Below are 54,837 nucleotides of genomic sequence, written 5' to 3'. Positions count from 1 at the left end.
GACCAGCTGGGCGTTGAACTTGCGCTGCTCCCAGCGCTGAGCAATCGGGACGTCGTGCGGCGCCTTGGTGTCGGCGATCTTCTCGCCCTCGAGGTACAGGCCTTCGATGAGTTCAGTCATCATTCACTCGCTCTCGATCAGTGGGCGGCGCAGTGGGCGAACTGCTCGGAGGCCGAGCCGATCGCGTCGCAGAACTGGGGGTAGTAGTCGGCCGCCGCCATCGGGGCGTCGACCCAGCCGAACAGGATCGCCGTCGGCACGGACATGAACACGGCGAACAGGCCGAAGGCGACGACGAAGGCGATCAGGCGGATGAGGGGGACGGTGTTGCCGCGGGTGGCGCCGAGGGTCTGCAGCGCCGACCAGACGCCGTGCCACACGTGCAGGCACAGGGCCGCGAGCGCCACCAGGTAGATCAGGTAGACCCACCACAGCTGGAAGCCGTAGTACATGTTGGCGTAGGCGCGCCCGTGGACGTACTCACCGCCGGGGGTCAGCGTCAGGGTGGTGAACTGCAGGATGTGCCAGATGATGAACAGCAGCAGGATGACGCCGCCCCACCGCATGGTGCGCATGGCGTAGCGGGAGGCGAAGTAGTCGGCTCCCGGCTTCTTGACCTCGTACTTGTCATTCCCGCGGGCCTTGCGGTTGCGGTACCACAGGTGGAAGGCGCTGCCCGCGTGCGCGAGCAGGCACGCCAGGAGTACAGCGCGCAGGATCCACAGCACGCCGCCGTAGGGCATGAGGGGCTCAAGCAGGGTGCGCAGCCAGACCGCGTAGTGGTCATAGGCCATCTCACCGTCGAAGTAGTGGGTGTTGCCGTAGGCGTGCAGCACCAGATAGACGATGAAGACGATGCCCGACCAGGCCATCAGGCGCTTAATGAAGACCGTCGTCGTGTACGCGGCCTTCTTCTTGGGGGGAGCAGACGTTTTGACCACGGCAGCAGTTTACGAACCACCATCAGCCCTTGGTCCCAATCCTCCGCGCCACTCTTGAGCAGATATAAGACATCCTTGCTACGACGCGGAAAACCTGGAGTCTGCGTGCGGCAATCGGCCTCCGCCGAGCGGCCGCATCCGACCTGCCGCGGCCCGCGGACGCCCCCATTTCGTCACATCATTGTCAGACAAATATCAGGGCCCGCGGGAATCTCCCGCACTCCGCACAGGCCCCTTGCAGCTTCAGGCGCCCGTCGCGGCGTCCTGCAGGCCGCGACGCATGACGATGGCGTCCTCCACCGGCGCCAGGTAGTAGCGCCGCCGTCGCCCGATCGGGGCGAAGCCGTGGTTCGTGTACAGCCGCTGGGCACCCGCGTTGGAGGCGCGCACCTCCAACAGCACGGCGCGGCAGCCCGCTTCCGCCGCTACCCGCACCAGCGCCTCCAGCAGGGCCGAGGCCACTCCCCGACGCCGCGCGGCGGGGACGGTGGCGATGGTGAGCAGGTCGGCGTCCCCGCGGCCGTCCCCGTACCACAGGCCGGCATAGCCGACGATGCCGAGGTGACCGGCGGGCCCCTCAGTCGCCTCAGCGATCAGGTAGGCGCGGTCGGCACCCGGACCGGTGGTGCGGTCCAGCTCGGCGGCGAGCGCGGCCGGGCTCCAGGCCTCAGCGCCGAACAGCTCGGGCTCCAGGCGAGAGATCATCTCCAGGTCGGCGGGCGTCATGGGACGCAGCCGCACCCCCGGCGGGGCGGAGCCCACGGCGGATACGGGCGGGTTCACCGGGCGGGCCCCGCGGACATGTGCACGTCAGGCCGCCGCAGGTAGAGCGGTTGTACGCCCAGCCCGGCCTCCCGTAGCGCCTCCTCCTCAGAATTCGGAAGCGCACCCAGGCGGGCCAGGGCGACGCGCACCTGTGCCGCGGCGTCACCGGAGACGGGGGCCAGCGCCTCACGGCCGGCGACCAGCTCGGGATACAGGGCGGCCCCGGATCCGGCCACGGCGTCGGCGGGGGGCAGCACGCCGTTGTTCTCGCGATCGCGCAGGGCTGCGGGGGTGAGGACCTCGTACTCACCCAGGCGCTCGACGTCGTCGCGGCCCCGGGCCCGGTAGCGGGCGGTGTAGACCTCCTTGCGGCGCGCATCGGTGGCGACCAGGACGGTGGCCGTACTTGCCGCTTCCCGGTCGCGCCGCACGAGCTCGTCAAGAGCGGTGCGGGCCACGGCGTCGAGGCTGGGGACGCCGTAGACGGGTATGCCGCGGGCGCGTGCCACGGCGCGGGCGGTGACCAGCCCGGCGCGCAGACCGGTGAAGGGCGCCGGACCGGTGGCGGCGACGACGGCGTCGAGCGGGGCGGCGGCCACCTCCGGGTCGGCGAGCGCGTCGGCGAGCATGGGGCCGAGGGACTCGGCGTGACGGCGGGGGCTGTCCTGCTGCGCCGCGACCAGGATGTTCAGGCCCATGCCGGCGGCGGTTGCGTCGGGAGTGCCGCCGCCTGCGGCGTCGGCTACAAGCAGCTGCGTTCCCAACGATGAGTCGATGGAGAGGATGCGCACGGGCGCAAGCCTAGATGAGTGATCCCGGCTGTGCGATCGGCCGCCGGGGCGTCAGCCGGCCAGCGGGCCGAGGTCGACGCCGGCCCAGCGGGGGCCGACGGCGGTGACGGTGATGGTGCGGCGGCCGTCGTCGGCCTGCTCCAGGTCGGTGACCGATCCGGGGCCGACGGCGGGTGCGGCCAGTCCGCCGTGGGGGCGCGCGACGGTGATCTCCAGGCGATCGCGCGACAGCGCCTCCGCCTTGCCCTCCCCCCACTCCATGAGGGTGACCGAGTCGGCGACGGAGGAGTCCAGGTCGAGGGCGTCGAGCTCCTCCAGAGAGGAGATCCGGTAGGCGTCCACGTGAATGAGATCGGGCCCGTCGCCCGTGGCGGGGTGAACGCGGGCGATGACGAAGGTCGGTGAGGAAATGCGCCCGCGCACGCCCATGGCGGCACCGACCCCCTGGGCTAGGGTGGTCTTGCCGGCCCCCAGTCCCCCGGTGAGTACGACGACGTCGCCGGCTCGGAGCAGCGAGGCCAGGCGACCGCCCAGAGCCCGGGTGGCCTCGGCGGAGTCGGTGGGGATGCTGATTGAAGCGGCCGGGCCCGCGGGCCGGGCGGCGTCGACGCTCATGCGCGTGTCTCCTGGTAGTGCGGGGCTGGGAGCCGGGTGGCGTCGCGGCCGGTGAGCACGCGGGGGACGCGCTCACCCAGGCGGGTGACGATCTCGTAGTTAATGGTGGAGCAGACCTGGGCCCAGTCATCGGCTGTGGGGGTGGTGGCGTCGTCGCCCGCGCCCCACAGCACGACGGTGTCCCCGGCTGCGGCGGGCGGGGGCACCGGGGCGCCCTCGGGGGTGGTGGCCGGGCCGAGGTCGATGACCACCTGGTCCATGCACACGCGGCCGACGATGGCGGAGCGGATGCCGTTGACTGCGGCCGGACCGCCGTTGGAGGCGGCGCGGGGGATGCCGTCGCCGTAGCCGAGGGGGACCAGGCCGAGCCAGCGGTCGGTGGGAGCGCGCCAGGTGCCGCCGTAGGAGACCGCCTGTCCCGCCGGGATGCGCCTGACCTGGGTCAGCGGCGCCTCCAGGCGCATGGCGGGGCGCAGGTCGAGGGCCGCGGAGGTGGCAACGGCGGGGTCCGGGGACAGGCCATACAGTCCGATACCGATGCGCACCAGGTCCAGGCGGGTGTCGGGCTGCCAGAGCAGACCGGCGGTGGCCGCCAGGTGCCGCACACGCGGGTTCAGCCCCGCTTCGGCCACAACACGCTCGGCAGCCAGGAAGCGGGACAGGTGCTTCTCGGTGGAACCGGAGGCCGGCTCATCGGCACGAGACAAGTGGCTCCACAGTCCGACCATGGCGATGGTTCCCGACTGCTCAGCGAGTTTGATCGCTTCGGCCAGCGCAGGCAGATCAGTGGGAGTGGCGCCGCCCCGGGACATGCCGGTGTCCACCTTGAGGTGGATACGGGCCGGTCCTGGTGCGGGTTGGCCGTCGGCAGAGTCGTCCAGTTCGGCGCGGGCGGCCGCCACAATCGCGTCGAGTTGGGCGCGGGTGGACACCGACAGGTCCAGGCCGGACGCAAGCGCCGCCCGCAGCGGTGAGCCCGGCGCGGCGGCCTGCTCCGGGGTGAGCACGGGCAGCAGCCAGCACAACAGGCGGGGCCGCTCGGGCGTGGGCACGGAGTCGGGATTGCGCGAAGGACGGGCGACGCCGGCGGCGTCGAGCAGGGCGCGCAGGCGCAGGGCCTCGGCGAGCTGGGCAACGCCGAGCCAGGTTGCGCCGGCGCGCAGGCAGGTGCGCGCCACCGGGCCGATGCCGTGGCCGTAGGCGTCGGCCTTTACCACCGCCATCCAGGGCACGCCGCCGACAGCGGCAAGCACATGGGCGTTGTGGGCGATGGCGTCGAGGTCAATGACGGCGCGGGATGTCGTCGCTGGAAGCGGAGTGCCGGTGGACGCGTTCACGGTGGCGATTGTTCCACTCCAAGCGTTCCGGCGCCTGGATGCGGCGGTGGGAAGCCGATTGGAGTCGGCGAGGGGTGGTCCCCCACGGGGGACAGTTGCGGCGCTGGAGGAGAGCGCGCAGACCCCGGCGCGGTCCCATAGTGGCATGAGCACAGCACTGAATGGGGCGGCGCCGACTGCAGGGTCAGCGCACCTCACCGCGAACATGCACGACCTGGTCGTGTCCACCGATGGCCTGACAAAGATCTACGGCGGCACGCCCGCTGTGGACCACGTGGACCTGCGCGTGCCGCGCGGCGGCGTCTACGGCTTCCTGGGCCCGAACGGCGCCGGGAAGTCCACCACCATGAAGCTGCTGCTGGGGCTGACCCGTCCCAGTTCCGGCAGCATGCAGGTGCTCGGACACCCGGTGAGCGCCCGCTCCCCGCTTCCCGCCGGCACGATCGGATCCCTGATCGAGGGGCCCTCCTTCTATCCGCGGCTGACCGGACCGGAGAACCTCGCCATGGTGTCCGACTACCTCGGCCTGCCCCGTGACCGCGTCCAGCGCGCCCTGGCCACAGTATCGCTCACCGGCCAGGACAAGAAGCTGGTCAAGGACTACTCGCTGGGTATGAAACAGCGCCTCGGACTGGCCATGGCGCTGCTGGCCCACCCACCACTCATGCTCCTGGATGAGCCCACCAACGGCCTGGACCCGGCCGGCGTCGCCGAGATCCGCGAGCTGATCGTGGACCTGGCCCGGCAAGAGGGCACCACCGTCATCGTCTCCTCCCACATCCTGTCCGAAATCGAGCAGATGGCCGACGTGGTCGGCATCATCTGCGCCGGACAGCTGCGCTACCAGGGACCGCTTGCCGGTCTGCAGGATGCCGGGGTCATCGACTTCACCGTCTCCGACCCGTCGCGTGTCGCAGGCCTCTTCGCCGAGCAGCGCATCCGGTACCAGGTTCATGGCCGGACCGTGCGCACGCCGATGCTCCCCGAGGGCGTGGTGGGCGAGCTGGTGACTCGCATCGTGCACGGCGGCGGCACCGTGTTCCGGGTGCAGACCGTCCGCAAGACACTGGAGCAGGCATTCCTGGAGCTGACCGATCCGCTCGGTTCGCCGTCGCTCCCGGTGCCCACCGCTGCTGTTCCCTCCACCGCGGTAGGAGGCAACCGATGACCGCGATCGTCATGGAGTCGCGCAAGCTCCGACGGCGTCATTTCTGGTTGATGGCGGCGGCCCTGGGCGGGCTGGTGGTGCTGTGGTCGGCGGGCCTGCTTTCAGCACGTGCAACCGGTGTGGAGCAGATGCGCCTGCTGAGCCTCGGCCTGGCCGACTCGATCAACATGACCAGCATGCTGCTTCCCCTCATTGCGGCACTGTTGGCGTCCCGTTTGGCCACGGTCGATTCCGAGGAGCGCATGGACCAGTTGCTCACCGCCCTTGGCCAGACCGAGCGCTCCCGGTTCGGCGGGAAACTGATCCTGGGCTCCTGCGCCGCCGCCGTCGGCCAGTTGGCGATGCTTGGACTCATCGCCTTGGCCGGGCCGGGCATGGGCTTACGGACCACCCCCACGGACCGGGAGCTGGTTTGGTCCATCGCCGTCGTCATGGTCGCGGCCTGCGTCGCCGCGATGGCGGCGCAACTGATATTGGCGATCTATGTGTCCAAGCAGGCGGTGGGTCTGGGCGTCGGAGCGGTGGCATCACTGTTGTGCTCCGCGCTGCCATTCATGCACCTGGGAGCGGTGGATTGGCTGTTTCCGTGGGGCATCGCCGGTGCCGCGGCGCCGCTTTCACAGGCGTCGCAGCAGGCAGGAACGGTGATTCTGGTCGAACACCCCTGGCTCAACGCCCTGTGGGCGGTATTGTCCGCGGCCGTTTGGAGCGCGCTGGCCGGATTCGTCATCAACTACCGGGAGAACCACCGATGAGCACAGCGATCACCCCTTCATTCGCCATGCCCCTGCCCCACCCACCGGCGCCCGCGTCGCCGCCGCCGAGTTCCACCGCCGCGGCGCCTTCGGTATGGGCGGCCTGGCGGTGGGAGAACCGCAAGGCCAAGGCGCCGTGGTACTGGGTGGCCCTGGTAGCGCTGTGCGGCGTCGGCATGGCCAACGGGGCAAGTAACTACCTCGACTACCGTGCGGAGTTCGCTGACCAGGGAGTCACCTGGCTGGCGGTATGGGGACAGGCGACGCTGCTGACAACCATGCTGGTCTTTCCCCTGCTGGTAGGCTCCCTGATCGCTCAGATCTGCGCGGGTGAGCACGGTGGCCGCAACTGGCAGCGCATGCACGCCAACCGGTTCCAGGGTGCCATGCTGCTGGGCAAGCTCATGCACATGGCGCAAGTCGCCTTACTGACCACGCTGGTGCTCCTGGGGGAGTTCACCATCACCGGGCTGCTGCTCGGGTTCGATCTGGCGGGCATCGGTCCCTTCCTGCTGCGGGGGATTCCCATCGCGTTGGCCGTATTCGCCACCGAGGTATTCGTCGCCTGGCTCGGCGTGATCATGACTTCCTTCGCCTCCGTCATGACCCTGGTGCTGCTGGGAAGCGTGATCGGCAGCGTCCTCGTGCTGCTGGCTCCGCAGCTCGCCCCGTACTACCCGCTGTCGGTCATGACGGCGGCGTGCAGCCCTAGAGATCTTTATAGCGTTGCCTCCGTGGGCTCGATCCTCTTCACCGCCGTGGTGAGCGCCGTCTGGACCTGCGTGTGGACAATGGCGTTGCGCCGCGCCGTTGCTAGGGTCGTCTGATGGCCGCCGCATCACAGGGGGCGCCGCAGGTGCCCCGAACCCTGATCGATCGGTTCACCGCCTGGTGGCGCACCAGCGCGCTGGGCTTGTGGGCCGTCGTCGTCGGGATGGGGCTGTTCGAGCTGGTTCTGCTGGCTCATCTGCTGGCCGAGGGACCGGTGCCCGGAGTACGTGTGTGGGCTGCGGTTAGCCTGCTCGTCGTCCTTGCCCTGCTCGGGCGGCGGCGTTGGCCGCTGGCGGTGGTGATCCTGACTGCCATGGCCTCCGCCGCCGCGGAGCTGTGGGGTCCGGGTGCGATTCTCAGTCTGCCTCCGCTGGTCGCCCTGTATTCGCTGTTCGTAAGCGCCGGAACGATCCACCGCCTGATCGGTGCGTCGGCACTGCTCGTCGGCTGGGTACTGCCACCGGCATTCAGGGGTCTGGCATATCCGCTGAGCGCTCGACTCACGCCGTACATCTTCTTCTCCGTGGCCGTGATCGCGGCTGCGGCTATCTCACGGGCCCGGCGGGAGGCCCTGGAACACGGCGACGCTCAGCTCGCCGCCCAGGCCGCCGAGCATCGACTGACGGCGCAGCGTGACGCCGCCCGCCGCCAGGCACGGGTTGCCGGGGAGCTGCACGACTCGGTGGGGCATGATCTGACCGCCATCATCGCCCTGTCGGAGGGACTGGCGGGGGCAACCGGCAGGGACGAAGTCGACGAGGCCATTGAGGTCATCAACACCCTTGCCCGCGAGGGACTCGCCGACACGCGCCGCGCCGTCAACGCCCTCCAGCCCACGCATGTGGAAACCGGCCCTCTTGACCCGGTACCCCTTAACGGCGACTCCCACCGCGACACTTCCGGCGCCGTGGCGCCCGAGCACGGCTGGGAGGGACTGTCCGGATTGTTGGACACGGTTCGCCGGACTGGCATTGCCGTCGCCCTGACCGAGACCGGGCATCGCCCCGAGGACGCTGGAACAGGAGCGTTGGTCTTCACGGTCGTGCGTGAGGCCCTGACCAATGTCATGCGGCATGCGGATGGGGCCACGCGCGTCGTGATCTCCCTGGATCATGCCGCTGCGCTAACCCAAGTCACCGTGTCCGACGACGGCCCGACCACCCTGGGCGCCGGCACCGAGACAACAACGGTCAATCCCCGCAGCTCGGGACATGGGCTCGCACACTTGGCGGATGTGTTGGGCGAGGCCGGCGGAACCCTGAACGCCGGTCCCGGACCCGGAGGCTGGCGGCTGCGGGCCCTCATCCCCCATCGGGAGGCCGCATGAGGCCATCCACCGCCCCACGTATCAACCAGACCGGCAGGGTCATCACCGTCATGGTGGTCGATGATCAGCGCGCCGCCCGCATGGGCCTATCGCTGATCATCAATCGGGCAGAAGACCTACAGGTCATCGCCCAGGCCACCGACGGGCAAGACGCACTAAATCAGCTCACGCACCTGGAAACGGACCGTCGCTCCCTCCCGGACGTGGTGCTGATGGACATCCGCATGCCCGTCCTGAACGGTGTGGAGGCCATTGCACGCATCAGCCAGCTCCATCCCTCCGTGAAGACGCTCGCCTTGACCACCTACGACCAGGACGACTACGCCTTCGGCGCCCTGTCCGCTGGGGCCTCCGGTTTCCTGCTCAAGGACACGCGCACGGCGCAGCTGCATCAGGCGATCCGGGCGGTCGCCTCCGGAGACGCCACACTCACCCCGCGCATCACCAGGGAGCTGCTCAGGCGCCATGCCTTCCGCCCCGTCGCTTCGCCGCAGCAGCGCGCCGCCCAGGAGCGCCTCGAGCGGCTGAGTCCACGCGAACGTGAGGTCGCCGAGCTCGTGGCCCAGGGGCTGACCAACTCGGAGATCGCTCAGCGCCTGGTCATCGCCACCGACTCGGTGAAGAAGAACGTCACCCGTATCTTGGCCAAGCTGGACCTGCGCGACCGAGTGCAGCTAGTCATCCTCATGCGTGACATTGAGTCCCAGTGAAGGGGCCAATGCCGCAAAAAGTGTCCAACTAACGCCACTTTCAGCTACGGACCCACTTGACGCCCGAGTGGTAAACGGCCCCATAACAGCGAAAGGTCCGAGCCGTCCCGGCGGACGGATGGCGGCAGCAGGGCCAAAGTGGCGAAAAATGGACACTTTTCCGCTGATGCCCGCAGTCGGCCCCCGGTCGAGGCCCGAGAACTCATGCGGTGGCTTGTTCTGGTCTCTGGCCGGCGCTCCAGAGTTGTTCCCAGGCGGCCGGAAGCGCCTCGGTCAGGTCCAGCGCGGCAAGTGGATGGCCCGAGCGCGCAAACAGCCGGCCGGCCCCGGCGGAAACTGCACGCTCATGCGCTGCGCGGTCGGTGTCAACCAGGCCCGCCGCCCGCATCGCCGCGAGCGCATGCAGCCGCACCCCCAGGGCGGCGCAGCTGGCCGGGGCGGCACCCGCACCCCCGCCGCCCCGGGCCACGTCGTTATCGGCATCGGCCCGGCCGGCCGCCAGCAGAGCACCGACGATTCCGGCCAGTACGTCCCCGCTGCCGGCGGTCGCGAGCCAGCCCGGACCGGAGTGGACAGACAGCAGCGTCCCGCCCGGGGACGCGATCAGCGTCGGAGTCGTCTTCAGCAGCACGGTGGCTCCGGTCAGCTCCACCAGGCGCCGCGCCGCCGCGGCCGGGGCCGCCTCGACCGCATCCCGCGAGGCCCGCTCACCCAGCGCGCCGAGCAGGGCGGCGGCCTCCCCGGCGTGTGGGGTGAGCACGTGCCGCGGCGAGCAGCGGCCGCCGGAGGCGACTCGGGCGGCGAGCAGGGGCAGCGCCCCGGCATCAATCACCGCATCGACCGGCTCTCCGGCCTCACCGAGTACCCGTCCCAGCGCCGCGTCGAGTTCGGCGGCACGCGGGGCATCGGCGGGGTCGGTGCCGGGGCCGATCACCAGTGCCTGGCAGCGTCCGTCGGCGGGCACGACCTCGGGCCGGCGGGCGAGCACCAGGTCGACCACCCGCGCCGGCGCCGCCAGCCGCACCATGCCGGCGCCCGTGCGCACCGCAGCCGACGCGGCCAGCACCGCGGCCCCCGGGTAGGTCTGGCTGCCGGCCCACAGCCCGACCACGCCCCGGGTGTACTTGTGGTCCTGGTCCCCGGGCACGCGCAGCAGGCGGCCCAGTTCCGCATCCGCGGGCCGACGCGCCAACACCGCAGCATCCGGCACCGGCAGCCCCAGGTCGGCGACCTCAACGCGCCCGCACAGGGATGCGGCCGGCGGTAGCAGGTGGGCCGCCTTGAAGCAGGTGAAGGTGATGGTGCGGTCGGCGTCCAGCACGGGCCCGGGCAGGGTGCCGTCGTCCACGCCTACACCGGAGGGCAGGTCCACGGCCAGCACCCGGAAGGGCCGCTCCCCCGGCTCCCCGGCAGCGCGCAGCGGGGCAATGAGCCCGGCCGCGGCCGGGCGCAACGGCCCCGTGGCACCAATGCCGGTGAGGCCGTCGATCACCAGGTCGGCACCGGCCGCTCCCCCGGCAGCCGCTCGGGCCGCGGCCCGCGGGTCGGCGGCGAGACGCACACCTGCGGCGCGGGCGGCCGCCAGGGCCGTGACGTGCAGCCGGGATATCTCGGCGGCGGGGGCGGCGGTGACGGCGCAACCGCGACGCGCCAGCAGGGCGCCGGCGATCAGGGCGTCACCGCCGTTGTGGCCACCACCCACGAGCAGCAGCACACGCGCGCCAGGCACGGCGCCGCGCGCAGCCCGGATCTCCTCCACCGCTGCCCGAGCCAGCGCGCCGGCCGCGGCATGCATGTAGCGGTCGGTACCCGCGGTCAGCGGCGCCTCGGCTCCGGCGACGGCACGGGCGGGATACGCCACGGCGGCGACCGAAGTGCTGTCGGGGGCGGGTGGGCGCGGTGCGGTGTTCACTGCCCCATCATGACCCCGGCGAGCCGGCTTACTCCACGGTGACGGACTTGGCCAGGTTGCGGGGCTGGTCCACATCCAGGCCCCTGGCCTTGGCCAGGGCAGCAGCGAAGATCTGCAGCGGCACCACCGTCAGCAGCGGCCACATCAGGGTCGGGGCGGCCGGGATGCGAATCACCGTGTCGGCGAAGGGCGTGACCGCCTCATCGCCCTCCTCCGCGATGACGATGGTGCGGGCGCCGCGGGCACGCACCTCCTGAATGTTGGAGATGACCTTGTCATGCAGGACGGGGCGGCGCGGGGTCGGCACGATGACGAACACCGGTAGTCCCTCCTCCACCAGGGCGATGGGACCGTGCTTGAGCTCGCCGGCGGCGAAGCCCTCGGCGTGCACGTAGGCGACCTCCTTCAGCTTCAGCGCGCCCTCCAGGGCGACCGGGTAGCCCACGTGGCGTCCCAGGAACAGGAAGGAGGTCTGGTCGGCGAGCTGCTCCCCCAGCTCGCGCACCATGTCCTCCTGCTCGGCAAGCAGGCGCTCGATCTTCGCGGGCATCTTGCCAAGGTTCTCCAGGTAGTCGGCGACCTCGTCGGGCCACTTGTTGCCGCGCAGCTGCGCCAGGTACAGGCCCAGCAGGTAGCAGGCGGTGATCTGGGCGAGGAAGGCCTTAGTGGAGGCCACGGCCACCTCCGGGCCGGCGTGCGTGTACAGGACGGCGTCGGCCTCGCGGGCGATCGTGGAGCCATAGGTGTTGACGATCGCCAGCGCCCGACTGCCCTGCTCGCGGGCGTGGCGGACCGCGTGAATGGTGTCCATGGTCTCCCCGGACTGGGAGATGGCCACGGTCAGGGTCTTCTCGGAGACAATGGGGTCGCGGTAGCGGAACTCGTGAGCGAGCTCAATCTCCACCGGGATGCGGCACCAGTGCTCGATCGCGTACTTGGCCACGTGCCCGGCATAGGCGGCCGTCCCACAGGCGACCACGATGATCTTGTCGATGCTGCGCAGCACAGCTGGGTCGATGCGCATCTCATCCAGCACCAGCTCGCCGCGATCATTGACGCGCCCGAGCAGGGTGTCGGCGACGGCGGTGGGCTGGTCATGGATCTCCTTGTCCATGAAGGTCTCGTACCCGCCCTTGACGGCCGCGGAGGCGTCCCAGGAGACCTCCCAGGTGTTAGGGGTGACGACGTTGCCGGCGGCATCCCACACGGTGACGGCGTCGGCGGTCAGCAACAGGACCTGGTCGTCGTCGACCTCGGCGGCGTGGGTGGTGAAGGCGACGAAGGCGGCCACGTCAGAGCCGAGGAAGTTCTCCCCCTCCCCCAGGCCGATCACCAGCGGGCTGGAGCGGCGGGCGGCGATTATCGCGCCGGGGGCGAGCTCGGTGACGGCCAGCAGCGCGAAGGTGCCCTCCAGGCGGTCGGTGACGGCACGCATGGACTCCACCAACAACGCGGCGGCCGCGTCCGGGCCCACGGTGCCGGCCTCACCCGCGGCGAGCCGGGCGCTGAAGTCGAGGTCGAGCAGGTGCGCGACCACCTCGGTGTCAGTGGCGGAGAGCAGGGTACGGCCCGCCTCCTCAACCTCGGCGCGCAGGGCGCGGAAGTTCTCAATAATGCCGTTGTGGACCACCGCGAGGGTGCCGGCGCGGTGCGGGTGGGCGTTTTCGGTGGTGGGGCCGCCGTGGGTGGCCCAGCGGGTGTGGCCGATGCCGGCGGTGGCCGGGGCCGGGCCGGCCTCGTCCAGGGCGGCGCGCAGGTTGTCCAGCTTGCCGGCGGCCTTGACGACGGTGAGCCGCTCGCCGTCGTCAGGGCGTACCAGGGCGATGCCGGCGGAGTCGTACCCGCGGTACTCCAGGCGGGACAGTCCGTCCAGCAGGACCTCCAGGGAGCGGCCGCTTCCGGGGGCGCCTGCGGGGTTGATTGAGTTCAGGGGGCCTACATGGCCGACGATTCCACACATGAGCCAGATAGAACCACCAACCTGCCTCCCAGATCAACGTGCGCGGCATACGCGGACCGGGACGCAGTTCGGCTACAGCAGTGAGGCGCCGACTGGGTCACGGACTGGAGCTCCGGCTGAGAATCCAGTTGAGAGGTGCACCCTCACAGGGTCTCGGAGGCGTCCGCACGTGCCAATGCAGTGACAATGCGTCACACTGGTGCGGTGAACATCCCCGTCTCCCCTGCGGCATTGGCGTCCCGGTCCGGGACCGCGCCCTCGCCGTATATCGAGCTGCACCGCGACCAGTGGCGTGCGCTCGCCTCCTCCGCGCCGCTGCCGCTGACCCAGGCGGATGTCGAGAAGCTGCGCGGCCTAGGTGATCCAATCGACCTGCCTGAGGTCGACGTCGTCTACCGGCCGCTGACGGCGCTGCTGGAGCACTTCATCGCCACCGCCCGCGAGCGCGCCCGCCGCACCGCGGACTTCCTGGGGGTGGATGAGCGGCCGACGCCGTTCGTCGTCGCGGTGGCAGGCTCGGTTGCGGTCGGTAAGTCGACAACGGCGCGGCTGCTGGCCCACCTGCTGGCCCGCTTCCCGGACACCCCGCGCGTGGACCTGGTGACCACCGACGGCTTCCTGCTACCCAACGCCGTGCTGGAGGCACGCGGCCTGACCGCCCGCAAGGGCTTCCCGGAGTCCTACGACCAGAAGGCCCTGCTGGACTTCGTCACCGCAGTGAAGTCCGGGGCGCCCCGGGTGGAGGCGCCGGTGTACTCGCACACCGTATACGACATCGTGCCGGGCAGGAAGCTCGTGATTGAGCAGCCGGATGTGGTGGTGCTGGAGGGGCTGAACGTGCTGCAGCCCGCCCCGCGGGTACGTCACACCCACGGTGGCGCCGACCGTCCGGTGGACTCGGCGCTGGCGGTGAGTGATTTCATCGACTTCTCCATCTATGTGGATGCCGACCCGGAGGACATCCGCCGCTGGTACCTGGACCGCTTCCTCACGCTCAAGCACACTGCCTTCAAGGACCCCAACTCCTACTTCCGGCGCTATGCGGCCATCCCGGACGACATCGCGCTGGCGGCGGCGAACGAGGTGTGGGAGAGCATCAACCTGGTGAACCTGCGGGAGAACATTGCCCCCACCCGGGGGCGGGCGACCCTGGTGCTGCGCAAGGACGCCGACCATCACATGAGCCGGGTGCTGCTGCGCAAGGCCTGAGTTCCGCGGGAGGTGAGGTAGGCGATTCTTCGACCATTGGCGCGGCGCTCCTGTTCGATCACATCGTCGGGGACCGGATAGTAGGTGCCGTCGTCGTGGGCGACTGCGCGGGAGACTCCCCACTCCCAGATGGTTTGTGCCGCGGCCGCAGCGGCCAGCAGGGCCTGATCCTCATCCTTAGAGAAACGCGCCGTGCCGGGCATACGCAGCGCTAATCCGGCAGGGTCGAGCAGCCACGCGGAGGCCTCGGCGTGCCCGAAGTAGCGCCGGCTTCGTACGAAGAAGTACGAGCTCGACGGCGGCCACGCCACTCGACGGGTTAGCCATCCCACCAGCGCCAGACCTTCCCGCGAGAGGATCGTGCGTTCCCGAACAATCCGGTGCACGCTGACCACGAGACCGCCCGCGGGTGCGACCAGCAGTATCCAGAAACCGCTGGAAAGGCGCAGCGTCCCGTCCTCCCGGAATACTCCGGCAAAGGCCTGCGGCGTCCGCTCCGGGCCGAGCACGGCCGGCAGCGCCAGGATGCAGAGGAACACGAGGATGACGATGTTGGGGATGAGACCGTGCCAGTTCGGCTTGTCCTTCAGAATCAGGGGCTCGCGGGCGAGCAGTGTCTGGTCGACGGGCAAGGCGCGCGGCGCCGTTACCGGTGGGGGTGCGGCCTGCGCGATATGGGGACCTGGGCCTTGCAGGGCGGGCATCGTCTCGCGGGCGTAGCCGCGGGCCAGCGCCCAGGCCCAGATCGCATCGACCTCGGCCTCGAGTCGCGTCTGGGATGACATACGCGGGGCGGACAGTCTGATCCTGCGGCCTGCCGTTCCTACCTCGACCACGGGCACCGAGCCCCGCTCGCCAGCAGCCAGGACGACGATGAATCCGGCACGGGAGTCGGGCCAGGACAGGTGCACCGTACGCAGCAGGCCGCGGGAGTGGATGCCGCGGGCATCGAAAACAGTGCGGCGTCGCAGCATCGCAATACCGAGGAACAGCCCTAGTGCCCCAACCACGCATAGGGGTACGGCCACCAGCAACGCGGGATCGAGGACATGCAGCATGTAGCCGACGTACAGCAGCATAAGACCGGCAAACAGGAAGACGAAGCCGGCCAGCATCCTGGAGGCAGCCGGTCGGCGCACCAGCGACTCCCGGGGCTGCGCCGACGCACTCGTTCCGGGTGTGGGGACGTTACCGCGAGAATAGGGCAGGTCGCCGTGAACGGAAGCAGGCATGTCAAGTCCTTCAAGCAGCTCGCGAGCGGGGCCCAGAATGCCCCAGATCGGTCCCGGACCAGCAGTAGCACGCACCACTACCGTATCCATACCGTTATTTTCAGCCTAGCAGAGCCGCCGCACCGTCTCGCGCACTAGCAGGAGGCCCATCTCACAGCCACCGCCGCACGTAACCTCGCACGGCTCGCCTCAAGCCGGAACTCCGAAGGCATGGTTCATCCCTGGGCAGAGAGGTACTCGATCCGGCGCGCGACGGCGACGCGTCGGCGTTCGAACTCCGGGTCGGCGGTCGGCTGGTAACCGCCATCGTCCACCGCGAAACCGGAGGCAGCGCCCATTTCCCAAATAGAATCGGCTGCCGCCGCCGCGGCCAGAAGCGCGCGGTCGCCGCCTCCCACCCACCGCAGTCCGGGAACCGCCACCGACAGTCCCGCGACGGCGAGGATTCTCACCTCCACCACGGTCCTGCGGTACTCCTCGGTCTCCGCAACGAAGATGGACGAGCACGAAGTGGGCCAGTCGATCCAGAAGGAGTGCCTGCCGCTGAAATAATCCATGCCCTCCGCATACACGGTCAGGCGGGCACGGGCGGTTTCAAGGAGGTCTGGCAATGTCCGCACCGCGACAATCAACATGAGTAGCCCAATCGCGAAGCCCAGCTTGCCGGCCACGGAGTCAATGCCACTCCGGCTGAGCGCGTAGAAGGCGTAGCCCACACCGCCGCCACCGAGCGCGAGGGTGCCGAGAATGTGCCCGATGATCTCCCAGCGCTGCCCGGACCAAGCGGAGAACACCAGAGGTTCCTGCCATCGCAACGCCACGTCGCCGGAGGCCTCCGCGACGGGAACGTCCCCACGGCTGTTCACCGGATGCCCGGGCACACCCTCCCTGCGCTTATTGCGTCGCTTATGAACCCGATGCCGCGCGGCGCCACGTACGTAGCCGCGGTCAACCGCCCAGGCCCAGATCTCGTCGACCTCCGCCTCCGCTTGAGCCCTGATGCTGCCGACGAAGCCGCCGACCACTCGTGGCGCTCCCAGCTTGAAGCTGCCCACAGGCGAGGGCGCAACGACATACGCCGTATTGAAGTATTTCCCGTACGCCTGACGTACGACGAAGGCCGCACGCGAGTCGGGCCAGGGTGCGTCGATGTCACGCAGCGTGGTGTGGGAGTGAATACCGTCGGCGTCGAAAATCGTGTACTCCCGCCAGGGCGCCGTGCCGAGGAAAACCACCAGCGCCCCGATGGCAGTCAGGAGCAGGCCGCCCTCGATCTCACCGATCGCCAACAGCGCGATGCCGGCGGCGATCGGCAGCAGCCCCATGAAGACGATCAGACCGCCTCTGATGCGAGCCCTGCGGTTAGGACGCGCCACGATGCGCTCGGGCCGTGGCACCGCTCGTGACGCAGTGGAGGTGCCGGCGTCGTACTGGTTGAGAGCCGGCCGGGACCTGCGGAACACGGCTAGTCCGCGCGTTCGGCGTCGTAGGCCTCGCGGGCGGCGAGCACGTCGTCCATGTGCCCGACGGCCCAGTTCTCCACGGCATCCATGACGTCGGCGAGGTCCCGCCCCAGTGCGGTCAACTCGTAGGTGACCCGCGGCGGCGTCTCGGTGTAGTACTCGCGCCTGACCAGGCCGTCACGTTCCAGGGTGCGCAACGTCTGGGTGAGCATCTTGGTGGAGATACCGTCCACCCGCCGGGAGATCTCGGTGAAGCGCAGCGGCCCCTCGTACAGGGCGCCAATGACCAGCACACTCCACAGCTCACCGAGCTCCCGCAACAGGCGTCGCGAGGGGCAGGACCGACTGTAGGGGTTGTAGGCGCGCTCGCCCTCACCTGCCGCACTCATGCGCGGTCCCTCCCTTCGCCTTGCCGTCGGCACCCGACCCATGGGGCTCCGCCGATCCCTGACGAGGGCACAGCGTACAGGGCTGCGCCCGCCGCCCCGAGTGGGGGCGGCGGGCGCACGCGTCACACGGTTGGTGGGTTGCCCGGCGGACGGGTTCACTTGATGACGGCGGAGCCGATGGCACCGGCTCCGAAGACGGTAACGGACGGGAGGGATGCAGCAGCCACGATGTTCTCCTTACTGCGTTCTGTGGTTCCGACAGGTATTACTCTCTCGCGGTAACCCACTTCCCGTAAGAGAGTTTGTAAGTGAGTAGAGCCACATCCCCCGCCGACGCGGACGACTCGCCCGCCACCACCTCGCACCGCTCCAAGGGCCGCGGCGGTGAGACGCCGCGTGACAGCCACCGCTAGGCGTTCTACTGTTACGCGAGTCACCCCCGTGTGCCCGCCCTCCCTATAACGCGCTCCAGCGCGCCGAGGCGTCGGGCGCGCCCGCTGAAAGGAGCTTCTATGCGTCTTGGAATCCCCTGCCAGCCTCCGGACCGCTCCATGACCGCGGCCACGCCGCAGACCGTCGAGCGGCTGATCCGCCTGGGCTACGACGTCGTCGTCCAGCGCGGAGCCGGAGAGCCGGCCCGCTTCCCCGACGCCGCCTATGAGGCAGCCGGCGCCCAGCTCGCAGATCGGGCCGAAACCTGGGGCTGCAACGTCGTCGTCACCGCCTACGCGCCCGACGCCACCGAGCTGGACCTGATGCACCCGGGCGCCACCCTCATCGGCCGGCTCGACCCCGCCCGCCATCCCGAGCTCGTCCAGGCGCTGCAGGACCATTCCCTCACCGCCCTGGCGATCGACACCGTGCCGCGCATCTCCCGGGCACAGTCCATGGATGTGCTCTCCTCCCAGGCGAACCTGGCCGGCTACCGGGCCGTCATTGAGGCCGCCGCGCACTTCGGCCGTCTGCTCAACGGCCAGGTGACCGCCGCCGGCAAGTTCCCGCCCGCCTCTGTGTATGTGATCGGCGCGGGCGTGGCCGGACTGGCCGCCATCGGCACCGCCTACTCCCTGGGCGCCGTCGTCAAGGGCACCGACGTGCGCCCGGAGGTCGCCGACCAGGTCAAGTCGGTGGGGGCCGAGTTCGTGCCCGTGCCCACCGCCCAGGAGGTGTCCGCCGACGGCTACGCCAAGGAGATGACCACCGACCAGGCGGCCCTGGCGAACGCCCTGTATGCCGAGCAGTCGGCCGCCGCGGACATCGTGATCACGACGGCGAACATCCCCGGCCGCCGCGCCCCGCTGCTGCTGGACCGGGCCGCCGTGGAGGCCATGCGCCCCGGCTCGGTGATCGTGGACATGGCGGCGGCGAATGGCGGCAACACCGAGTTGACCGTGCCCGGGGAAGTCGTCACCACCCCCGGCGGAGTGACGATCATCGGCTACACCGACTTGGCCGAGCGCCTGCCCGCCCAGGCATCCCAGCTGTACGGCCGCAACATTCTCAACCTGCTCACGCTGGTCACGCCCGCCAAGGACGGCGACCTCGCGCTGGACCTGGACGACCAGGTGGTGCGGGCGATCACCGTGTGCCAGGCCGGCGAGCTGCTGTGGCCGCCGCCGCCCGTGGCGGTCTCGGCCGCCCCCAAGCCGCCGGCCGCCCCGGCCCCGGAACGTTCCGTCGCCGATGCGCAGGCCGACGCCGAGGCCGAGGCCGCCGCCCGGGCCCGCTCGCGCCGACGCATGACGATAGGGCTCGCGCTGGCCGCCGTCGCTGCCGCCGTACTCGTGCTGATCACCCCCGCCGCGGCGACCAGTCACTACATCGTGCTGGCCCTGGCGATAATCCTGGGCTTCCACGTCATCTCCAACGTGACCCCCGCGCTGCACACGCCACTGATGTCGGTGACGAACGCGATCTCCGGCATCATCCTGCTCGGCGCCATCGCGCAGGTCGGCAACGCCAACCCGGTGATCAGCGCGGTCGCCTTCGTTGCGATCCTGCTCGCGTCCATCAACGTCTTCGGCGGCTTCGCGGTCACCAACCGCATGCTCGCCATGTTCAGGAAGGAGTGAGGGCATGTCTTGCGCAGCTGTTTCCTCCCTGCCCGCATTCACGTCAATGGTCGCGCCGGCCGTGCCCCCTGCGGCCTCCGCCGACGCCGTCGGCCTGACCCTGCCCTCGCCGGTGGCCCTGGCCTACGTTGCCGCGGCGGTGCTGTTCATCGCGGCCGCCGCCGGGCTGTCCCGCCACGAGACGGCGGTGGCCGGAAATGTTGCCGGCGCCGTCGGCATGGGGATCGCCATTGCGGCCGCCATCGGCCTGGCACTCACCTCCGACCCCGGTCAAGGGGTGGTCACGACGGCGATCCTGATAGCCCTGGCCCTGGGTATCGGCGCCGTAATCGGCATGCTGCTGGCCGGGCGGGTCGCCATGACCGGCATGCCGCAGCTGATCGCAGTCCTCAACGGGCTAGTGGGTCTGGCCGCCGTGCTCGTGGGCTACAGCTCCTACGCCTCCCCCGATGCGATGTCGGAGTTGCTGGGGGGATTCCACCTGGGCGAAGTGTTCCTGGGCGTGTTCGTGGGCGCAGTGACCTTCACCGGGTCGGTGCTGGCAGCACTCAAGCTGGCCGGACGGGTGCCGGGCAGGCCGATCACCCTGCCGGGCCGCAATAAGCTCAATCTCGCCGCGCTGCTCGTCAGCCTCGTGCTCATGGTCGCCTTCATCCTGCTGCCGGCAGGCTCGCCGGCGGCCTGGGCGTGCCTGGCGGTTATGACGGTGATCGCCCTGGCCCTGGGCGCCCACCTGGTGATCGCCATCGGCGGCGGTGACATGCCCGTGGTCGTGGCCATCATGAACTCCTACTCCGGCTGGGCCTCCGCCTTCACCGGCTTCATGGTCAACAACGACCTGCTGATCATCACCGGCGCGCTGGTGGGCTCCTCCGGCGCCTACCTGTCCTACCTGATGTGCCAGGCGATGAACCGGTCCTTCGTGTCCGTGCTGCTTGGCGGCTACGGCACCGAGGGCGCAGTGTCCGCCCCGGTGGAGGGCGAGCAGGGCACCATCCAGCAGACCGATGTGGGTACCGTGGCGCGTGCCCTCCAGGACGCCAAGCGCGTGGTCATCACCCCCGGCTACGGCATGGCGGTGGCGCAGGCCCAGTACCCCGTGTCCACGCTCACGGAGATGCTGCGCGGGGAGGGCGTGGACGTCACCTTCGGCATCCACCCCGTGGCCGGCCGCCTGCCCGGGCACATGAACGTGCTGCTGGCGGAGGCGAAGGTCCCCTACGACCTGGTGCTGGAGATGGACGAGGTCAACGACGACTTCTCCGACGTCGACGTCGTCCTGGTCATCGGCGCGAATGACACGGTCAACCCCGCCGCCGAGGAGCCCGGCTCCCCCATCGCCGGCATGCCGGTGCTGCGGGTGTGGGACGCCAAGCGGGTCGTGGTGTTCAAGCGGTCCATGGCCACCGGCTACGCGGGCGTGCAGAACCCGCTGTTCTTCAAGGACAACACCGCCATGCTGTTCGGCGACGCCAAGGCGACCGTGGAGGAAGTCATCCGCGCCATGGAGTGAGCCGTAGGGCCCGGGCCTCCGGATCTGTCACGTACGCATTCGCCTCTCACGTACGCGTTCTGAAGTTCTCCGCCGTCCTGGCGCGGGGAAACCTTCGGAACGCGTACGTGTGGCAAGAAGTCTTAAGGCAGCGGCCCCGAAGTATGGGGTGAAAGCGCGGTGAAAGCGGCGACTGCCAGCCTTGACGCATGAGCACCGCATCAGCAACTCAACCTCCTGTCCTTAAGCCGCCTCGGGATGCGCAGACCTCCCCCGCGATCCACGCCACCGGCCTGCGCCGCGACTTCGGCTCCTTGATCGCCGTTGACGCACTGGATTTGGACATCGCTGTCGGCAGCGTCTACGGGCTGCTCGGCCCCAACGGAGCTGGTAAGTCCACCGTCGTCAAGTTGCTGACGACGCTGCTACGCCCGAGCTCCGGCAACGCCGCCGTCATGGGCCACGACCTGGTTCATTCTCCGCACCGAGTGCGCTCCGTAATCGGTGTCGCCGGACAGTACGCGAGCGTGGACGAGACACTCACCGGACGTGAAAACCTGCGGCTGTTCGCGCGTTTGACAGGGATGTCCCGGACCGCCGGCAAACGCCGCGCCGACGAGCTGCTCGAGGCCTTCGCCCTGACCGACGCCGCCGGGCGCCGCGTGGGCAGGTACTCGGGGGGTATGCGACGGCGCCTCGATCTGGCCGTGTCCATGGTCGCCGCACCTCCTGTGCTCTTCCTCGACGAGCCCACCACGGGTTTGGATCCGCGTAACCGTGAGCAGATGTGGCGGGTGATCGAAGACCTGGTGGCACGCGGCACGACAATCCTGCTGACAACTCAGTACCTGGATGAGGCCGATCGCCTGGCGGACAGAATCGGCATCATGAACCACGGTCGCAAGGTAGCCGAAGGTAGTCCCGACCAGCTCAAGGACCGGATCGGCGCCTCGAGCCTGGTGATCACTCCCGCGGATCCCGAAGACATAGCACCCGCCCTCGACGTCATCATGTCTGTCCTGTCTCCGGGCGGGGAGCCGACCACTCGGGGCGGGCGCATACACGTGCCGATCGAGAACACCGCAGACGCCACGGAGGTCCTTGTGGCGCTGCGTGAGCGGGGATTGTCTCCTGCGGCGCTCTCGGTCGACCGCCCCAGCCTCGATTCCGTATTCCTCACCTTAACGCAGTCCCGTGTGGCGGAGCGATCCACGACCGACCACCCGGGCGCCGAAGGCCCCACCGATGCATCCGCTCACCCCGCGGACCCGGAGACCAAGGAGAACCAGTGACCACCGCAAGCACTTCCGGCAACGCCTCTGCATCTGCTCCCAGACGTTTCAGCGAGTCCCGACTGCTGCCGGACACCGCCGCGATGGCGTGGCGATCCGCGCTGACCATGCTGCGCAATCCGACGGAGTCCTTCGACGTCCTCATCCAGCCCATCCTGTTCACCGTCATGTTCGGGCAGCTGCTCGGCGGTGCGATCTCCGGGGACGTCCGCTCCTACCTGCCGATCCTGGTCCCGGGACTGGTTGTCGTCAACGTGCTGTCCACCGCCCAGAGCGTCGGCGTCGATCTGCGTGAGGACATGACCAAGGGAGTGTTCGACCGCTTCCGTGCGCTGCCCATGTCCCGCCTGGCACCGCTTCTGGGCCCGATGGCGACGGATCTACTGCGGTATGCCGTGTGCGCCGCGCTGACGCTGGCCACAGGCGTCGCGCTCGGCTACCGGCCGGACAACGGCTGGATCGGAGCGATCGGAGTCGTGTTGTCGGCCGCCGCATGCGGTTGGGCGATCTCCTGGGTGTTCTTGATGGTGAGTACCCTGTTCAACTCGGCGCAGGCGGTGACCTCCTTCAACATCATCGTCCTGTTCCCCCTGTGCTATCTGTCCAACGCACTAGTGCCCACAGCTACCCTGCCGCACTGGCTGAGGGTCTTCGCCGAGCACAATCCGGTCTCCTATGTGGTCAGCGGCCTGCGCTACCTGCTCGACGGCGCCGCCGGGACGGGGACCGCCGCAGACGTCGGCCGGGCCCTGCTGGGGTCCCTCATCATTGTGGCCGTAGCGGCGCCGATCACGGTGAAGCGCTACCAACGCTCCACCTCCTGAAACGACCGCCGGTGGTCTCCCCGGTGGCCGGAGGCCGGCAGGGAGACCACCGCGGATTCAGGGCAGCTCGATCAGTGAGGCGGTGAGTGTCGTCATACGCTCTACGAGCGCCTCGGCACCGGCGGAGCCGACTCGCCGCGAGAACTCGTCGACGCGGCCGGCGTCAATACCACGCGCGGCCTCCAGCAGGCGCGGCCGCGACAACAGGCGTGATGTCTGATTGGGCCCGCAGGCCAGGGCCGTGCAGAACAGTTCCAGCCCCAACTCGATCGCCCGGGCGTGATCCGTATCGCGGCTCTCCTCGCGCACCGACGGGTTCGTGCCCGCGTCTTGCCGTTGTCCATCGGCGGCCGTCGCTGCGGACAGGCCGACGGCGCACGCGAGTGATGCCGTAGTCGGCAAATCGAAGCGGGAGGCACCGGCCTGCTGCAGCGCCTGCCGCAGGCTCAGCAGGCCGCGCCGCAGCATGGCGGTTGCCTCGGGACCACGGTTCCGAGGCACGTTGTTTCGCGTCGCGGGCTCCGTCGCGCCGCGCACGGCGATCTCAACATCGATCAGCAGGCAGGTGGCCAGACCGTAGAGCTCCCACGGGCTGCCCGCGGGCACGTCAGCACCGGCCATGCGCTCTAGCAGAGTCCGCGACGCCGCGAGGGCCTCCCGGGGGCGGCCGCGCAGAAGCTCCATCTCCCCGCCGAGGAACCCAGTGATGAACATCGCCATCCCCGGTACCGGCATGTTCTCGGCATCCGCCAGTAGCGCAGCGGCCCGCTCCGGGGACGGCGCCAGATAGACCCGACAGCAGTCCCGTTGCAGGCGCAGTGCACTGCGGAGCGCCTCCTGAACTGAACTGCTCTCGGCCGCCTGAAGCAGGCGGGAGCACTCTCTCAGCCCACCGTGGTAATCCCCCAGCTCCAGAAGCAGCCGCAGACCGTCTGTCTCAAGTTCGAACAGGCGGGCGGGCGGCAGATCTGAGTCGCGCAGTCGTTGCCGCAGACCGCGGTTTAGTTCCAGCGCACCGACCACGTCACCGCGGTTCTCCAGCTCCATGACCACACAGCTGCCGGCCGCCCAGGCGGTCCAGGGCTCCGGGTCATTGACTAAACCGGGCCAGTCCTCGTGCCTGGTGCGGACCAACCGACGAATCGCGGCGACATGGGCATCCTCCTGCGGATATGACGCCGGGATACGGACACGGAGCCGGTCCGGCAGAGGACCCAGCAGCCAGGAGTTGGCCACCGCCCGATGAAGCACAAGCATCCGGGCGGTGTTTCCGGCGGAATCCGGCGCCGCGGTGACGGCATGCCCCAGCAGCCGGGGCACCCAGGCGGCGGTCTGGCTGTAGCCCCAACTCGTCGACCAGCCGGCCAGCAGTGCCGCGCCGAGCACCAGGGCGTCCTCCGGAGCCGGGCGCCCACCATCATCGCCCAATGCTCGCCCCAACTCGGCAACCACTCCGCGTTCCTCCGCCAGCAGGACGTCGATCGCCGGAGCGACTTCATCCATGCGACTTCCGCCCATGACGGCCAGCACGGGACGAGCCAGGCCCAGTGCCCATTGACGCACGGCGTGGTACGCGTCCATCCCATCGGAGGTGCCGTTGATACGCTCACGAACCAGTGCGCGCACCGAGGAGAGCATGTGGAAGCGCGGCGGGTCGTCCCCGTCCGCGGTCAGGAGCGACTGGGCGAGGAGTTGGTCCAGCATGACGGCGGCGCCGGGACCGATAACGGCCTCGGCGGTCTCCAGGGTGAAGCCGTCGGCCAGCCGGGCCACACGGATCAGGGCGTGACGCTGCGAGGCATCCAGCAGCGACCAGGACCATTCGATGACCGCGCTGAGGGTGCGCTGACGCTCGGGCAGATCCCGCGGACCGGTCATGCTCTTCAGATCGTGGGGAAGGCGCTGCGCCACTTGTCTCACCGACATCACGCGGGTGCGGGCCGCCGCCAGCTCAATGGCCAGCGGAAGCCCCTCCAGGGCGGGCAACAGGCGAGCCAGATCGCCGTCGCCGAGGCTCTGGTGCGGCCGTGCCGCCAAAGCCCGATCGCGGAAGAGGGCGGCCGCCGCCGTGTCCGTGAGGGGGGACAGCCGATGCACGTACTCGGTTGACAATTCCAGAACACTGCGGGATGTCACCACCACGTGCAGCCCCGGCAGTGAGGCGAGCATCGGGCCGAGCAGGTCCCCGAGCACGTCGGCCACGTGCTCACAGTCGTCCAGTATCAGCAACGTGCCGGGGGCGGCCAGGGCCTGCGCCAGAACGGTGCGGGGCGGCTGTGCGGCCGAGGTGCGCAGTCCGATGGCGGCCAGGAGTCCGCGAGCGAGCCGCTCCACGGCGGCCGCGCGCCCGAATGCGTCCGTCTCCATCGTGTCGCGTCCGCGCGGAGACACCTCCGTCATGGAGAGCACTCTGATTACGGGGAACGGGCTGCGGGAGGCGACGACTTGCGCCAGGCTCGTCTTGCCGACACCTCCCGGCCCGGTGATGGTCACCAGGCGGTTGGTGGCGACCGCGTCCTCCACCTCACGCAAGTCGTCGTCGCGCCCGATCAAGGCGATCGGCACCCGCAGACCTTGGCGAACCGGGTGCTCGGCGGCCAGCGCATGCTCATGCGCAGCGCGCAGCAGCGGCCCCGGCACGGCACCGGCATTGTGCAGACGACGACGATACCGCTCGTAACGAGCCAACGCGGCGGCCGGCGAACGGGTCCAGGCCTCGCCTCGGATCAGAGCGCCCAGCACCGCCTCATCCGAGGGGTACTGCTCGGCCAGGAACGTAAGCAGCTCCATGGCCTGCGAGTAACGCCCCAACTCGTCGAGGGCTAGTGCGCGCAGACGACGGGCGCGTGTGTTCAGATCCGTCGCCTGTTTCAGAAGCCGCTGGTGGGGCGGACTCATACCCGTCCCCGGCACCTCGCCCATGGCCTCGGTCAGGTCGACCACGTCGGCCGGGCGATGGGCGGACGCCGCGGCCTCGGCCTCCCGCTGTCGTCGCACCAGGTCGAGGTGATCCACCTGGGTGCACGGCAGGGTGAGGGCGTATCCCTCACCCCGCCGTTGCAGGGCCCCGGGCCCGAGTCGGCTGCGGGTCCGGGAAACAACTACCTGCAGCGCCTGACGGGGACGTGACGGCGGCGTGGAGCCCCACAATTCCTCGGCCAGCCGCTCCTCTCCGCCGTGGGCACCGGGCAGGGCGGCGAGCACGCAGAGCAGATCGAGTACTCTCCCGCTCAGCGGCTCGCCGTTCCAGCTCGGCGCGGCGTCCAGCAGTCGCAGGCCGCCGCCCCCGGCGTCGGGCCGCGTCACAGGGCGAGGTTGTCCTTGACGACGGCGGCCAGGCCGGCGGCCACGCGGTCGGCCTCCTCCTGGCTGGCGGCCTCCACCATGACGCGGACCAGCGGCTCGGTGCCGGACGGCCGCAGGAGCACGCGGCCGGTCTCCCCCAGCTGCTTCTCGGCGTCGGCGACGGCATCCTGCACCGCCTTGTTGGTGCCGGCGGCGGCCTTGTCGACCCCGCGAACATTGACGAGCGTCTGCGGCAGCCGCTGCACGATGCTGGCCAGCTCGGCCAGGGACTTGCCGGTGCGCTTCATGCGGGCGGCCACGCGCAGGGAGGTGAGCACGCCGTCGCCGGTGGTGGCATGGAGGGTGTCGATGACGTGCCCGGACTGCTCACCGCCGAGGGTGTAGCCGCCCTGCAGCATCTTCTCCAGCACGTAGCGGTCGCCCACGCCGGTCTGCACGATGCGGATGCCGTGCTCGCGCATGGCCAGGATCAGGCCGAGGTTGCTCATCACGGTGACTACGAGCGTGTCGGAGCCGAGGGTGCCGTCGGCCTTCATGCCCACGGCCAGCAGGCCCATGATCTGGTCGCCGTCCACGAGGTTGCCCTCGGCGTCCACTGCCAGGCAGCGGTCGGCGTCGCCGTCGTAGGCGACCCCCATGTCCGCCCCGACACTGCGCACGTAGGCCTGCAGCTGCTCGGGGTGGGTGGAGCCGCAGTCGGCGTTGATGTTCAGCCCGTCCGGGGAGGCGTTGATGGCGATCACCTCGGCGCCGGCGTTGCGCAGCGCGGCGGGGCCGACGCTGCTGGCGGCGCCGTTGGAGGCATCCACCACGATGCGCAGGCCGGACAGGTCGGTAGCCACGGAGTCCACCAGGTGGTTGATGTAGGTCTGGTCGGCCACCGTCTCACCCTTGATGACGCGGCCCACGTCGGCGCCGGTGGGGCGGGGCAGGTCCTCGCTCAGGGCCGCCTCAATGCGGTCCTCCACGGCATCCTCCAGCTTGTAGCCGCCGCGGGCGAAGAACTTGATGCCGTTGTCCGGGAAGGGATTGTGGGAGGCTGAGATGACCACGCCCAGGCTGACGTCCTGGCTGGCGGTCAGATGCGCGATGGCGGGCGTGGGCAGTACGCCCACGCGGGTGACATCCATGCCGGAGGCGGCCAGGCCGGCGCTGATGGCGTGGTCGAGGAACTCACCACTGGCGCGGGTGTCGCGGCCGACGACAGCGCGTGGGCGGCGACCCAGCCGGTGGGGGGAGTCATCCGAGCCGACCAGGACGCTTGCTGCTGCGCGGCCGAGGCTGACTGCGAGATCAGGGGTAAGCAGTTCGTTAGCGAGCCCGCGGACACCGTCGGTGCCGAAGAGTCGTGTCATGGGATCCTCCTGTTGGTTGACAACGGCCCCATCATTTCACGCCCATATGTAATCCGGCGGTCACCTCCGCATGGGAGGTAACCGCCGGAATCGCGCAATACGGTTCGGCGCGGCCCGGCTGGGCGGCGCCGCCGTGATCAGCGCTTGGAGTACTGCGGGGCGCGGCGGGCCTTGTGCAGACCGGCCTTCTTGCGCTCAACAATGCGCGCGTCGCGAGTGAGGAAGCCGGCCTTCTTCAGGGTCGGCCGGTTGGCCTCGCGGTCGATCTCGTTCAGGGCGCGGGCGATGCCCAGGCGCAGAGCACCTGCCTGCCCGGAGATCCCGCCGCCGTTGATGCGGGCGATCACGTCGAAGCGGCCCTCGAGCTCGAGGATGGTGAAGGGGGCGCGCACGAGCTGCTGGTGCAGCTTGTTGGGGAAGTAGTCCTCCAGGGTGCGGCCGTTGATCTTCCACTGACCGGTACCGGGAATCAGGCGGACGCGGGCGACGGCCTCCTTGCGGCGGCCCAGGCCCATGCCGGGCGCGGTGATGGACTGGCCGCGGCCCTCGGTGGGAGTGGATTCGGTGGTGTAGCTGGCGGGGGCGTTGTCCTCGTCCAGCGCGTCGATGTCGACGGTGGTCTCAGCCACGATGTGTCCTTTGCTTGTCGGGTGCCGGGCGCTGGAGCGCTTACTGGGCGACCTGGGTGATCTCGAAGGTCTGCGGGTTCTGGGAGGCGTGCGGGTGCTCTTCGCCCGCGTACACCCTGAGCTTCTTCAGCTGGGCGCGGCCCAGCTTGTTGTGGGGAAGCATGCCCTTGACGGCCTTCTGGATGGCGCGCTCGGGGTTCTTGGCCAGCAGCTCCCGGTAGGAGACGGCGGTGAGGCCACCCGGGTAGCCGGAGTGGCGGTAGGCGAACTTCTTGTCTGCCTTACCACGGGTGAGGACGACCTTGTCGGCATTAATGATGACGACGTAGTCGCCGCAGTCCTCGTTCGGAGCGAACTGCGGCTTGTGCTTCCCACGGAGCAGGGTTGCAGCCTTGGCTGCCAGCTGGCCGAGCACGACGTCGCTGGCATCAATGACGTACCAGTTCTTCTCAACGTCGCCTGGCTTCGGTGTGTACGTGCGCACGGGCGTTGCCTTCGTTTCTCTTGGCGGGCGGGCACGCGGATGCAACGCGAGCGCTGGCATCCTGCGGGACCGCCATGGTCAGATGAGGTGGTCGGAGCACCGGCCGCAAGTGGCGAGTGGGATGGCACCACAAGCGTGATCGCGTGCTGCACGACGATTCCCTACATTACCGGCGGCTCCGGGGACGGTCAAAGCGCCCGGAGGGTTGGGGGCCGTGAAACCTGACACGCCGCGTACCCGCACGCGGACGGCGCAGTGGTACCGCGCACGCTCCAGCGCTACCTGCCGCCTGGCACGCCGTGCAGCCAGACGCAGGTCAGTCCCCGTAATTCACTCACAGCAGGGTTCCCGGCGCAGGGTGCGGGCCCGTTCGGCCTGAGCGGCGAGACCGGCGTCGTCCGGATACACGACCTCCTGAAGGGTGAGGCCGTGAGCGGGGGCGACGGGTGCCGCCTGCTCACGGCTGCGGGCCGCCAGTAGCCGGGCGGGCCAGTCGACGTCGCGCCGCCCGATCCCGACTGCGAGGGCGGCCCCCACCAGGGATCGCACCATGGAGTGGCAGAAGGCGTCGGCGACCACGGTGAGGGTGACCAGGCCGCCGTCGGGGCCGGGGGCGTCGGCGGGCAGGCGCCGCCAGGACAGTTCTTTCAGGGTGCGGATGGTGGTGGCGCCCGCGCGGGGGCGGCAGTAGGACAGGAAGTCGTGCTCGCCCAGCAGAGGACGGGCGGCGGCCTGCATGGCGGCGACGTCGAGCCGCTCGTTCACCCAGAGGACCTGACCACGACGGGCGGGGTCGCGTGGGGCGCCGGTGGGGCCGCCGTCGGCAATGCGGTAGCGGTAGCGGCGGGTCAGGGCGGAGAACCGAGCGTCGAAGGCGGCGGGGACCAGGCGCGCACCGTGCGCTACCAGGTCCCCGGTGCCGCGCGGGGCAGGGACGGGCCCGTGCTGAGCCTCGCGGGCGAGCACGCCGGCGAGTCGGTCCAGCAGGGCCTGCTCGGGGGTTCGCGTGGAGCGGCCGGGCAGTGCCCGCCAGGCCGCGGTGGGCACATCAAGGTGGGCGACCTGCCCGCTCGCGTGCACGCCGGCGTCGGTGCGCCCGGCCACCGTCAGCCGCACTGGGGTCCGCAGCACGGTGGCCAGGGCGTCGGTCAGCACGCCCTCCACGGTGCGCTGTCCGGGCTGGGCCGCCCAGCCGTGAAAACCGGTGCCGTCGTAGGCCAGGTCCAGGCGCACGCGCACCGTGTCGGGGCGGGCGGGGTCGGCGTCGTACGTAGGGTCAGCATGGCGCGTGGGCTCGGCGTCGGTCATGGCAACCATGAGACCACAAGCCCGGGTGCCGCCTTGGCCCGTCCGCCTCGGTGCTAGACGTCGGGCCGCGTCTCACTTGCACGACCTTGGTGCCATTGCACGACCTTGGTGTGCGTTCCACGACCACCCCGGGGTCGTGCAACACACCCGGAGGTCGTGCAACGTGGCCCAGGGTCGTGCAAAAGCAAACAGCAGCACAGCCCGACACCTGCAAGAGTGCAAACCCACTCCCCCGGCTAGCTTCGCCGAGCTTACCACCGGCATTATCCAGCTCACGTTCCGAGATGACACCCGCGTGCTCGTCTCGATCCTCACCGCGCCACCAACGCATACGGAGAACTGCGCCAGCCCTGGCCAAAGCGGTAGCGTCGGAGCGTGAGCACTACGACCACCCTCAGCGTCGACTGCGGCGGCGGCGGCATCAAGGCCTCCGTGCTCGACGCCGACGGCGCCATCATCTCCCGCGCCCTGCGCACCCCCACCCCATATCCGCTGCCGCCGGAGCTACTGGTGGACACCATCAAGGACCTGGCCGACCAGCTTCCGTCCGCCGACCGGGTGACCGTCGGCATGCCCGGCATGATCCGCCACGGAGTCGTCATCGCCACCCCCCACTACATCACCAAGGACGGACCGCGCTCACGCGTCCTGCCAGAACTGGCGGATGCGTGGGCGCGCTTCGACATGGGCGGGCGCCTGCAGGCTACTCTCGGCCGCCCGGTACTGGTGCTCAACGACGCCGAGGTCGCCGGCGCCGGCGTCGTCACCGGGCACGGCCTGGAAATGATCGTGACCCTGGGCACGGGCCTGGGCAACGCCGTCTTCGACAACGGCGTGCTCGCCCCGCATGTGGAGGTCTCCCAGGGCCCGGTCCGCTGGGGGCTCACCTACGATGACTACATCGGCGAGCATGAGCGGCTGCGCCTGGGCGACGCCCACTGGTCGCGCCGGGTGCGGCGCGTAGTCGAGGCGCTGCGCCCAATGTACATGTGGGACCGGCTCTACCTGGGCGGGGGCAACTCCCGCCGCATCACCGCCTTCCAGCTCGACAAGATCGGCGACGACGTCGTCGTCGTGCCTAATGAGGCGGGCATGACCGGCGGGGCCCGCTGCTGGGAGATGGCCCGCCCCTGACGGTGCCAGCGCCGCCACCGCGGGCACGCGACCGTCGCCCGGGTACGCGCCGCCGCCGTGGAACGCGGGGAGGGCCGGTCACCTCACGGCGACCGGCCCTCCCCGAATGCGTTGTTACACGCGCACCTAATGGGAGGTCACTTCTTGACCTTCTGCGCGGCGGCACCGCCGGCGGGGGCGAAGCCCGCGGCCTCGGCGTCCTCGGCGGAGGCGAACCAGACCTCGGCAACCGTGTTGTCGTACCAGCGGGAGCCGGGCACGTGATACTTCATGGAGTCCTCGTTGCCCTTGACCTCGTGGTCGGTGTCGGGTGCCTCGGTCGAGCCCTGCTCCAGGCGCACCGAGCCGGCGTAGACCGGCTTGCCGGAAGCCTCGTCGGCAGCGGTCGCGTCGGCAGCCTCGGTCTCCTCCGCGGCAACCTCGGCGTCGTTGGCCGGAGTCTCCGAGACCTCGGCGGCGGCCTCCTCAACCTCGGCGACGGCCTTCTCAGCCGCGCGCTTGGCGGTGCGGACGGCGTCGTCGACGATCTCCTTCTTCGCGACCGGCTCCAGCACCAGCGAGATCTGGGCCATGGGGGCATTGTCGCCCCGGCGCGGCGCGGTCTTGATGATGCGGGTGTAGCCGCCTTCGCGCTCGGCCATCTGCGGGGCGATCTCGTCGAAGAGGCGGTAGACGGCGTACTTGTCCGTCACCTTCTTCATCACGGTGCGGCGGGCGTGAAGGTCACCGCGCTTGCCCTTGGTGATGAGCTTCTCGACGTAGGGGCGCAGGCGCCGGGCGCGGGCCTCCGTGGTCGTGATCGACTCGTGGATGATGAGCTGCGTAGCCAGGTTGGCCAGCATGTGGCGCTCGTGCTGGGGGGATCCGCCCAGCCGGGGACCCTTGGTGGGGCGAGGCATGTTGTCTCCTAGTGGAATGGCGAGCCGGCGTCAGGCCTGCTGCTCGTCGCTGAAGGTGGGGTTGGTGTAGTCGCCCTCCGGGGCGTAGTCGACCGGGGACCCCTTGAGGGACAGCCCGAGCTCGGCCAGCTTGTCCTTGATCTCGGAGATCGACTTGGCACCGAAGTTGCGAATGTCGAGGAGGTCAGCCTCGCTGCGCGCGACGAGCTCACCGACGGTGTGGATGCCCTCGCGCTTGAGGGCGTTGGAGGAGCGGGCCTGCAGGTCCAGCTCGTCGATCATCATGGCCAGGTCCTGCTGCAGGGCCTGGTCCATCGGCGAGGGGCCGACCTCGATGCCCTCGGCCTCGACGTTGAGCTCCCGGGCCAGCCCAAACAGCTCCACGAGCGTCTTGCCGGCGGAGGCGAGCGCGTCGCGCGGGGTCATGGACGCCTTGGTCTCCACGTCCACCACCAGGCGGTCGAAGTCCGTACGCTGCTCCACACGAGTGGCCTCAACCGCGTAGGAGACCTTCTTGACCGGCGAGTAGATCGAGTCCACCGGAATCCGGGAGATCTCGGCGTTCGGGTCCTTGTTCTGGTTGGCGGACACGTAGCCGCGGCCACGCTCGACCGTCAGCTCGATCTCCAGCTTGCCCTTCTCGTTGAGGGTGGCGATCACCAGGTCGGGGTTGTGGATCTCCACACCCGCCGGCGGGGTGATGTCGCCGGCGACGACGACGCCCGGGCCGGACTTGCGCAGGTACATGACCACCGGCTCGTCGTTCTCCGAGGACAGGACGATCTCCTTGATGTTCAGGATGATCTGGGCGACGTCCTCCTTGACCCCGGCGATCGTGCGGAACTCGTGGGGCACGCCCTCAATGCGGACGGAGGTCACAGCCGCGCCCGGAATGGACGACAGCAGCGTGCGGCGCAGTGAGTTGCCGAGCGTGTAGCCGAAGCCGGGCTCCAGGGGCTCGAGGACGAACCGCGAGCGGCGGTCCTCCTCAATGACCTCCTCGGAGAGTGTGGGTCGCTGTGCAATGAGCACTAGAGGTTTCCTTTCGTCGCGGCGCCCGCTATATGACGCCGTTCCTCATGGTGTTGGCCGCCGACGTGCGCCGGCGGCCGGCCCGTCGTGTCCGGGCGGGCCGATGGGCCGACGCCTTCCCCTTATGCGCAGGGAGTAGGCCGACCGGTGGTCGGGTCAGACGCGGCGCCGCTTCGGCGGGCGGCAGCCGTTGTGCGCCTGGGGGGTGACGTCCGTGATCGAGCCGACCTCGAGGCCGGCCGCCTGCAGGGACCGGATAGCGGTCTCGCGACCGGAGCCGGGGCCCTTGACGAAGACGTCTACCTTCTTCATGCCGTGGTCCTGCGCGCGCCGGGCGGCGGCCTCGGCGGCGAGCTGGGCGGCGTACGGCGTGGACTTGCGGGAGCCCTTGAAGCCAACCTGGCCGGAGGACGCCCAAGCGATCACGGCACCGTTGGGGTCGGTCAGGGAAACGATCGTGTTGTTGAACGTGGACTTGATGTAGGCGTGACCGTGGGTAACGTTCTTCCGGTCCTTGCGGCGCGGCTTGCGCGCGGTGGAACGAGTCTTGGGGGGCATGCTTCCTTCTTCAGATGAGATCTAGTTCCCGGGTCTCCGGACCCGGGTGAGCGGGCTGTTACTTGGCCTTCTTCTTGCCGGCCACGGTGCGCTTGGGCCCCTTGCGGGTGCGGGCATTCGTCTTGGTGCGCTGGCCGCGGACCGGCAGGTGCCGGCGGTGGCGCAGGCCCTGGTAGCAGCCGATCTCGATCTTGCGGCGGATGTCTGCCTGGACCTCACGACGCAGGTCACCCTCAACCTGGTAGCTGGAGTCGATGTGGTTGCGCAGCGCAACCAGCTCGGCCTCGGTGAGGTCCTTCACGCGGGTGTCCGGGTTGACGCCGGTGGCCTCGAGGGTCTTGACGGCGCGGGTGCGTCCGATCCCGTAAATGTAGGTGAGCGCGATCTCCACTCGCTTCTCGCGAGGCAGGTCGACGCCGGAAATGCGTGCCACTGTGTGGTTCTCCTGTGTGTTCCCGGAGGTCGTCACCCATCCCCTCCACCGCCAACCGGTGGCCCCGGCCTCCAGGAACCGGGGGTTGTGGCGCACAGCGCCACTGGGGTGAGTGCTGTTGATTCTGCCGCCTGCCCGTGGCCGACGGCACGCGGGATTCAGCCCTGACGCTGCTTGTGCCGCGGGTTGTCGCAGATGACCATGACACGGCCGTGGCGACGAATCACCTTGCAGTTGTCACAGATCTTCTTGACGCTCGGCTTGACCTTCATGATGTTCCTCCGTCCTCCCGGCTAGGAGGACTGTCACTTGTACCGGTAGACGATGCGGCCCCGGGACAGGTCGTAGGGGCTTAGCTCAACAACCACGCGGTCCTCTGGCAGGATGCGGATGTAGTGCTGCCGCATCTTCCCGGAGATGTGCGCGAGCACGACGTGCCCGTTGCTCAGCTCAACCCGGAACATCGCGTTCGGAAGGGCCTCGACGACCGATCCCTCGACCTCGATGACGCCGTCCTTCTTAGCCATGTTCCTCCATCGGTGCTTTCTCGCTGGATACTCCTGCCGACGACGACGCCGCCGACATGGCGCCCTACCCCTAACGCCCGCATCCCATCCGCCACCGTGAGTCCGACGGGCAAGTATGCCGGGCGCTGGTTCTAGGGCGCGCCGCCCGCCAACGATACGGCATATGCGCCACGGCTGACCACCGCGGAGGGGCATTATCCGGCGGTGTTTCCCGACACACTGCGTGCCCCGAGTGCGCGTGTCGGCTTGTGCGGGCGTCCACTCGTTGCCCCCTCAGACGTTCCTAGCACGCCACTTCTACCGAACTCGATACGTAAGACCTACCGATCTCGGCATGTAACCTCTACCGACCTCGGCGAGTGGACGGGGGGAGGGGATTCAGCGGAGAGGGCGAGGCTCCAGGCCGTAGGGGGCCAGCCCCTCCACTCCCCCGTCGGGAGCCGTGAGCACCCACACTCCCCCGGGCACGAGCGCAACCGTGTGCTCCCACTGCGCCGCGCGAGAGCCGTCCCGAGTCACAACGGTCCAGCCGTCGTCAAGCTCGTCCACCTCGGCCGATCCCGCCGTCAGCATGGGCTCGATGGCGAGCACCATGCCGGGCCGCAGCCTGGGGCCCTTGCGCTTGACCGAGTAGTTGAGCACGTCCGGGGACATGTGCATGGCGGTGCCGATGCCGTGCCCCACGTAGTCGTGCAGGATGCCCAGGCGCACACCCTCGCGCTTGACCGCAGCGCCGACCGCCGCCTCGACGGCGTCGCCGACCACATTCAGTCTTCCGGCCCGGCCTCCGGCGTCGTCCGCGACGGCGCGGGCCACGGCGGCGATGGCGTCCCACAGGGCCTGGCGGGTAGTGCCGTCCAGTACCCGGTCCGCGTCGGAGGCGTAGCTCCCGCCCACCACCGTGGTAAAGGCGGCATCGCCGTGCCACTGGGTGCCGTCGTCGTCGACGATATAGGCGCCGCAGTCGAAGGTGACCAGGTCGCCCGGCTCGAGCACCCGCTCGCCGGGGATACCGTGCACCACTTCGTCATTGACTGATACGCACACCGTCGCCGGGTAGTCGTAGTAGCCCAGGAAGTTGGAGTGCGCACCGGCACGGGCGATCACGTCGGCCGAGACTGCGTCCAGTTCTCCCGTGGTGACGCCGGGGCGTACCGCCTCCCGCAGCGCGGCGTGGATATCGGCAACCACGAGCCCGGCCTGCCGCATGCGCCGCACCTGATCGGGGCTCTTGAGCTGAATGCGTTCACGCGTCAGCATGCTGCTCCGCCCGTACTACCCCGCTCAGGCGGTCACGCCGCGGGCCGCCAGCGCAGCCATGATGCGGTCAGTGACCTGGTCCAGCTCACCCACGCCGTCCACGCGCACCAGCAGGCCCCGCTGCTCGTAAAGGGCGGCCAGGGGCTCGGTCTGCTCGGCGTACACCTCCAGCCGCCGCCGAATCACCGGCTCGGTGTCATCGGCACGGCCCTGCTCGGCGGCGCGCCCCAGCAGCCGCTGCACCACCACCTCGGCATCGGCGGTGATCTCCAGAACCACGTCAAGGGCGATTCCGGCCGCGGCGAGCATGGCGTCCAGCTCGTGCACCTGCGCCTCGGTGCGGGGGTAGCCGTCCAGCAGGAAGCCGGCGGCGGCGTCGTCGGCGGCAAGGCGGTCGGCGACCATGGCGTTGGTGACCGAGTCGGGCACGTACTCACCGGCATCCATGTACTCCTTGGCCTGCCGCCCCAGCTCCGTGCCCCCGGCTACGTTAGCGCGGAAGATGTCTCCCGTTGAGATCGCCGGCACGTCCAGTCGCTCGCAGATGCGGGCTGCCTGGGTGCCCTTGCCGGCACCGGGAGGACCGAGGATGACCATGCGTGCGCTCATGAGAGGAACCCTTCGTAGTGCCGCTGCTGCAGCTGGGAGTTGATTTCCTTAACCGTCTGCAGGCCGACCCCCACCATGATCAGGATGGTCGTCCCTCCGAACGGCAGATTCTGGGACAGCCCCAGCCACATCACGGCAAGCGTCGGCACCAGGGCCAGGATCAGCAGGTAGACGGCACCCGCCGCCGTGACCCGGTTGATGACGTAGCTGAGGTAGCGCACGGTCGGCTCTCCGGCGCGGATGCCGGGAATAAAGCCGCCGTAGCGCTTCATGTTGTCAGCGATCTCCTCCGCGTTGAAGGTGATCGCCGTGTAGAAGAAGGTGAAGGCGAAGACCAGCAGTCCATAGCCAACCAGGTAGATCGTGTCCGTCTGCCGCAGGTTGGTAGCGATCCACTGCACCCAAGAGCTGGTGGGGCTGCCGAACTGCGCCACCAGCTGCGGCATGGCCAGCAGCGAGGAGGCGAAGATGACCGGGATCACGCCGGCGGTGTTGATCTTGATGGGGATGTAGGTGGTGGAGCCGCCATACTGGCGCCGCCCGACCATGCGCTTGGCGTACTGCACAGGAATGCGGCGGGTGGCCTGCTCCACGAACACCACCGCCAGCGTGGCCACCAGAATCACGGCCACCACCGCCAGGAATCGGGACGGGCCCCCGGAGCCGGCCAGGATGGAGAACAGGTTCTGCGGCATGCGGGCGACGATCGAGGTGAAGATCAGCAGGGACATGCCGTTGCCGATGCCGCGCTCGGTGATGAGCTCCCCCAGCCACATGATCAGGCCCGTGCCGGCTGTCATGGTCACGATCATCAGCGCCAGATTCGCCGGCGAGTCATCGGGAATCACCGGTACGGAGCAGCCGGTGAAGAGATTGCCATTGGCGGCGGTGGCGACGATGGTGGCGGACTGGAGTACGCCCAGACCGATCGTCAGGTAGCGGGTGTACTCGGTGAGCTTCGCCGTTCCGGACTGCCCCTCCTTGTACAGCTCCTCAAAGCGCGGAATCACCACGCGCAGCAGCTGAATGATGATGGAGGCGGTGATGTAGGGCATGATGCCCAGCGCGAATACGCTCAGCTGCAACAGCGCGCCGCCGGAGAAGATGTTGATCAGCCCGAGCAGACCCTCGTCCTGGCTCTCACCCACGCAGATCTGCACATTGGCCAGGTCAACGCCGGGGGTCGGCAGCACCGAGCCGAAGCGGAACAGCGCCATGATGCCCAGGGTGAACAGGAGCTTTCTCCTCAGGTCCGGCGTCTTGAACGCCTGGATGAACGCACTGAACACTCGGTCTCCTGTAACGGGCTGTGACGGATGTTGATATCGGGTGAACCGGCGCGCCTATCACGCCGGCTGTTCGGGTCCGCCCGGGGACGCGTCTCTTGCCGGTCCGGGGCATACCCTGGGCTACCCTACCCCGCTCGGCCGACGCCACCCGACCTCAGCAGGCGCAGGCGGCGGGGTATCGGTCACGCACTGCGCACCCACCCGGCCGGCCCGCACGCCGGCCCGGCGGCTGCCGACGTGCGCGGGTTCCCGCCACGAGTACGCGTTCTGGAGCCCTGCGACGGCAGGGCACGGGAAAGCCTCCAGGAGGATGTACACGGCCACGCCCGTACCACAGACGGGCACGGAAACGGCGCTAAACGGCGCTAAACGGCGCAGAAACACGGTTCCGGCCGGGCTAGGGGTATCCCCCCCGCCCGGCCGGAACCGTGACACCTGCGCTGCTGGTCGGCCCCGCGCTAGCGGCAGCCGACCAGCGATCAGCGCGCGGCTAGTGTGCCGCCCGCGGCCTCGATCTTCTCCTTGGCGGAGTCGGACCAGGCGTCGACCGTGAGGTCCAGCTTGACCGCCACGTCGCCGCCGCCCAGCACCTTGACGAGGCTGCGCTTGCGGACCGCGCCCTTGGCAACCAGGTCCTCAACCGTGACCGCGCCGCCCTCCGGGAACAGCTCGGCGATACGGCCTACGTTCACGGGCTGGTACTCAACGCGGTTGGGGTTACGGAACCCGCGCAGCTTGGGCAGGCGCATGTGCAGCGGCATCTGGCCGCCCTCAAAGCCAGGCCGTACCTGGTAGCGGGCCTTAGTGCCCTTGGTACCGCGACCAGCAGTCTTGCCCTTGGAGGCCTCACCGCGGCCGACCCGCGTCTTGGCCTTCTTGGCGCCCGGCGCCGGGCGGAGGTCGTGCAGGCGGATAATCTGACCCGCCTCCTGCTTGTTCGTGTCAGCCATCTCAGGCCTCCTCAACGGTGACAAGGTGCGCCACCTTGGCGATCATGCCGCGCACGGACGGGTTGTCCGCACGGACCACTGAGTGGCGGATCCGGCGCAGGCCGAGTGCCTTCAGGGTCTCGCGCTGGCGGCGCGTGCCCCCGATGGTTGAACGGACCTGGGTCACCTTGATCTGCCGCGCGTCCTGCTGGGTCTTTTCGGTTGCGGCTTCAGCCATCACGCACCCACTCCTTCAGCGGCCTTCTCGGCCTCCTTCTTCTCGGCCTCGGCCCGCTTGGCGGCCTCGCCCTCGGCGCGGGCGCGCAGCATCGACTGCGGCGCGACCTCCTCCAGGGGCAGGCCACGGCGAACCGCGACCGACTCGGGCTGCTCGAGCTGCTTGAGCGCGGCCACCGTCGCGTGGACGATGTTGATCGCGTTCGAGGAGCCGAGCGACTTCGACAGGATGTCGTGCACGCCCGCGCACTCCAGCACGGCGCGCACCGGTCCACCGGCAATAACACCGGTACCGGGCGCGGCGGGGCGCAGCAGCACAACGCCGGCGGCGTCCTCGCCCTGCACCAGGTGCGGGATGGTGCGGCGGATCATCGGGACGTGGAAGAACTCCTTCTTCGCCGCCTCGACGGCCTTGGCGATGGCGGCGGGAACTTCCTTCGCCTTGCCGTAGCCGACGCCGACCGTGCCCTCGCCGTCTCCGACCACTACCAGCGCGGTGAAGGTGAAGCGGCGGCCGCCCTTGACGACCTTGGACACGCGGTTGATCGTGACGACGCGCTCGATGTACTTGTCGTCGTTGCCCCGACCACTGTTGCGGTCGCGGCGGTCAGTGTTGCGGTCACGGCGGCCGCGGCCCTCGCCGCGGTCGCTCTCGCGCCGGGCCGAGCCGTCGGACGACGCTGACCTGTCTCGCTGCGGTGCAGCCATCAGAAACTCCTTAGCTTTCTCGTCGTCTGGCTCAGAACTCCAGGCCGCCCTCGCGGGCGCCCTCGGCTACGGCCGCCACGCGACCGTGATACTTGTAACCGCCACGGTCGAATACGACCTTCTCGATGCCCAGTGCCTTGGCGCGCTCGGCAACCAGCTCACCCACGCGGCGGGCGGCACCGACCTTGTGACCCTCGACACCCTGGGCCGCGGCCTCGTGGGTGGAGGCGGAGCACAGGGTGTGCCCGATGGTGTCGTCGATGACCTGCGCCACCATGTGCCGGTTGGAGCGGCTGACGACCAGCCGGGGGCGCTCGGCCGTGCCGGACACGTGCTTGCGCACGCGCTGGTGGCGGATCTTGCGGGCGACGCGCTTGGTCTTGTCCCTCTTGATCGCGTAAGCCATGGTCACTTACCAGCCTTTCCGACCTTGCGGCGCACGTTCTCGCCGGCGTAGCGCACGCCCTTGCCCTTGTAGGGCTCCGGCGGGCGGATCTTGCGAATGTTCGCGGCAACCTCGCCGACCTGCTCCTTGGAGATGCCGGAGACGATCACCTTGGAGGTGCCATCCACCTTCAGCTCGATGCCCTCGGGGGCGTCGACGACGACGGTGTGGGAGAAGCCGAGCGACAGCTCGACGCTGCTGCCCTTCTGCGCGGCGCGGTAACCGGTGCCTACGATCTCCAGCTGCTTGGAGTAGCCGTCCGTCACACCGATGACCATGTTGTTGATCAGCGTGCGGGACAGGCCGTGCAGCGACCGGGAGCGGCGCTCGTCGTCGGGGCGGGTCACCAGGATGGAGCCGTCCTCCTGGCGCTCGACCTTCAGCGGCTGGGCGATGGTTCGGCTCAGGGTGCCCTTGGGACCCTTGACCGTCACGTCGTTGCCCTCGATGATGACGTCCACTCCGGCGGGTACCGGAACGGGAAGGCGTCCAATACGAGACATGGTTCTTCTCCGCTCCTTCTCTCACCAGACGTAGGCGAGCACTTCGCCGCCTACGCCCCGGGACTCGGCCTGCCGATCGGTCAGGAGGCCGGAGGAGGTGGACAGGATCGCCACCCCCAGGCCGCCGAGGACCTTGGGCAGGTTCGTGGACTTCGCGTATACCCGCAGACCGGGCTTGGAGACGCGCTTGAGGCCCTGGATGGCACGCTGCCGGTTGGCACCGTACTTCAGGTTAAGCGTGAGCGTCTTGCCGACCTGCGCGTCGGTCACCTCGTAGCCGTCGATGTAGCCCTCAGCCTGCAGCATCTTGGCGATATTCACCTTCAGCTTGCTGGAGGGCATCGAGACGGACTCGTGGTAGGCGTTGTTTGCGTTACGCAGACGAGTCAGCATGTCTGCGATTGGGTCTGTCATTGTCATTAGTGGGCCTGCGCCCTTCCTCGTCGCGGTTTCCTCCTCGGACCTGCGACGTAAGTTCTTACCAGCTGGACTTGCTCACGCCGGGGAGCTGGCCGTTCAGGGCCATCTCGCGCAGGCAGATGCGGCACAGGCCGAACTTGCGGTACACCGAGCGCGGCCGGCCGCAGCGCTGGCAGCGCGTGTAGGACCTGACGCCGAACTTCGGCTTGCGGTTCGCCTTCGCGATCAGAGAGGTCTTTGCCATGTCACTTCTCCTTGAAGGGGAAGCCGAGCTGCTTCAGCAGCGAGCGGGCCTCCTCATCGGTCTTGGCCGTGGTTACAACAGTGATGTCCATGCCGCGCACGCGGTCGATGGCGTCCGGGTCGATCTCGTGGAAGACGGACTGCTCGGTCAGGCCGAAGGTGTAGTTGCCGTTGCCATCGAACTGCTTGGGGCTGAGCCCGCGGAAGTCACGGATGCGCGGCAGCGAGATCGAGATGAGCCGGTCCAGGAACTCCCACATCCGGTCCCCGCGCAGCGTCACGTGAGCGCCGATAGGCTGACCGGCGCGCAGCTTGAACTGTGCGATGGACTTGCGAGCACGCGTGACCTGCGGCTTCTGGCCGGTGATGGCTGCGAGGTCGCGCACGGCGCCCTCGATCAGCTTGGAGTCGTGAGCGGCCTCACCCACACCCATGTTCACGACGACCTTGACGACGCGCCCGGCCTCCATGACGTTGGAGTGGTTGAACTCCTCCAGCAGGGCCTGAAGCACCTGGTCGGTGTACTTCGCCTTCAGGCGGGGGGCGACGGCGGTCGCCGTGGTCTCAACCGTGTTCTCAGCCATGGTCACAGATCCTCCCCGGACTTCTTGGCGTAACGCACGCGTACGGTGCGCTTGCGCCCGTTGGGACGCACGCCCTCCTCAACCCGGAAGCCGACGCGGGTGCGCTGCTTGGTCTTAGGGTCGATGGGCATGACATTGGAGATGTGGATGGGCGCCTCGACGGTCTCGATACCGCCGGCGGTGGCGCCCTGAGCGGTCTGGCGGGGCCGCGTGTGCTTGGTGACACGCTGCACACCCTCGACCACGACGCGGTCCTCCTTCGGGATTACCCGCAGTACGCGCCCGGTCTTGCCCTTGTCCTTGCCGGCGATGACGATGACCTGGTCGCCCTTCTTGATGCGTGCCATGGATCAGATCACCTCCGGTGCGAGCGAAACGATGCGCATGAACTTCTTGTCACGAAGCTCGCGGCCGACGGGGCCGAAGATGCGCGTGCCGCGCGGTTCCCCGTCGTTGTTCTTGATGATGACGGCCGCGTTCTCATCGAAGCGGATGTACGAGCCGTCCGGGCGGCGACGTTCCTTGGCGGCGCGCACGACCACCGCCCTGACGACCTCGCCCTTCTTGACGCTGCCGCCGGGGATGGCGTCCTTCACGGTGGCGACGATCTGGTCGCCGATGCCCGCATAGCGCCGACCCGAGCCGCCGAGCACACGGATGCACAGGATCTCCTTGGCACCGGTGTTGTCGGCGACCTTTAGTCGCGACTCCTGCTGGATCATTGAGTGTTCTCCTGTCGTCGAGCCGGTTCTCACTGCGCGCGGGGCGAAGCGAGCCTGGCCGAACGTTCCTTCTTCTTGTGCGCGCCGCCCGCCACTGGCGGGCCGATCAGGTGCGCGGGCCCCAGCAGACACAGGCGCACAGGCGCGAGGTCTCTGCCGGGCGCACCATCGCACGCAGCTCCACAACCTTAGTGCAACGCGGGGAATTGCCGGTAGTCATGCCACGATTCCCGCCCTGTGCCTTTGCTCACCGCCTTGGCAGCAGGGGCTGTCCCGGTCCGCCTGGACAGGCCGACCCCGCACGTCCCGGCACCCGGGGACGGCCGTCGCCGACACGCTGCGGCACATCAATTGTGATCTGGCACTCAGATTAGTAATCTTGGCGAGTCCTGCCATGACCCTGATCGAGGAGACCTTGAAATGACCGCTCAACTGTCCCGCCGTCGGATGCTGTCTGCCGCCACGGTAACCGCCCTAGCCGCGGTGGGCGCTCCGCTGCTGGCGCCCTCCCCCGCCTTCGCCGCCGATGGCAACGACCTGTACTTCATCAAGACCAACAACACCGGCCAGGGAAAGATCGAGGTCCACGCCCTCACCGCCGCCTCCAACTACACCTCCTTCTCCCGCCACAACATCACCACCCTGACCAACGGCGAACGCAACAACGGCACCTTCCACATGGTCGGCAACGACCTGTACTTCATCAAGACCAACAACACCGGCCAGGGAAAGATCGAGGTCCACGCCCTCACCGCCGCCTCCAACTACACCTCCTTCTCCCGCCACAACATCACCACCCTGACCAACGGCGAACGCAACAACGGCACCTTCTGGGTGCCCTCATCCGTGGGCAACACGGCCGGCTCGGCTCCGACCGGCCGGCTGAACGCCAAGATCATTGCGGCGGCCCAGGCCTACGCGGAAGGTGACGTGGGAGGCCAGTGCGCGGCGTGGGTACAGACCGTGATCCGCGCGGCGGGCGGCACGCCGGTGTACCTGGAGAACTTCCCCTGGGGCTACAACGCCTCCTGGGCGAAGATCTGCACCGAGATCGTCGGTTGGGAGAATGTACAGCCGGGCGACATCTGCCAGTGGGTCTACCCGGACATCGCCAGCGGGCACACAGCCATCATCACGGCGGGAGGCTCCGCCTCCACGGCGCAGGTCATCGACTCCAACTACGGTTACGGTGAGCGCGTCCACCGCGGCAGCTTCGCCTCCCGCAACACGGGTGGCTACTACAAGATCTGGCGCCTGAACTGAGCCGCGCCGAACGGCCCGCCCGCCTCAGCATCGGGTGAGTGCGGCCCTGAATACGACGACATACGACGACGCCGCAGACCGGGTGATCCCGTGCCTGCGGCGTCGTCGTATATGCGGGTGAAGGGCTACCGGATGGTGCCCACTGGGCTCAGCGAGAGGTCACTTTGCCTTTTCGATGATCTCCACCAGCCGCCAGCGCTTGGTGGCACTGAGCGGGCGGGTCTCCATGATGAGCACGAGATCGCCGGGATGGGCGTCATTGTGCTCGTCGTGGACCTTGTACTTCTTCGAACGACGCAGCACCTTGCCGTACAGGGAGTGCTTGTAGCGCTCCTCAACCTCGACGACGATCGTCTTCTGCATCTTGTCCGACACGACGTAGCCCCGCCGCACCTTGCGGTGGTTGCGCTCGGGGGCGCCGGGCTGGTCCTGGGCGGTCTCGTTCTGAGTAGTCTGCTCGCTCACTTGGCCTCCTCCTGGGTGCTCGGAGCGGTGCGGATTCCGAGCTCACGCTCGCGCACGATGGTGTAGATGCGGGCAATATCGCGACGCACAGCCTTCATACGGCCGTGGTCCTCGAGCTGGCCGGTCGCGGAGGCGAACCGCAGGTTGAACAGTTCGGCCTTCGCCTTGGAGAGCTCCTCTTCAAGACGCTCATTGTCCATGGCGTCGAGGTCGGCCGGGGTCAGGCCCTTGGAACCGATAGCCATCAGACGTCACCACCCTCACGAGTCACGAAACGGGTTTTCATCGGAAGCTTGGCCTGGGCGCGCCGCATCGCCTCCCGGGCGAGCTCGACGTCAACGCCACCGAGCTCGAACATGACGCGTCCGGGCTTGACGTTGGCGACCCACCACTCCGGGGCTCCCTTACCGGAACCCATGCGGGTCTCGGCGGGCTTCTTGGTCAGCGGACGGTCCGGGAAGATGTTGATCCAGACCTTCCCACCACGCTTAATGTGGCGGGTCATGGCGATACGGGCCGCCTCGATCTGCCGGTTGGTGACGTAGGCGGGCTCCAGGGCCTGGATGCCGTAGTCGCCGAAGGAGATCTGGTTGCCGCCCTTGGACATACCCGAGCGGTGCGGACGGTGCTGCTTGCGGTACTTGGTACGGCGGGGAATGAGCACGGCTCAGGCCTCCGTTCCCTGGTCGGGGGCAGCGTTCTCGGTGGCCGGCGCCTGCTCGACCTGCTGCTCGCTTTGGCGCGGGGCGCGCTCACCACGACGACCGCGGCGCTCACCACGACCGCGGCCGCGCGGGGCGGACTCGGCCTGCTGGCGGGCGAACTCGCGCTCGGTCATGTCGCCCTTGTAGATCCAGACCTTCACGCCAATGCGGCCGAAGGTCGTCCTGGCCTCGTAGAAGCCGTAGTCGATGTTGGCCCGCAGGGTGTGCAGTGGCACGCGGCCCTCGCGGTAGAACTCGCTGCGGCTCATCTCGGCGCCGCCCAGACGGCCCGAGCACTGCACGCGCACGCCCTTGGCACCGGCGCGCATGGCGGACTGCAGCCCGCGACGCATGGCGCGCCGGAAGGACACACGGCTGGCGAGCTGCTCGGCGATGCCCTGGGCAACCAGCTGAGCGTCCAGGTCCGGGTTGCGGACCTCGAGGATGTTGAGCTGGACCTGCTTGCCGGTCAGCTTCTCCAGCGATGCGCGCAGGCGCTCGGCCTCCACGCCGCGCCGCCCGATGACGATGCCGGGGCGGGCGGTGTGCAGGTCGACGCGGACCCGGTCCCGGGTGCGCTCGATGTCTACCTTGGAGATGCCGGCCCGCTCCATGCCGTCCTCCATGAGGCGGCGGATCTTGACATCCTCATCCACGAAGTCGCGGTAACGCTGACCGGGCTTGGTGGAGTCGGCGAACCAGCGCGAGCGGTGGTCCGTAGTGATGCCCAGGCGGAACCCGGTCGGGTTGACCTTCTGCCCCATTACCGGGCTCCTTCCTGCTTGTTAGCGTCGGCGCGGTCGCCGACGACGACGGTGATGTGACTGGTGCGCTTCAGGATCCGGCCGGCGCGTCCCTGGGCGCGCGGGCGGAACCGCTTGAGGGTCGGGCCCTCGTCGGCGTACACCTCGGTGATGAAAAGGTCGTTCTCGTCGAAGCGCTCGCCGTCGCGCTCGGCCTGATACCGGGCGTTGGCGATGGCGGACTCGATTACCTTGCGGACTGGCACCGCAGCGGCCTGCGGTGCGAAACGCAGCACGCCCACGGCGTCGACGGCGCGCTTGCCGCGGACCACGTCCACGACACGGCGTGCCTTCATCGGCGTGCAGCGCACGTATTTGGCCTGCGCCTTGGCTTCCATGTTCTTCAGCCTCTCAAACTCTCCGGCGCCCGTCAGCGACGCGCCTTGCGGTCGTCCTTGACGTGCCCGCGGAAGGTGCGGGTCGGGGCGAACTCACCGAGCTTGTGCCCCACCATCGACTCGGTGACGAACACCGGGACGTGCTTGCGGCCGTCGTGGACAGCAAAGGTGTGGCCGATGAAGTCCGGCGTGATGACCGAACGACGTGACCAGGTTTTGATGACGTTCTTGGTGCCCTTCTCGTTCTGGACGTCCACCTTCTTCTGCAGGTGGTCGTCGACGAAGGGGCCCTTCTTCAAGCTTCGCGACATGATGGCTCCTATCAGCGCTTCTTGCCGGTCCGACGACGACGCACGATAAGCCGGTCGCTGGACTTGTTGGGACGGCGGGTACGGCCCTCAGGCTTGCCCCAGGGCGAGACGGGGTGGCGACCACCGGAGGTGCGGCCCTCACCACCACCGTGCGGGTGATCCACAGGGTTCATGACCACACCGCGGACGGTCGGGCGCACGCCCTTCCAGCGCATACGGCCGGCCTTACCCCAGTTGATGTTGGACTGCTCGGCGTTGCCGACCTCGCCCACGGTCGCCCGGCAGGCGGCCTCGACATTGCGGATCTCCCCGGAGGGCATGCGCAGCTGCGCGTACTTGCCCTCCTTGGCCACCAGCTGCACCGAGGTGCCGGCGCTGCGGGCGATCTTGGCGCCCCCGCCGGGGCGCAGCTCGACAGCGTGCACCACGGTACCGGTGGGGATGTTGCGCAGCGGCAGGCAGTTACCGGGCTTGATGTCGGCCCCGGGGCCGGCTTCCACGCGGTCGCCCTGGCGCAGCCCATTGGGAGCGAGGATGTAGCGCTTCTCGCCGTCCAGGTAGTGCAGCAGCGCGATGCGGGCAGTGCGGTTGGGGTCGTACTCGATGTGCGCGACCTTGGCGGGCACGCCGTCCTTGTCGTGGCGACGGAAGTCGATCAGCCGGTAGGCGCGCTTGTGCCCGCCGCCCTTGTGCCGGGTGGTGATGCGCCCGGAGGAGTTGCGGCCCCCGGACTTGCTCAGCGGCCGCACCAGCGACTTCTCGGGCCGGTTGCGAGTCAGCTCGCTGAAGTCGGCGACGGAGGCGCCGCGACGACCGGGGGTCGTCGGCTTGTACTTACGGATTCCCATCTCGGTCTTCTACCTTCCGTGTCAGTCCGTCACGTCGCCGAAGATGTCGATGGTGCCCTCGCGCAGCGTGACGATCGCGCGCTTGGTGTCCTTCGACTTGCCGATGCCCGTGCGGGTGCGGCGGGTCTTGCCGCGGCGGTTGATCGTGTTCACCGACTCGACCTTGACGTCAAAGATCGCCTCGACGGCAATCTTGATCTCGGTCTTGTTGGCGCCCGGGTCTACCAGGAAGGTGTACTGCCCACGGTCCATGCAGGTGTACGACTTCTCCGAGACGACCGGCGCGAGGATGACATCGCGGGGGTTCTTGCTCTTCTCGAGGCTCACTTGGACTCCTCCTCACCCTTGCCGAGGAATGCGTCCAGGGCGGCGGCGGTGAAGACGACGTCATCGGAGTTGAGGACGTCGTAGGTGTTCAGCTGGTCGGCCTGAAGCACATGCGCCTCGGGGGCGTTGCGCAGGCTGAGTCGGGTGAGCTCGTCACCGCGGGCGGCGACCACCAGGGACTTGGGACGGTCCGTGAGGTTGCGCAGTGCCGTGAGCGCCGACTTGGTGGACGGCTTCTCAGCGGTGACGAACTCGGTGATGACGTGGATGCGGCCGTGACGAGCGCGGTCCGAAAGGGCCGAGCGCAGGGCGGCAGCCTTCATCTTCTTCGGGGTGCGCTGGGAGTAGTCGCGCGGCTGCGGGCCGTGCACGGTGCCACCGCCGGTGAACTGGGGCGCGCGGATGGAGCCCTGACGGGCGCGGCCGGTGCCCTTCTGGCGGTAGGGCTTGCGGCCACCGCCCCGGACCATGCCACGGGTCTTGGTGGCGTGCGTACCCTGGCGGGCCGCGGCCAGCTGGGCCACGACGACCTGGTGCATCAGCGGGATGTTGGGCTCGACGTCGAAGATCTCGCCGGGCAGCTCCGCGGTGCCGGTCTTAGCACCCTTGGAGTCGACGATGTCGACGGTGATGGTCTCTGCCATGGTGTCAGGCTCCCTTCACGGCGGTGCGGATGACGACCACCGAGCCCTTGGGGCCGGGGATGGCGCCGCCCATGAGCAGCACGCCCTTGTCGGTGTCGACGCCCCGGACCTTGAGGTTCTGGACGGTCGTGGTGGCGTGGCCCATGCGGCCTGCCATGCGCAGGCCCTTGAAGATTCGGCCCGGGGTGGCGCAGGCGCCCACGGAGCCGGGCTTGCGGTGGTTGCGGTGCGCACCGTGGGAGGCGCCGACGCCGGAGAAGCCGTGACGCTTCATGGTTCCGGCGAAGCCCTTGCCCTTGGAGGTGCCGGTGACATCGACCAGCTGGCCTACCTCGAAGGTGTCAACGTTGAGCTCCTGGCCGGGGGTGTAGTCCCCGGCGAGCGCCGTGCGGACCTCGGCGACGTGGCGGCGGGGCGCTACCCCGGCCTTGGCGAAGTGGCCGGCGAGCGGCTTGGTTACCTTGCGCTCGTCGATCTCGCCGAAGGCGAGCTGGACGGCCTCGTAGCCGTCGTTCTCTACGGTGCGGACCTGGGTGACGACGTTGGTGTCTACACGCACGACCGTGACCGGGCGCAGGACGCCGTTCTCGTCCCAGACCTGGGTCATGCCGAGCTTGGTGCCGAGCAGCGCCTTGGTGGGCGCGGTGGGCGGGTTGGTTGTCATGGCTTCAGTCCTCAGAGCTTGATCTCAATGTTGACGTCGGCCGGCAGGTCGAGCCGCATGAGCGAGTCGACGGCCTTCGGGGTCGGGTCGACGATGTCGATAAGCCGCTTGTGCGTGCGCATCTCGAAGTGCTCGCGGCTGTCCTTGTACTTGTGGGGCGACCGGATAACGCAGAACACGTTCTTCTCGGTCGGCAGCGGCACCGGACCCACGACCGTCGCGCCCGCGCGGGTCACGACGTCGACGATCTTGCGCGCCGAGGAGTCAATGACCTCGTGGTCGTAGGACTTGAGCCGGATGCGGATCTTCTGTCCCGCCATGGCGCCTAACCTCTCTTGCTTTCGGTTACCGGTCCACGCGCTCGGGCGTGTCGCGTTGCGACGCGCACCTCGGCCCCGTCAAGGGCTGGTGGGCCGGTCTGGACACACGGAAGCCCGATGGCAATCGGGTCCGTCAGACTGGATTCCGGGGTGGGCCCCCGGGGCGGCCGGGCAGGCTTGCGCCTGTCGACCGGCCTACGTTATCAACGCCTCGGCCACCGGTGAAAGCCGGAATCCGCCCGAAGCGCTGTGAGACCGCGCACGGGTCCACGCGCTCGGGCGTGTCGCCCCAGCCGCAACCCGCTCAGGCGGCTCGCCGGTGCTGCCGAGGCCGCGGAGAGCCGCTCCCGCCACGGCAGGTAATTACTACCAGCTGCAGGGATATGCCGGGAGGCCCGCCACCCCAAGGGCGACGGGCCTCCTGCGTGCATTCAGCGGGCGGTGAGCCCGCGGCGGACCAGCGTTACCGCTGGGACCGGGTCACTTGATGATCTTGGTGACGCGGCCGGAGCCGACGGTGCGGCCACCCTCACGGATGGCGAAGCCGAGGCCCTCCTCCATGGCGATGGGCTGGATCAGCTCAACCGACATCTCGGTGGTGTCGCCGGGCATGACCATCTCGGTGCCCTCGGGCAGCGTGATGACGCCGGTGACGTCCGTGGTGCGGAAGTAGAACTGCGGACGGTAGTTGGAGTAGAAGGGGTTGTGACGGCCGCCCTCGTCCTTGGTCAGAATGTAGACGTGGCCCTCGAACTCGGTGTGCGGGGTGATGGAGCCCGGCTTGCAGACGACCTGACCGCGCTCGACGTCCTCGCGGCGGGTACCGCGCAGCAGCAGACCGCAGTTCTCACCGGCCCAGGCCTCGTCCATGGACTTGTGGAACATCTCGATGCCGGTGACGGTGGTCTTCTGCGGGTCGCGGATACCGAGGATCTCGACCTCGGAGTTGATCGGCAGCTTGCCGCGCTCAACACGACCGGTGACGACGGTGCCGCGACCGGTGATGGTGAAGACGTCCTCAATCGGCATGAGGAACGGCTTGTCCATGTCACGCTCGGGGGTCGGGATGTACTCGTCGACCGCGTCCATGAGCTCCTTGATCTTGCCGGTCCACTCGGGGTCGCCCTCGAGGGCCTTCAGCGCGGAGACGCGGATGACGGGGGCCTCGTCACCGTCGTAGTCCTGGGAGGACAGCAGCTCGCGGACCTCCATCTCGACGAGCTCGAGGAGCTCCTCGTCATCGACCATGTCGGACTTGTTCAGCGCCACCAGCAGGGCGGGGACGCCGACCTGGCGGGCCAGCAGCACGTGCTCGCGGGTCTGGGCCATGGGGCCGTCGGTGGCGGCGACCACCAGGATGGCGCCGTCCATCTGCGCGGCACCGGTGATCATGTTCTTGATGTAGTCGGCGTGACCGGGGGCGTCCACGTGGGCGTAGTGACGCTTGTCGGTCTCGTACTCGACGTGCGCGATGTTGATGGTGATACCGCGCTGGCGCTCCTCGGGAGCCTTGTCGATCTCGTCGAAGGGGGTGAAGGGGTTGAGGTCCGGGTACTCGTCGTGCAGGACCTTGGAGATCGCGGCGGTCAGCGTCGTCTTACCGTGGTCGACGTGACCGATCGTTCCGATGTTGACGTGCGGCTTGGTCCGCTCGAACTTGGCCTTGGCCACTGGTGTCCTCCTGGGACTCGGGTAGTTCTCTTCGTCGGGAGTCGACTAGCACATGTTAGCCGTACCGACTGCGAGAGTGTCTACGGGTGAATTGTTGGAAATCTTACTTGGATGGGTTGCCCCGGGCGCAATTCCGGGGCCGGGGCCGCCGGGGCGGGGCTGTTCGCCTCCGCCCCGGCGGCTGCGCAGGCCGGGTTACTCGCCCTTGGCCTTGGCGATGACCTCGTCAGCGACGTTCTTGGGAACCTCGGCGTAGGAGTCGAACGCCATGGAGTACACGGCGCGGCCCTGCGTCTTGGAACGCAGGTCGCCGACGTAGCCGAACATCTCCGACAGCGGCACGGCGGCCTTGATGACCTTCACGCCCTGTGCATCCTCCATCGACTGGACCATGCCACGGCGGGAGTTCAGGTCGCCGATCACGTCGCCCATGTACTCCTCGGGGGTGCGCACCTCGACGGCCATGACCGGCTCGAGCAGAACCGGCTGAGCCCGCTTGGCGCCCTCCTTGAAGGCCATGGAGCCTGCGATCTTGAAGGCCATCTCGGAGGAGTCAACCTCGTGGTAGCCGCCGTCGACCAGGGTGGCCTTGACGTCCACCATGGGGTAGCCGGCCAGCACGCCGGTGGTCATGGCCTCCTGCACGCCGGCGTCGACGCTCGGGATGAACTCCCGGGGCACGCGCCCACCGGTGACGGCGTTGACGAACTCGTAGTGCGTGTTCTCGGCCTCGTCGTCGGCCTCGTCGGCCACGAGCGGCTCGAAGGACATGAGCACCTTCGCGAACTGGCCGGAGCCACCGGTCTGCTTCTTGTGCGTGTACTCGACCTTGTCGACCTTCTTGCGGATGGTCTCGCGGTAGGCGACCATCGGGTTACCGACGTTCGCCTCAACCTTGAACTCGCGCCGCATGCGGTCGACGAACACGTCCAGGTGCAGCTCGCCCATACCGCCGATGACGGTCTGGCCGGTCTCCTCGTCGAGCTCGACCGTGAAGGTCGGGTCCTCCTCGGAGAGCTTCTGGATGGCGACGCCGAGCTTCTCCTGGTCGCCCTTGGTCTTGGGCTCGATGGCCACGTGGATCACGGGGTCCGGGAAGGTCATCGACTCCAGGATGACCGGGTCGCCCTGGGCGCACAGGGTGTCACCGGTGGTCACGTCCTTCAGGCCGATGAAGGCGTAGATGTGGCCGGCGTGGGCCTCCTCCACCGGGTTCTCCTTGTTGGAGTGCATCTGGAAGAGCTTGCCGACGCGCTCCTTGCGGCCCTTGGTGGCGTTGAACACCGTGTCGCCCTGGGCGACCTTGCCGGAGTAGACGCGCACGTAAACCAGCTTGCCGTAGAACGGGTGGGTGGCGACCTTGAAGGCCAGGGCGGAGAAGGGCTCCTTCTCGTCGGCCTCGCGGGTCAGCACCTTGGACTCGTCGCCGGGGGCGTGGCCCTCGACCGCGGGCACGTCCAGCGGAGAGGGCAGGTAGTCGAGCACGCCGTCCAGAACCGGCTGAATGCCCTTGTTCTTGAAGGCTGAGCCGGCGAAGACCGGGAAGGCCTGGCCGGCGATGGTGAGCTTGCGGATACCGCGCTTGAGCTCGGCGACCGACAGCTCCTCCCCCTCCAGGTACTTCTCCATCAGCTCGTCGTCGGCCTCGGCGACCGTCTCCATGAGCTCGCCCCGCAGCTGCTCGGCCTTGGCCACCAGCTCAGCCGGGATCTCCTCGTACTCGACGATCGAGCCGCGGGTGTCCTTGCCATCGGCGTCCTTCTCCGGGAAGCGGATGGCCCGCATCTCGATGACGTCGACGACGCCGGAGAACTCGTTCTCGGCACCGATGGGGAAGTTCACGACGATCGGGGTGGCGTGGAGCCGGTCGCGGATCGTCTGCACGGAGAAGTCGAAGTCCGCACCCAGCTTGTCCATCTTGTTGATGTAGCAGATGCGGGGCACGTTGTACTTGTCCGCCTGGCGCCACACCGTCTCGGACTGGGGCTCAACGCCCTCCTTGCCGTCGAAGACGGCGACCGCGCCGTCGAGCACGCGCAGCGAGCGCTCGACCTCGACCGTGAAGTCGACGTGGCCGGGGGTGTCGATGATGTTGATCTGGTTGTCTTTCCAGAAGCAGGTGGTGGCCGCGGAGGTAATGGTGATACCGCGCTCCTGCTCCTGCTCCATCCAGTCCATCGTCGAGGCGCCGTCGTGCGTCTCGCCGATCTTGTAGTTGATACCCGTGTAGAACAGGATGCGCTCAGTCACGGTGGTCTTGCCGGCATCGATGTGAGCCATGATGCCGATGTTGCGGACCTTGGTGAGGTCGGTCAGCACGTCTAGTGCCACTAGTGATGTCCTTCGTTCGTTAGGTGAGGGAGTTGGGCCCGTACGAGCCGGCGGGCCCGGACGGCGTGGGGATGCTTACCAGCGGTAGTGAGCGAAGGCCTTGTTGGACTCGGCCATTCGGTGCATGTCCTCGCGCCGCTTGACAGCGGCGCCGAGGCCGTTGGAGGCGTCCAGAATCTCGTTCATCAGGCGCTCGGTCATGGTGTTCTCGCGGCGCTGGCGGGAGAAGTCCACCAGCCAGCGCAGCGCGAGGGTGGTGGCGCGGTTCGGGCGGACCTCGACGGGAACCTGGTAGGTGGCGCCGCCGACGCGGCGGGAGCGCACCTCCAGGGCCGGGCGGATGTTGTCCAGAGCACGCTTGAGCACCGAGACCGGGTCCTGGTCGGTCTTGGAGCGCACGCCCTCGAGGGCGCCGTAGACGATGCGCTCGGCGGTTGCCTTCTTGCCGTCGAGCAGTACGCGGTTGACGAGCTGGGTGACGACGGGCGAGCCGTAGACCGGGTCGACGGCAAGCGGGCGCCGGGGTGCGGGACCCTTACGGGGCATTAGTTCTTCTCCTTCTTGGCGCCGTACTTGGAGCGTGCCTGCTGACGACCCTTGACACCCTGGGTGTCGAGGGAGCCGCGCACGATGTGGTAGCGGACACCGGGAAGGTCCTTCACACGACCCCCGCGGACGAGCACGATCGAGTGCTCCTGGAGGTTGTGGCCCTCACCGGGGATGTAGGCCGTGACCTCAATACCGGTGGACAGGCGCACGCGGGCGACCTTACGGAGGGCGGAGTTCGGCTTCTTCGGGGTCGTGGTGTACACACGGGTGCATACGCCACGACGCTGCGGGCTGGACTTGAGCGCCGGCGTCTTGGACGCCGCGCGCTTGGTTGAGCGGCCCTTGCGGACCAGCTGCTGAATTGTGGGCACTACTGATTCTCCATCTTGAAGTGCTTTGCGGGCTGTCGTTGCCCACGTGCCGACCCGCTCTTCCCCGACGGCGCACTCCGCCACGGAATGGGCCGGTCCGCAGGGAGTCGGCCGGGCCGACGGCGCTGCGTCCGGAGCCCCGTGACGGGGCCCGTCGGTTCCCACCGCGGCAGACCCGCGTCACCCCTCGACGTCTGGCGCCGATCGGCTGGGAACGGAATGGAGAACGGTAGCCCGCACACGGGCACCAGTGGGGCACACTACCCGGGCACGACGCCGCACGCCAGACGGGCTCAGGGTGTTCCTGGCCACGTAAAACCGCCCCACCAAAACCGGTAGCTGCAACCGGCTCGCGCCCGGGGTGCGGTCGGCTTACTGGCGCGGGGACCGATCACTGGTGCGGGGCCGAGCGACGGACGCTGCGCGCGGATCCCGGTGCCACGGCCCGTACTGGGTGGGCGGGGCGCTCAGGATGGAGCCTAATGGGGGTATTCGTGTTTGTGGGTGTGGAGGCAAGGACTCGGGCTGTTGCGTGGTGGTCGTGTTCGGGTTGACGAGGTCGTGTTCGGCGGGTGCCGGCCGCACCGGC

Annotated in this window: 62 protein-coding genes (1 of these 62 only partly in view); 12 read left to right on the top strand and 50 right to left on the bottom strand. The window is 68.8% G+C overall.

The genetic code is table 11. The annotated features are described in order from the left end of the window. The 6 genes from GZ998_RS06100 to alr form a co-directional block, all read right to left on the bottom strand. Nucleotides 1-120: the start of a fumarate reductase/succinate dehydrogenase flavoprotein subunit gene (locus GZ998_RS06100; protein ID WP_162679652.1), read on the bottom strand. The gene continues 1,881 nt to the left of window position 1, outside the view; 120 of the gene's 2,001 nt are visible here — the first part of the coding sequence; its start codon is at nt 118-120; its stop codon lies off the left edge, out of view. A 17-nt stretch (nt 121-137) separates the two neighbouring features. Further along, nucleotides 138-941: a succinate dehydrogenase cytochrome b subunit gene (locus GZ998_RS06095; RefSeq protein ID WP_161924717.1), complete on the bottom strand. Its 804-nt coding sequence runs from the start codon at nt 939-941 to the stop codon at nt 138-140. A gap of 243 nt (nt 942-1,184) precedes the next feature. After that, a complete protein-coding gene (rimI, locus tag GZ998_RS06090) occupies nt 1,185-1,667 on the bottom strand; it encodes a ribosomal protein S18-alanine N-acetyltransferase (protein ID WP_219109393.1) in 483 nt (160 codons plus the stop codon). A 53-nt stretch (nt 1,668-1,720) separates the two neighbouring features. Then, on the bottom strand, nt 1,721-2,497 hold the full coding sequence (gene tsaB, locus GZ998_RS06085; protein WP_219109347.1) for a tRNA (adenosine(37)-N6)-threonylcarbamoyltransferase complex dimerization subunit type 1 TsaB: 777 nt from the start codon (nt 2,495-2,497) through the stop codon (nt 1,721-1,723). Between the two features lie 51 nt (nt 2,498-2,548). Next, entirely contained in the window at nt 2,549-3,112 is a 564-nt protein-coding gene (gene tsaE / locus GZ998_RS06080; RefSeq protein ID WP_161924719.1) for a tRNA (adenosine(37)-N6)-threonylcarbamoyltransferase complex ATPase subunit type 1 TsaE, read from the bottom strand. Continuing rightward, the gene (alr, locus tag GZ998_RS06075; protein ID WP_374939176.1) at nt 3,109-4,458 is read right to left on the bottom strand and encodes an alanine racemase; all 1,350 of its coding nucleotides are present in this window, start codon (nt 4,456-4,458) and stop codon (nt 3,109-3,111) included. The genes tsaE and alr overlap by 4 nt, the downstream gene beginning before the upstream one ends. A 136-nt stretch (nt 4,459-4,594) precedes the next feature. Here alr and GZ998_RS06070 point away from each other — a divergent pair, with 136 nt between their 5' ends. The 5 genes from GZ998_RS06070 to GZ998_RS06050 are packed head-to-tail and all read left to right on the top strand — an operon-like array spanning nt 4,595 to nt 9,180. Then, complete coding sequence (locus GZ998_RS06070) at nt 4,595-5,617, top strand: ABC transporter ATP-binding protein (protein ID WP_374939171.1); 1,023 nt, start codon at nt 4,595-4,597, stop codon at nt 5,615-5,617. Beyond that, the gene (locus tag GZ998_RS06065; RefSeq protein WP_161924721.1) at nt 5,614-6,372 is read left to right on the top strand and encodes an ABC transporter permease; all 759 of its coding nucleotides are present in this window, start codon (nt 5,614-5,616) and stop codon (nt 6,370-6,372) included. Before GZ998_RS06070 ends, GZ998_RS06065 begins: the two co-directional genes overlap by 4 nt. Continuing rightward, nucleotides 6,369-7,199 carry an ABC transporter permease gene (locus tag GZ998_RS06060; protein ID WP_237564142.1) on the top strand — a complete coding sequence of 277 codons (831 nt, stop codon included), beginning with the start codon at nt 6,369-6,371 and terminating at the stop codon, nt 7,197-7,199. Before GZ998_RS06065 ends, GZ998_RS06060 begins: the two co-directional genes overlap by 4 nt. After that, a complete protein-coding gene (locus GZ998_RS06055; protein WP_219109346.1) occupies nt 7,199-8,470 on the top strand; it encodes a sensor histidine kinase in 1,272 nt (423 codons plus the stop codon). The genes GZ998_RS06060 and GZ998_RS06055 overlap by 1 nt, the downstream gene beginning before the upstream one ends. Beyond that, nucleotides 8,467-9,180: a response regulator transcription factor gene (locus GZ998_RS06050; RefSeq protein ID WP_257505338.1), complete on the top strand. Its 714-nt coding sequence runs from the start codon at nt 8,467-8,469 to the stop codon at nt 9,178-9,180. Before GZ998_RS06055 ends, GZ998_RS06050 begins: the two co-directional genes overlap by 4 nt. 202 nt (nt 9,181-9,382) lie before the next feature. On the opposite strand, the gene GZ998_RS06045 is transcribed toward GZ998_RS06050, so the two are convergent. Together GZ998_RS06045 and glmS are read right to left on the bottom strand one after the other, a co-directional pair. Beyond that, a complete protein-coding gene (locus GZ998_RS06045) occupies nt 9,383-11,167 on the bottom strand; it encodes a bifunctional ADP-dependent NAD(P)H-hydrate dehydratase/NAD(P)H-hydrate epimerase (RefSeq protein ID WP_219109345.1) in 1,785 nt (594 codons plus the stop codon). Then, a complete protein-coding gene (glmS, locus tag GZ998_RS06040; protein WP_161924724.1) occupies nt 11,121-13,052 on the bottom strand; it encodes a glutamine--fructose-6-phosphate transaminase (isomerizing) in 1,932 nt (643 codons plus the stop codon). Before glmS ends, GZ998_RS06045 begins: the two co-directional genes overlap by 47 nt. Before the next feature lie 186 nt (nt 13,053-13,238). Between glmS and coaA the strand changes: the two genes are divergently transcribed. Beyond that, the gene (gene coaA / locus GZ998_RS06035; RefSeq protein ID WP_161924725.1) at nt 13,239-14,261 is read left to right on the top strand and encodes a type I pantothenate kinase; all 1,023 of its coding nucleotides are present in this window, start codon (nt 13,239-13,241) and stop codon (nt 14,259-14,261) included. Here the strand turns inward: coaA and GZ998_RS06030 are convergent. The 3 genes from GZ998_RS06030 to GZ998_RS06020 form a co-directional block, all read right to left on the bottom strand. After that, nucleotides 14,228-15,493: a hypothetical protein gene (locus tag GZ998_RS06030; RefSeq protein ID WP_161924726.1), complete on the bottom strand. Its 1,266-nt coding sequence runs from the start codon at nt 15,491-15,493 to the stop codon at nt 14,228-14,230. The two genes, coaA and GZ998_RS06030, sit on opposite strands and share 34 nt — an antisense overlap. Before the next feature lie 215 nt (nt 15,494-15,708). Continuing rightward, nucleotides 15,709-16,956 (bottom strand): hypothetical protein, encoded by a 1,248-nt coding sequence (locus tag GZ998_RS06025; protein ID WP_219109344.1) that lies wholly within the window; start codon nt 16,954-16,956, stop codon nt 15,709-15,711. Nucleotides 16,957-16,958: 2 nt separating this feature from the next. Then, nucleotides 16,959-17,345 (bottom strand): helix-turn-helix domain-containing protein, encoded by a 387-nt coding sequence (locus GZ998_RS06020; protein WP_219109343.1) that lies wholly within the window; start codon nt 17,343-17,345, stop codon nt 16,959-16,961. A gap of 512 nt (nt 17,346-17,857) precedes the next feature. On the opposite strand from GZ998_RS06020, the gene GZ998_RS06015 reads away from it, so the two are divergent. From GZ998_RS06015 to GZ998_RS06000, 4 genes are all read left to right on the top strand, one after another. Next, nucleotides 17,858-19,417, top strand: coding sequence for a Re/Si-specific NAD(P)(+) transhydrogenase subunit alpha (locus tag GZ998_RS06015; protein ID WP_219109342.1), 1,560 nt, complete (start codon nt 17,858-17,860; stop codon nt 19,415-19,417). 46 nt (nt 19,418-19,463) lie between these two features. Further along, nucleotides 19,464-20,930: an NAD(P)(+) transhydrogenase (Re/Si-specific) subunit beta gene (locus tag GZ998_RS06010; RefSeq protein WP_219109391.1), complete on the top strand. Its 1,467-nt coding sequence runs from the start codon at nt 19,464-19,466 to the stop codon at nt 20,928-20,930. A 188-nt stretch (nt 20,931-21,118) separates the two neighbouring features. Next, nucleotides 21,119-22,201, top strand: a complete 1,083-nt coding sequence (locus GZ998_RS06005; RefSeq protein ID WP_219109341.1) for an ATP-binding cassette domain-containing protein — start codon at nt 21,119-21,121, stop codon at nt 22,199-22,201. After that, entirely contained in the window at nt 22,198-23,025 is an 828-nt protein-coding gene (locus tag GZ998_RS06000) for an ABC transporter permease (protein WP_308807174.1), read from the top strand. The genes GZ998_RS06005 and GZ998_RS06000 overlap by 4 nt, the downstream gene beginning before the upstream one ends. Nucleotides 23,026-23,082: 57 nt before the next feature. Here GZ998_RS06000 and GZ998_RS05995 read toward each other — a convergent pair whose 3' ends face one another. From GZ998_RS05995 to truA, 5 genes are all read right to left on the bottom strand, one after another. After that, nucleotides 23,083-26,331, bottom strand: a complete 3,249-nt coding sequence (locus tag GZ998_RS05995) for a BTAD domain-containing putative transcriptional regulator (protein ID WP_219109340.1) — start codon at nt 26,329-26,331, stop codon at nt 23,083-23,085. Next, complete coding sequence (gene glmM, locus GZ998_RS05990; protein WP_161924732.1) at nt 26,328-27,686, bottom strand: phosphoglucosamine mutase; 1,359 nt, start codon at nt 27,684-27,686, stop codon at nt 26,328-26,330. The genes GZ998_RS05995 and glmM overlap by 4 nt, the downstream gene beginning before the upstream one ends. A 137-nt stretch (nt 27,687-27,823) precedes the next feature. Beyond that, nucleotides 27,824-28,315: a 30S ribosomal protein S9 gene (gene rpsI / locus GZ998_RS05985; RefSeq protein ID WP_161924733.1), complete on the bottom strand. Its 492-nt coding sequence runs from the start codon at nt 28,313-28,315 to the stop codon at nt 27,824-27,826. A gap of 40 nt (nt 28,316-28,355) precedes the next feature. Next, on the bottom strand, nt 28,356-28,799 hold the full coding sequence (rplM, locus tag GZ998_RS05980; RefSeq protein WP_161924734.1) for a 50S ribosomal protein L13: 444 nt from the start codon (nt 28,797-28,799) through the stop codon (nt 28,356-28,358). A gap of 330 nt (nt 28,800-29,129) precedes the next feature. Next, on the bottom strand, nt 29,130-30,107 hold the full coding sequence (gene truA / locus GZ998_RS05975; RefSeq protein WP_219109339.1) for a tRNA pseudouridine(38-40) synthase TruA: 978 nt from the start codon (nt 30,105-30,107) through the stop codon (nt 29,130-29,132). A gap of 375 nt (nt 30,108-30,482) precedes the next feature. On the opposite strand from truA, the gene GZ998_RS05970 reads away from it, so the two are divergent. Next, nucleotides 30,483-31,241, top strand: a complete 759-nt coding sequence (locus GZ998_RS05970) for an ROK family protein (protein WP_161924736.1) — start codon at nt 30,483-30,485, stop codon at nt 31,239-31,241. A gap of 137 nt (nt 31,242-31,378) precedes the next feature. Here GZ998_RS05970 and rplQ read toward each other — a convergent pair whose 3' ends face one another. The 19 genes from rplQ to rplN form a co-directional block, all read right to left on the bottom strand. Further along, complete coding sequence (rplQ, locus tag GZ998_RS05965; protein WP_219109338.1) at nt 31,379-32,140, bottom strand: 50S ribosomal protein L17; 762 nt, start codon at nt 32,138-32,140, stop codon at nt 31,379-31,381. A gap of 30 nt (nt 32,141-32,170) precedes the next feature. Then, nucleotides 32,171-33,172, bottom strand: coding sequence for a DNA-directed RNA polymerase subunit alpha (locus GZ998_RS05960; RefSeq protein ID WP_161924738.1), 1,002 nt, complete (start codon nt 33,170-33,172; stop codon nt 32,171-32,173). Between the two features lie 156 nt (nt 33,173-33,328). Further along, on the bottom strand, nt 33,329-33,730 hold the full coding sequence (gene rpsK, locus GZ998_RS05955; protein ID WP_073327516.1) for a 30S ribosomal protein S11: 402 nt from the start codon (nt 33,728-33,730) through the stop codon (nt 33,329-33,331). Between the two features lie 58 nt (nt 33,731-33,788). Beyond that, entirely contained in the window at nt 33,789-34,163 is a 375-nt protein-coding gene (gene rpsM, locus GZ998_RS05950) for a 30S ribosomal protein S13 (RefSeq protein ID WP_161924739.1), read from the bottom strand. Nucleotides 34,164-34,321: 158 nt separating this feature from the next. Continuing rightward, on the bottom strand, nt 34,322-34,435 hold the full coding sequence (gene rpmJ, locus GZ998_RS05945; protein ID WP_009748913.1) for a 50S ribosomal protein L36: 114 nt from the start codon (nt 34,433-34,435) through the stop codon (nt 34,322-34,324). Nucleotides 34,436-34,468: 33 nt separating this feature from the next. Then, complete coding sequence (gene infA / locus GZ998_RS05940; RefSeq protein ID WP_003781847.1) at nt 34,469-34,690, bottom strand: translation initiation factor IF-1; 222 nt, start codon at nt 34,688-34,690, stop codon at nt 34,469-34,471. A gap of 378 nt (nt 34,691-35,068) precedes the next feature. Further along, the gene (map, locus tag GZ998_RS05935; protein ID WP_219109337.1) at nt 35,069-35,950 is read right to left on the bottom strand and encodes a type I methionyl aminopeptidase; all 882 of its coding nucleotides are present in this window, start codon (nt 35,948-35,950) and stop codon (nt 35,069-35,071) included. Nucleotides 35,951-35,974: 24 nt separating this feature from the next. Beyond that, complete coding sequence (locus tag GZ998_RS05930) at nt 35,975-36,559, bottom strand: adenylate kinase (protein WP_257505325.1); 585 nt, start codon at nt 36,557-36,559, stop codon at nt 35,975-35,977. Next, the gene (gene secY, locus GZ998_RS05925; protein WP_161924741.1) at nt 36,556-37,848 is read right to left on the bottom strand and encodes a preprotein translocase subunit SecY; all 1,293 of its coding nucleotides are present in this window, start codon (nt 37,846-37,848) and stop codon (nt 36,556-36,558) included. The genes GZ998_RS05930 and secY overlap by 4 nt, the downstream gene beginning before the upstream one ends. 479 nt (nt 37,849-38,327) lie before the next feature. Then, a complete protein-coding gene (gene rplO, locus GZ998_RS05920) occupies nt 38,328-38,798 on the bottom strand; it encodes a 50S ribosomal protein L15 (protein ID WP_162679639.1) in 471 nt (156 codons plus the stop codon). Between the two features lies 1 nt (nt 38,799). After that, nucleotides 38,800-39,015: a 50S ribosomal protein L30 gene (gene rpmD / locus GZ998_RS05915; protein ID WP_161924743.1), complete on the bottom strand. Its 216-nt coding sequence runs from the start codon at nt 39,013-39,015 to the stop codon at nt 38,800-38,802. Beyond that, on the bottom strand, nt 39,015-39,722 hold the full coding sequence (gene rpsE, locus GZ998_RS05910) for a 30S ribosomal protein S5 (protein ID WP_161924744.1): 708 nt from the start codon (nt 39,720-39,722) through the stop codon (nt 39,015-39,017). Before rpsE ends, rpmD begins: the two co-directional genes overlap by 1 nt. A gap of 31 nt (nt 39,723-39,753) precedes the next feature. Next, on the bottom strand, nt 39,754-40,128 hold the full coding sequence (rplR, locus tag GZ998_RS05905; protein ID WP_161924745.1) for a 50S ribosomal protein L18: 375 nt from the start codon (nt 40,126-40,128) through the stop codon (nt 39,754-39,756). Nucleotides 40,129-40,130: 2 nt separating this feature from the next. Continuing rightward, nucleotides 40,131-40,670, bottom strand: a complete 540-nt coding sequence (rplF, locus tag GZ998_RS05900) for a 50S ribosomal protein L6 (protein ID WP_161924746.1) — start codon at nt 40,668-40,670, stop codon at nt 40,131-40,133. Between the two features lie 21 nt (nt 40,671-40,691). Further along, nucleotides 40,692-41,090, bottom strand: coding sequence for a 30S ribosomal protein S8 (gene rpsH, locus GZ998_RS05895; RefSeq protein ID WP_161924747.1), 399 nt, complete (start codon nt 41,088-41,090; stop codon nt 40,692-40,694). A 58-nt stretch (nt 41,091-41,148) separates the two neighbouring features. After that, on the bottom strand, nt 41,149-41,334 hold the full coding sequence (locus GZ998_RS05890) for a type Z 30S ribosomal protein S14 (RefSeq protein ID WP_219109336.1): 186 nt from the start codon (nt 41,332-41,334) through the stop codon (nt 41,149-41,151). Nucleotide 41,335: 1 nt separating this feature from the next. Next, nucleotides 41,336-41,917 (bottom strand): 50S ribosomal protein L5, encoded by a 582-nt coding sequence (rplE, locus tag GZ998_RS05885; RefSeq protein WP_219109335.1) that lies wholly within the window; start codon nt 41,915-41,917, stop codon nt 41,336-41,338. Nucleotides 41,918-41,919: 2 nt separating this feature from the next. Beyond that, a complete protein-coding gene (gene rplX / locus GZ998_RS05880) occupies nt 41,920-42,264 on the bottom strand; it encodes a 50S ribosomal protein L24 (RefSeq protein WP_161924749.1) in 345 nt (114 codons plus the stop codon). A 3-nt stretch (nt 42,265-42,267) separates the two neighbouring features. Then, the gene (rplN, locus tag GZ998_RS05875) at nt 42,268-42,639 is read right to left on the bottom strand and encodes a 50S ribosomal protein L14 (protein WP_092532997.1); all 372 of its coding nucleotides are present in this window, start codon (nt 42,637-42,639) and stop codon (nt 42,268-42,270) included. Nucleotides 42,640-43,059: 420 nt separating this feature from the next. Here rplN and GZ998_RS05870 point away from each other — a divergent pair, with 420 nt between their 5' ends. Then, nucleotides 43,060-43,902 (top strand): CHAP domain-containing protein, encoded by an 843-nt coding sequence (locus GZ998_RS05870; protein ID WP_162679637.1) that lies wholly within the window; start codon nt 43,060-43,062, stop codon nt 43,900-43,902. Nucleotides 43,903-44,061: 159 nt separating this feature from the next. Here the strand turns inward: GZ998_RS05870 and rpsQ are convergent, their stop codons facing one another. From rpsQ to rpsL, 15 genes are all read right to left on the bottom strand, one after another. Continuing rightward, on the bottom strand, nt 44,062-44,367 hold the full coding sequence (gene rpsQ / locus GZ998_RS05865; protein ID WP_374939168.1) for a 30S ribosomal protein S17: 306 nt from the start codon (nt 44,365-44,367) through the stop codon (nt 44,062-44,064). Continuing rightward, the gene (gene rpmC, locus GZ998_RS05860) at nt 44,364-44,612 is read right to left on the bottom strand and encodes a 50S ribosomal protein L29 (protein ID WP_161924751.1); all 249 of its coding nucleotides are present in this window, start codon (nt 44,610-44,612) and stop codon (nt 44,364-44,366) included. Before rpmC ends, rpsQ begins: the two co-directional genes overlap by 4 nt. Continuing rightward, nucleotides 44,612-45,031 (bottom strand): 50S ribosomal protein L16, encoded by a 420-nt coding sequence (rplP, locus tag GZ998_RS05855; protein ID WP_162679636.1) that lies wholly within the window; start codon nt 45,029-45,031, stop codon nt 44,612-44,614. Before rplP ends, rpmC begins: the two co-directional genes overlap by 1 nt. A 3-nt stretch (nt 45,032-45,034) precedes the next feature. Next, entirely contained in the window at nt 45,035-45,835 is an 801-nt protein-coding gene (gene rpsC, locus GZ998_RS05850) for a 30S ribosomal protein S3 (RefSeq protein ID WP_161924753.1), read from the bottom strand. Beyond that, nucleotides 45,835-46,212 (bottom strand): 50S ribosomal protein L22, encoded by a 378-nt coding sequence (gene rplV, locus GZ998_RS05845; RefSeq protein WP_161924754.1) that lies wholly within the window; start codon nt 46,210-46,212, stop codon nt 45,835-45,837. The genes rpsC and rplV overlap by 1 nt, the downstream gene beginning before the upstream one ends. A gap of 32 nt (nt 46,213-46,244) precedes the next feature. Further along, a complete protein-coding gene (gene rpsS / locus GZ998_RS05840) occupies nt 46,245-46,523 on the bottom strand; it encodes a 30S ribosomal protein S19 (RefSeq protein ID WP_092533016.1) in 279 nt (92 codons plus the stop codon). 11 nt (nt 46,524-46,534) lie between these two features. Beyond that, nucleotides 46,535-47,371, bottom strand: coding sequence for a 50S ribosomal protein L2 (gene rplB / locus GZ998_RS05835; protein ID WP_161924755.1), 837 nt, complete (start codon nt 47,369-47,371; stop codon nt 46,535-46,537). A gap of 21 nt (nt 47,372-47,392) precedes the next feature. Beyond that, nucleotides 47,393-47,698 carry a 50S ribosomal protein L23 gene (rplW, locus tag GZ998_RS05830; protein WP_161924756.1) on the bottom strand — a complete coding sequence of 102 codons (306 nt, stop codon included), beginning with the start codon at nt 47,696-47,698 and terminating at the stop codon, nt 47,393-47,395. Continuing rightward, a complete protein-coding gene (rplD, locus tag GZ998_RS05825) occupies nt 47,695-48,342 on the bottom strand; it encodes a 50S ribosomal protein L4 (protein WP_161924757.1) in 648 nt (215 codons plus the stop codon). The genes rplW and rplD overlap by 4 nt, the downstream gene beginning before the upstream one ends. A gap of 4 nt (nt 48,343-48,346) precedes the next feature. Beyond that, entirely contained in the window at nt 48,347-49,006 is a 660-nt protein-coding gene (gene rplC, locus GZ998_RS05820; protein ID WP_161924758.1) for a 50S ribosomal protein L3, read from the bottom strand. A gap of 11 nt (nt 49,007-49,017) precedes the next feature. Further along, nucleotides 49,018-49,326 (bottom strand): 30S ribosomal protein S10, encoded by a 309-nt coding sequence (gene rpsJ, locus GZ998_RS05815; RefSeq protein ID WP_003786051.1) that lies wholly within the window; start codon nt 49,324-49,326, stop codon nt 49,018-49,020. 480 nt (nt 49,327-49,806) lie between these two features. Beyond that, nucleotides 49,807-50,997, bottom strand: a complete 1,191-nt coding sequence (gene tuf, locus GZ998_RS05810) for an elongation factor Tu (RefSeq protein WP_161924759.1) — start codon at nt 50,995-50,997, stop codon at nt 49,807-49,809. 195 nt (nt 50,998-51,192) lie between these two features. Next, entirely contained in the window at nt 51,193-53,328 is a 2,136-nt protein-coding gene (gene fusA / locus GZ998_RS05805; protein WP_161924760.1) for an elongation factor G, read from the bottom strand. A 75-nt stretch (nt 53,329-53,403) separates the two neighbouring features. Continuing rightward, nucleotides 53,404-53,874: a 30S ribosomal protein S7 gene (gene rpsG, locus GZ998_RS05800; protein WP_161924761.1), complete on the bottom strand. Its 471-nt coding sequence runs from the start codon at nt 53,872-53,874 to the stop codon at nt 53,404-53,406. After that, nucleotides 53,874-54,248 carry a 30S ribosomal protein S12 gene (gene rpsL / locus GZ998_RS05795; protein WP_073327562.1) on the bottom strand — a complete coding sequence of 125 codons (375 nt, stop codon included), beginning with the start codon at nt 54,246-54,248 and terminating at the stop codon, nt 53,874-53,876. The genes rpsG and rpsL overlap by 1 nt, the downstream gene beginning before the upstream one ends. Nucleotides 54,249-54,837: the final 589 nt, after the last annotated feature.

Source organism: Actinomyces sp. 594, assembly GCF_019325145.1.
Classification (GTDB): Bacteria; Actinomycetota; Actinomycetes; order Actinomycetales; family Actinomycetaceae; genus Actinomyces.
This window is presented reverse-complemented; position numbering and strand designations above follow the sequence as displayed.

Excerpts from the sequence above, each read along its gene's own strand:
- GZ998_RS06020 (WP_219109343.1), bottom strand. The coding sequence starts at position 17,345 with ATGAGTGCGGCAGGTGAGGGCGAGCGCGCCTACAACCCCTACAGTCGG.
- GZ998_RS05890 (WP_219109336.1), bottom strand. The coding sequence starts at position 41,334 with ATGGCAAAGACCTCTCTGATCGCGAAGGCGAACCGCAAGCCGAAGTTC.
- GZ998_RS06065 (WP_161924721.1), top strand. The coding sequence starts at position 5,614 with ATGACCGCGATCGTCATGGAGTCGCGCAAGCTCCGACGGCGTCATTTC.
- rplB (WP_161924755.1), bottom strand. The coding sequence starts at position 47,371 with ATGGGAATCCGTAAGTACAAGCCGACGACCCCCGGTCGTCGCGGCGCC.
- glmM (WP_161924732.1), bottom strand. The coding sequence starts at position 27,686 with ATGACACGACTCTTCGGCACCGACGGTGTCCGCGGGCTCGCTAACGAA.
- GZ998_RS06030 (WP_161924726.1), bottom strand. The coding sequence starts at position 15,493 with ATGCCTGCTTCCGTTCACGGCGACCTGCCCTATTCTCGCGGTAACGTC.
- GZ998_RS06060 (WP_237564142.1), top strand. The coding sequence starts at position 6,369 with ATGAGCACAGCGATCACCCCTTCATTCGCCATGCCCCTGCCCCACCCA.
- coaA (WP_161924725.1), top strand. The coding sequence starts at position 13,239 with ATGCGTCACACTGGTGCGGTGAACATCCCCGTCTCCCCTGCGGCATTG.
- rpsC (WP_161924753.1), bottom strand. The coding sequence starts at position 45,835 with ATGGGGCAGAAGGTCAACCCGACCGGGTTCCGCCTGGGCATCACTACG.
- glmS (WP_161924724.1), bottom strand. The coding sequence starts at position 13,052 with ATGTGTGGAATCGTCGGCCATGTAGGCCCCCTGAACTCAATCAACCCC.
- rpsS (WP_092533016.1), bottom strand. The coding sequence starts at position 46,523 with ATGTCGCGAAGCTTGAAGAAGGGCCCCTTCGTCGACGACCACCTGCAG.
- rpmC (WP_161924751.1), bottom strand. The coding sequence starts at position 44,612 with ATGGCTATCGGTTCCAAGGGCCTGACCCCGGCCGACCTCGACGCCATG.
- rplE (WP_219109335.1), bottom strand. The coding sequence starts at position 41,917 with ATGGCTGAGAACACGGTTGAGACCACGGCGACCGCCGTCGCCCCCCGC.
- GZ998_RS05870 (WP_162679637.1), top strand. The coding sequence starts at position 43,060 with ATGACCGCTCAACTGTCCCGCCGTCGGATGCTGTCTGCCGCCACGGTA.
- GZ998_RS06005 (WP_219109341.1), top strand. The coding sequence starts at position 21,119 with ATGAGCACCGCATCAGCAACTCAACCTCCTGTCCTTAAGCCGCCTCGG.
- truA (WP_219109339.1), bottom strand. The coding sequence starts at position 30,107 with ATGACCGACGCCGAGCCCACGCGCCATGCTGACCCTACGTACGACGCC.
- rpsG (WP_161924761.1), bottom strand. The coding sequence starts at position 53,874 with ATGCCCCGTAAGGGTCCCGCACCCCGGCGCCCGCTTGCCGTCGACCCG.
- rpsK (WP_073327516.1), bottom strand. The coding sequence starts at position 33,730 with ATGCCCCCCAAGACTCGTTCCACCGCGCGCAAGCCGCGCCGCAAGGAC.
- rplO (WP_162679639.1), bottom strand. The coding sequence starts at position 38,798 with ATGGCTGACACGAACAAGCAGGAGGCGGGTCAGATTATCCGCCTGCAC.
- rpmJ (WP_009748913.1), bottom strand. The coding sequence starts at position 34,435 with ATGAAGGTCAAGCCGAGCGTCAAGAAGATCTGTGACAACTGCAAGGTG.
- rplQ (WP_219109338.1), bottom strand. The coding sequence starts at position 32,140 with ATGCCTCGCCCCACCAAGGGTCCCCGGCTGGGCGGATCCCCCCAGCAC.
- infA (WP_003781847.1), bottom strand. The coding sequence starts at position 34,690 with ATGGCTAAGAAGGACGGCGTCATCGAGGTCGAGGGATCGGTCGTCGAG.
- rimI (WP_219109393.1), bottom strand. The coding sequence starts at position 1,667 with ATGACGCCCGCCGACCTGGAGATGATCTCTCGCCTGGAGCCCGAGCTG.
- GZ998_RS06010 (WP_219109391.1), top strand. The coding sequence starts at position 19,464 with ATGGTCGCGCCGGCCGTGCCCCCTGCGGCCTCCGCCGACGCCGTCGGC.
- rplX (WP_161924749.1), bottom strand. The coding sequence starts at position 42,264 with ATGGCACGCATCAAGAAGGGCGACCAGGTCATCGTCATCGCCGGCAAG.
- rplC (WP_161924758.1), bottom strand. The coding sequence starts at position 49,006 with ATGACAACCAACCCGCCCACCGCGCCCACCAAGGCGCTGCTCGGCACC.
- rplN (WP_092532997.1), bottom strand. The coding sequence starts at position 42,639 with ATGATCCAGCAGGAGTCGCGACTAAAGGTCGCCGACAACACCGGTGCC.
- rplD (WP_161924757.1), bottom strand. The coding sequence starts at position 48,342 with ATGGCAGAGACCATCACCGTCGACATCGTCGACTCCAAGGGTGCTAAG.
- map (WP_219109337.1), bottom strand. The coding sequence starts at position 35,950 with ATGCTGACGCGTGAACGCATTCAGCTCAAGAGCCCCGATCAGGTGCGG.
- tsaE (WP_161924719.1), bottom strand. The coding sequence starts at position 3,112 with ATGAGCGTCGACGCCGCCCGGCCCGCGGGCCCGGCCGCTTCAATCAGC.
- GZ998_RS05930 (WP_257505325.1), bottom strand. The coding sequence starts at position 36,559 with ATGAGCGCACGCATGGTCATCCTCGGTCCTCCCGGTGCCGGCAAGGGC.
- rpmD (WP_161924743.1), bottom strand. The coding sequence starts at position 39,015 with ATGGCTGAAGCCGCAACCGAAAAGACCCAGCAGGACGCGCGGCAGATC.
- GZ998_RS06015 (WP_219109342.1), top strand. The coding sequence starts at position 17,858 with ATGCGTCTTGGAATCCCCTGCCAGCCTCCGGACCGCTCCATGACCGCG.
- rpsE (WP_161924744.1), bottom strand. The coding sequence starts at position 39,722 with ATGGCTGCACCGCAGCGAGACAGGTCAGCGTCGTCCGACGGCTCGGCC.
- rpsH (WP_161924747.1), bottom strand. The coding sequence starts at position 41,090 with ATGACAATGACAGACCCAATCGCAGACATGCTGACTCGTCTGCGTAAC.
- GZ998_RS06070 (WP_374939171.1), top strand. The coding sequence starts at position 4,595 with ATGAGCACAGCACTGAATGGGGCGGCGCCGACTGCAGGGTCAGCGCAC.
- rplF (WP_161924746.1), bottom strand. The coding sequence starts at position 40,670 with ATGTCTCGTATTGGACGCCTTCCCGTTCCGGTACCCGCCGGAGTGGAC.
- GZ998_RS06045 (WP_219109345.1), bottom strand. The coding sequence starts at position 11,167 with ATGTGGACCAGCCCCGCAACCTGGCCAAGTCCGTCACCGTGGAGTAAG.
- rplV (WP_161924754.1), bottom strand. The coding sequence starts at position 46,212 with ATGGAAGCCAAGGCGCAGGCCAAATACGTGCGCTGCACGCCGATGAAG.
- GZ998_RS06050 (WP_257505338.1), top strand. The coding sequence starts at position 8,467 with ATGAGGCCATCCACCGCCCCACGTATCAACCAGACCGGCAGGGTCATC.
- rpsJ (WP_003786051.1), bottom strand. The coding sequence starts at position 49,326 with ATGGCGGGACAGAAGATCCGCATCCGGCTCAAGTCCTACGACCACGAG.
- GZ998_RS06055 (WP_219109346.1), top strand. The coding sequence starts at position 7,199 with ATGGCCGCCGCATCACAGGGGGCGCCGCAGGTGCCCCGAACCCTGATC.
- rplR (WP_161924745.1), bottom strand. The coding sequence starts at position 40,128 with ATGGCTTACGCGATCAAGAGGGACAAGACCAAGCGCGTCGCCCGCAAG.